At 40.6% G+C, this 57,671-nt stretch carries 47 protein-coding genes (2 of these 47 running past the window's edge); 15 read left to right on the top strand and 32 right to left on the bottom strand.

The annotated features are described in order from the left end of the window. The 5 genes from DFQ04_RS01550 to DFQ04_RS01530 form a co-directional block, all read left to right on the top strand. Nucleotides 1–177: the 3' end of a hypothetical protein gene (locus DFQ04_RS01550; protein WP_133552015.1), read on the top strand. It extends 813 nt beyond the left edge of the window; 177 of the gene's 990 nt are visible here — the last part of the coding sequence; its start codon lies off the left edge, out of view; the stop codon is at nt 175–177. A gap of 296 nt (nt 178–473) precedes the next feature. After that, on the top strand, nt 474–2,219 hold the full coding sequence (locus DFQ04_RS01545) for a glycoside hydrolase family 13 protein (RefSeq protein ID WP_133552013.1): 1,746 nt from the start codon (nt 474–476) through the stop codon (nt 2,217–2,219). Nucleotides 2,220–2,260: 41 nt separating this feature from the next. Next, nucleotides 2,261–3,976, top strand: coding sequence for an amidohydrolase (locus DFQ04_RS01540; RefSeq protein WP_133552011.1), 1,716 nt, complete (start codon nt 2,261–2,263; stop codon nt 3,974–3,976). Nucleotides 3,977–4,006: 30 nt separating this feature from the next. Beyond that, nucleotides 4,007–4,882, top strand: coding sequence for an ATP-grasp domain-containing protein (locus DFQ04_RS01535; protein WP_133552009.1), 876 nt, complete (start codon nt 4,007–4,009; stop codon nt 4,880–4,882). Between the two features lie 21 nt (nt 4,883–4,903). Next, complete coding sequence (locus tag DFQ04_RS01530) at nt 4,904–5,260, top strand: bleomycin resistance protein (RefSeq protein ID WP_133552007.1); 357 nt, start codon at nt 4,904–4,906, stop codon at nt 5,258–5,260. A gap of 29 nt (nt 5,261–5,289) precedes the next feature. On the opposite strand, the gene DFQ04_RS01525 is transcribed toward DFQ04_RS01530, so the two are convergent. The 4 genes from DFQ04_RS01525 to DFQ04_RS01510 all read right to left on the bottom strand — a co-directional run bounded on the left by DFQ04_RS01525 (nt 5,290) and on the right by DFQ04_RS01510 (nt 8,869). Further along, complete coding sequence (locus DFQ04_RS01525) at nt 5,290–6,363, bottom strand: acyl-CoA dehydrogenase family protein (RefSeq protein ID WP_133552005.1); 1,074 nt, start codon at nt 6,361–6,363, stop codon at nt 5,290–5,292. A 74-nt stretch (nt 6,364–6,437) separates the two neighbouring features. Beyond that, entirely contained in the window at nt 6,438–7,730 is a 1,293-nt protein-coding gene (locus tag DFQ04_RS01520) for a prolyl oligopeptidase family serine peptidase (RefSeq protein WP_133552003.1), read from the bottom strand. Between the two features lie 101 nt (nt 7,731–7,831). Next, nucleotides 7,832–8,200 (bottom strand): DUF2116 family Zn-ribbon domain-containing protein, encoded by a 369-nt coding sequence (locus tag DFQ04_RS01515; protein ID WP_133552001.1) that lies wholly within the window; start codon nt 8,198–8,200, stop codon nt 7,832–7,834. A gap of 54 nt (nt 8,201–8,254) precedes the next feature. After that, nucleotides 8,255–8,869 (bottom strand): class I SAM-dependent methyltransferase, encoded by a 615-nt coding sequence (locus DFQ04_RS01510; RefSeq protein ID WP_133551999.1) that lies wholly within the window; start codon nt 8,867–8,869, stop codon nt 8,255–8,257. A 79-nt stretch (nt 8,870–8,948) separates the two neighbouring features. Between DFQ04_RS01510 and DFQ04_RS01505 the strand changes: the two genes are divergently transcribed. Beyond that, a complete protein-coding gene (locus DFQ04_RS01505; RefSeq protein ID WP_133551997.1) occupies nt 8,949–9,866 on the top strand; it encodes an NAD-dependent epimerase/dehydratase family protein in 918 nt (305 codons plus the stop codon). Here DFQ04_RS01505 and DFQ04_RS01500 read toward each other — a convergent pair. Then, on the bottom strand, nt 9,863–10,684 hold the full coding sequence (locus tag DFQ04_RS01500) for a hypothetical protein (protein WP_133551995.1): 822 nt from the start codon (nt 10,682–10,684) through the stop codon (nt 9,863–9,865). The genes DFQ04_RS01505 and DFQ04_RS01500 overlap by 4 nt on opposite strands. A 617-nt stretch (nt 10,685–11,301) precedes the next feature. Between DFQ04_RS01500 and DFQ04_RS01495 the strand changes: the two genes are divergently transcribed. Beyond that, a complete protein-coding gene (locus DFQ04_RS01495; protein WP_133551993.1) occupies nt 11,302–11,886 on the top strand; it encodes a DUF4136 domain-containing protein in 585 nt (194 codons plus the stop codon). Between the two features lie 72 nt (nt 11,887–11,958). Here DFQ04_RS01495 and DFQ04_RS01490 read toward each other — a convergent pair whose 3' ends face one another. From DFQ04_RS01490 to DFQ04_RS01425, 14 genes are all read right to left on the bottom strand, one after another. Beyond that, entirely contained in the window at nt 11,959–13,299 is a 1,341-nt protein-coding gene (locus tag DFQ04_RS01490) for a TolC family protein (RefSeq protein ID WP_133551991.1), read from the bottom strand. Further along, nucleotides 13,286–13,960 (bottom strand): ABC transporter ATP-binding protein, encoded by a 675-nt coding sequence (locus DFQ04_RS01485; RefSeq protein WP_133551989.1) that lies wholly within the window; start codon nt 13,958–13,960, stop codon nt 13,286–13,288. Before DFQ04_RS01485 ends, DFQ04_RS01490 begins: the two co-directional genes overlap by 14 nt. 16 nt (nt 13,961–13,976) lie before the next feature. Further along, the gene (locus DFQ04_RS01480) at nt 13,977–16,379 is read right to left on the bottom strand and encodes an ABC transporter permease (protein WP_133551987.1); all 2,403 of its coding nucleotides are present in this window, start codon (nt 16,377–16,379) and stop codon (nt 13,977–13,979) included. A 435-nt stretch (nt 16,380–16,814) separates the two neighbouring features. Continuing rightward, entirely contained in the window at nt 16,815–18,164 is a 1,350-nt protein-coding gene (locus tag DFQ04_RS01475; protein ID WP_133551985.1) for a Gfo/Idh/MocA family protein, read from the bottom strand. A gap of 25 nt (nt 18,165–18,189) precedes the next feature. Then, complete coding sequence (locus DFQ04_RS01470; RefSeq protein WP_133551983.1) at nt 18,190–18,852, bottom strand: 3-keto-disaccharide hydrolase; 663 nt, start codon at nt 18,850–18,852, stop codon at nt 18,190–18,192. Nucleotides 18,853–19,081: 229 nt separating this feature from the next. Beyond that, on the bottom strand, nt 19,082–21,493 hold the full coding sequence (locus tag DFQ04_RS01465; protein WP_133551981.1) for an ABC transporter permease: 2,412 nt from the start codon (nt 21,491–21,493) through the stop codon (nt 19,082–19,084). Between the two features lie 163 nt (nt 21,494–21,656). Beyond that, nucleotides 21,657–24,101, bottom strand: coding sequence for an ABC transporter permease (locus DFQ04_RS01460; RefSeq protein ID WP_133551979.1), 2,445 nt, complete (start codon nt 24,099–24,101; stop codon nt 21,657–21,659). Nucleotides 24,102–24,119: 18 nt separating this feature from the next. Beyond that, nucleotides 24,120–24,710, bottom strand: a complete 591-nt coding sequence (locus DFQ04_RS01455) for a hypothetical protein (protein ID WP_133551977.1) — start codon at nt 24,708–24,710, stop codon at nt 24,120–24,122. 167 nt (nt 24,711–24,877) lie between these two features. After that, complete coding sequence (locus tag DFQ04_RS01450) at nt 24,878–27,319, bottom strand: ABC transporter permease (protein WP_243739611.1); 2,442 nt, start codon at nt 27,317–27,319, stop codon at nt 24,878–24,880. Between the two features lie 236 nt (nt 27,320–27,555). Next, a complete protein-coding gene (locus DFQ04_RS01445) occupies nt 27,556–29,982 on the bottom strand; it encodes an ABC transporter permease (RefSeq protein WP_133551973.1) in 2,427 nt (808 codons plus the stop codon). Between the two features lie 97 nt (nt 29,983–30,079). Next, nucleotides 30,080–30,772, bottom strand: a complete 693-nt coding sequence (locus tag DFQ04_RS01440) for a head GIN domain-containing protein (RefSeq protein WP_166637230.1) — start codon at nt 30,770–30,772, stop codon at nt 30,080–30,082. Between the two features lie 151 nt (nt 30,773–30,923). Continuing rightward, entirely contained in the window at nt 30,924–33,347 is a 2,424-nt protein-coding gene (locus DFQ04_RS01435; protein WP_133551969.1) for an ABC transporter permease, read from the bottom strand. A gap of 202 nt (nt 33,348–33,549) precedes the next feature. Continuing rightward, nucleotides 33,550–35,955 (bottom strand): ABC transporter permease, encoded by a 2,406-nt coding sequence (locus DFQ04_RS01430; protein WP_133551967.1) that lies wholly within the window; start codon nt 35,953–35,955, stop codon nt 33,550–33,552. A 148-nt stretch (nt 35,956–36,103) separates the two neighbouring features. Further along, on the bottom strand, nt 36,104–38,464 hold the full coding sequence (locus DFQ04_RS01425) for an ABC transporter permease (protein WP_133551965.1): 2,361 nt from the start codon (nt 38,462–38,464) through the stop codon (nt 36,104–36,106). Nucleotides 38,465–38,651: 187 nt separating this feature from the next. On the opposite strand from DFQ04_RS01425, the gene DFQ04_RS01420 reads away from it, so the two are divergent. After that, nucleotides 38,652–39,023 (top strand): four helix bundle protein, encoded by a 372-nt coding sequence (locus DFQ04_RS01420; RefSeq protein ID WP_133551963.1) that lies wholly within the window; start codon nt 38,652–38,654, stop codon nt 39,021–39,023. Nucleotides 39,024–39,087: 64 nt separating this feature from the next. On the opposite strand, the gene DFQ04_RS01415 is transcribed toward DFQ04_RS01420, so the two are convergent. The 3 genes from DFQ04_RS01415 to DFQ04_RS01405 form a co-directional block, all read right to left on the bottom strand. Continuing rightward, nucleotides 39,088–39,786: an ABC transporter ATP-binding protein gene (locus DFQ04_RS01415; RefSeq protein WP_133551961.1), complete on the bottom strand. Its 699-nt coding sequence runs from the start codon at nt 39,784–39,786 to the stop codon at nt 39,088–39,090. A 241-nt stretch (nt 39,787–40,027) separates the two neighbouring features. Continuing rightward, the gene (locus DFQ04_RS01410; protein WP_133551959.1) at nt 40,028–40,381 is read right to left on the bottom strand and encodes a four helix bundle protein; all 354 of its coding nucleotides are present in this window, start codon (nt 40,379–40,381) and stop codon (nt 40,028–40,030) included. Nucleotides 40,382–40,497: 116 nt separating this feature from the next. Next, nucleotides 40,498–41,748 carry an efflux RND transporter periplasmic adaptor subunit gene (locus DFQ04_RS01405; RefSeq protein WP_133551957.1) on the bottom strand — a complete coding sequence of 417 codons (1,251 nt, stop codon included), beginning with the start codon at nt 41,746–41,748 and terminating at the stop codon, nt 40,498–40,500. Nucleotides 41,749–42,068: 320 nt separating this feature from the next. On the opposite strand from DFQ04_RS01405, the gene DFQ04_RS01400 reads away from it, so the two are divergent. Together DFQ04_RS01400 and DFQ04_RS01395 are read left to right on the top strand one after the other, a co-directional pair. Next, complete coding sequence (locus DFQ04_RS01400; RefSeq protein ID WP_133554296.1) at nt 42,069–43,457, top strand: sigma-54-dependent transcriptional regulator; 1,389 nt, start codon at nt 42,069–42,071, stop codon at nt 43,455–43,457. Continuing rightward, the gene (locus DFQ04_RS01395; RefSeq protein WP_133551955.1) at nt 43,447–44,799 is read left to right on the top strand and encodes a sensor histidine kinase; all 1,353 of its coding nucleotides are present in this window, start codon (nt 43,447–43,449) and stop codon (nt 44,797–44,799) included. The genes DFQ04_RS01400 and DFQ04_RS01395 overlap by 11 nt, the downstream gene beginning before the upstream one ends. A gap of 7 nt (nt 44,800–44,806) precedes the next feature. Here the strand turns inward: DFQ04_RS01395 and DFQ04_RS01390 are convergent, their stop codons facing one another. Then, a complete protein-coding gene (locus DFQ04_RS01390) occupies nt 44,807–45,958 on the bottom strand; it encodes an aminotransferase class V-fold PLP-dependent enzyme (protein WP_133551953.1) in 1,152 nt (383 codons plus the stop codon). Between the two features lie 163 nt (nt 45,959–46,121). On the opposite strand from DFQ04_RS01390, the gene DFQ04_RS01385 reads away from it, so the two are divergent. Further along, nucleotides 46,122–46,637: a hypothetical protein gene (locus DFQ04_RS01385; RefSeq protein WP_133551951.1), complete on the top strand. Its 516-nt coding sequence runs from the start codon at nt 46,122–46,124 to the stop codon at nt 46,635–46,637. Then, complete coding sequence (locus DFQ04_RS01380; protein ID WP_133551949.1) at nt 46,634–47,371, top strand: hypothetical protein; 738 nt, start codon at nt 46,634–46,636, stop codon at nt 47,369–47,371. Before DFQ04_RS01385 ends, DFQ04_RS01380 begins: the two co-directional genes overlap by 4 nt. A 29-nt stretch (nt 47,372–47,400) precedes the next feature. Here DFQ04_RS01380 and DFQ04_RS01375 read toward each other — a convergent pair whose 3' ends face one another. The 3 genes from DFQ04_RS01375 to DFQ04_RS01365 form a co-directional block, all read right to left on the bottom strand. Beyond that, nucleotides 47,401–47,859: a hypothetical protein gene (locus DFQ04_RS01375; protein ID WP_208110496.1), complete on the bottom strand. Its 459-nt coding sequence runs from the start codon at nt 47,857–47,859 to the stop codon at nt 47,401–47,403. Between the two features lie 166 nt (nt 47,860–48,025). Beyond that, nucleotides 48,026–50,686 carry a PQQ-dependent sugar dehydrogenase gene (locus tag DFQ04_RS01370; RefSeq protein ID WP_133551947.1) on the bottom strand — a complete coding sequence of 887 codons (2,661 nt, stop codon included), beginning with the start codon at nt 50,684–50,686 and terminating at the stop codon, nt 48,026–48,028. A gap of 78 nt (nt 50,687–50,764) precedes the next feature. After that, on the bottom strand, nt 50,765–51,361 hold the full coding sequence (locus DFQ04_RS01365) for an outer membrane beta-barrel protein (RefSeq protein ID WP_133551945.1): 597 nt from the start codon (nt 51,359–51,361) through the stop codon (nt 50,765–50,767). Between the two features lie 193 nt (nt 51,362–51,554). Between DFQ04_RS01365 and msrA the strand changes: the two genes are divergently transcribed. Continuing rightward, nucleotides 51,555–52,661 carry a peptide-methionine (S)-S-oxide reductase MsrA gene (msrA, locus tag DFQ04_RS01360; RefSeq protein ID WP_243739610.1) on the top strand — a complete coding sequence of 369 codons (1,107 nt, stop codon included), beginning with the start codon at nt 51,555–51,557 and terminating at the stop codon, nt 52,659–52,661. Between the two features lie 112 nt (nt 52,662–52,773). Here the strand turns inward: msrA and DFQ04_RS01355 are convergent, their stop codons facing one another. Next, nucleotides 52,774–53,382: an alpha-ketoglutarate-dependent dioxygenase AlkB family protein gene (locus DFQ04_RS01355; protein ID WP_133551943.1), complete on the bottom strand. Its 609-nt coding sequence runs from the start codon at nt 53,380–53,382 to the stop codon at nt 52,774–52,776. A 98-nt stretch (nt 53,383–53,480) separates the two neighbouring features. Here DFQ04_RS01355 and DFQ04_RS01350 point away from each other — a divergent pair, with 98 nt between their 5' ends. Then, on the top strand, nt 53,481–53,888 hold the full coding sequence (locus tag DFQ04_RS01350; protein WP_133551941.1) for a hypothetical protein: 408 nt from the start codon (nt 53,481–53,483) through the stop codon (nt 53,886–53,888). Here the strand turns inward: DFQ04_RS01350 and DFQ04_RS01345 are convergent, their stop codons facing one another. Then, on the bottom strand, nt 53,889–54,320 hold the full coding sequence (locus DFQ04_RS01345; RefSeq protein WP_133551939.1) for a Dabb family protein: 432 nt from the start codon (nt 54,318–54,320) through the stop codon (nt 53,889–53,891). 111 nt (nt 54,321–54,431) lie between these two features. Between DFQ04_RS01345 and DFQ04_RS01340 the strand changes: the two genes are divergently transcribed. Next, nucleotides 54,432–55,427 carry a 2-hydroxyacid dehydrogenase gene (locus tag DFQ04_RS01340; protein WP_133551937.1) on the top strand — a complete coding sequence of 332 codons (996 nt, stop codon included), beginning with the start codon at nt 54,432–54,434 and terminating at the stop codon, nt 55,425–55,427. Between the two features lie 68 nt (nt 55,428–55,495). Here DFQ04_RS01340 and DFQ04_RS01335 read toward each other — a convergent pair whose 3' ends face one another. The 4 genes from DFQ04_RS01335 to DFQ04_RS01320 form a co-directional block, all read right to left on the bottom strand. After that, entirely contained in the window at nt 55,496–55,690 is a 195-nt protein-coding gene (locus DFQ04_RS01335; RefSeq protein WP_133551935.1) for a cold-shock protein, read from the bottom strand. Between the two features lie 17 nt (nt 55,691–55,707). Next, nucleotides 55,708–55,944 carry a cold-shock protein gene (locus DFQ04_RS01330; RefSeq protein WP_133551933.1) on the bottom strand — a complete coding sequence of 79 codons (237 nt, stop codon included), beginning with the start codon at nt 55,942–55,944 and terminating at the stop codon, nt 55,708–55,710. A gap of 307 nt (nt 55,945–56,251) precedes the next feature. Next, entirely contained in the window at nt 56,252–57,607 is a 1,356-nt protein-coding gene (locus tag DFQ04_RS01325) for a hypothetical protein (RefSeq protein WP_166637228.1), read from the bottom strand. Continuing rightward, nucleotides 57,604–57,671: the 3' portion of a c-type cytochrome gene (locus DFQ04_RS01320; protein ID WP_133551929.1), read on the bottom strand. It continues 994 nt past the right edge of the window; only the last 68 of its 1,062 coding nucleotides appear in the window; its start codon lies off the right edge, out of view; its stop codon occupies nt 57,604–57,606. The genes DFQ04_RS01325 and DFQ04_RS01320 overlap by 4 nt, the downstream gene beginning before the upstream one ends.

Below are 57,671 nucleotides of genomic sequence, written 5' to 3'. Positions count from 1 at the left end.
AAAGACAGAAAACTAAACGAATTGATTTCAATTGACCTACGAAGCAGTAAAATTATTCCAGAAAGCTTTGTAGTAAAAGACAACTTAATATTCTTATCCACATTTGAGAATGGAATTTTACAATTTACCATGAAAGAGAATGACTTTGATATCAAACAAATTGTAAGAAGAGATTAATTGCCCAGCTGCTAACATCACCTTGGATACAGCGGGCGGTTCAGAGTAAATAGGAAAGTTCAGTATCTTTAAGATGTCAGGAGTAGGCTTGAAGAATACGGCTCCGAATGCCCGCCGTCTCCAAGCTGAATCCCGTTAAGTAATCCACTTCCCAGATTTTTTTATCCCTTCTCCAAAATTCCTCAAAACAGCTTATCCTAATCCTTTTTCTTTTACCCCAATCCAAGTCATTTGCATACTTTTCAGGAGTATTTTTTAAGTTGCAATTGATCATGCACAATTCCCTATTTACCCCTATGAAAAACCTGCTCCCTATTTTCTTAGCCTTTCTTTTCCTGAACCTTATTGCCTGTGAACCCAAAAAGCCTGCACCTGAAAAGGATAACTTGGAAGGCAAAGCTTGGTGGAAGGAAGGGGTCTTATACCAGATCTACCCGCAAAGCTTCAAGGACACGGATGGGGATGGATATGGGGACTTTAAGGGAGTTATCGAAAAACTGGATTATCTGGAAAGTTTGGGAATTACCATGGTTTGGATGAATCCTTTTTTTGAATCTCCCATGGTAGACAATGGCTACGATGTGAGCGACTATAGAGGGATTAATCCTCGATATGGGACTATGGAAGATTTTCAGGCCATGTTAGACGGAATGCATGCCCGTGGAATCAAGTTTGTTTTGGACGTGGTGGTAAATCACAGCAGCGATCAGCACGATTGGTTTTTGCAGAGCCGAAGTTCAAGGGACAATCCGTATCGGGACTATTATCACTGGTGGCCGGCAGAAAAAGGAACACCGCCTTACCGACATAGTTTGTTTGATCCAGAAGGCGCTTGGGAATACGATTCCCTGACCAATGCTTTTTATCTCCACACTTTCGCGGAACAGCAGCCAGACTTGAACTGGGAGAATCCCAAAGTGCGTCAAGAGGTTTATGACATCATGAAATTTTGGGCCGAAAAAGGCGTGGACGGCTTCCGAATGGATGCTTTTCAGTTTGCCAGCAAGGATACCACATGGCCGGAATTCCCCGAAGGGCATGAAAAGGATTTCATTAAATGGTATGGCATGCGTCCCCAATTGCATGAATACCTGAAGGAAATGTATGCCGAAGTCATCGAACCTTACGGAGTTTTTGCGGTGGCTGAAGGCGCAGGAAGCACCTTTCAGGATGCCCATGACTTAGTCGATGCAGATCGAAAAGAACTCCAGATGGCCTACCATTTTGAAACAGTAGACCTATCCCGAACTCCAGAAGGATATGATTTGGCAGATTTCAAAAATGTCTTTTCCAAATGGGATAGTGCCTTTGCAGAAAAAGGCTGGATTTCCATTTTCCTGTCCAATCATGACAATGCCCGGATGGTCAATCGCTTTGCCAATCCAGATCCGAAATTTATAACTCCTTCGACTCAACTCATCAATACCTTCCTGATGAGTATGCGAGGTACCCCTTTTACCTATTATGGAGACGAAATCGGGATGACGAATATCGATATGCCAACGATTGAGGAATATGTGGACGTGGAAGCTTTGGGAAAATACCAAGCGGCAAAATCCTCAGGTCAGGATATGGAGGAATTTATGCAGATACTCAATTACAATTCCCGTGAAAATGGACGTACTCCCATGCAGTGGGATGCTACTCTCCAAGCTGGCTTTACCACAGGTACACCTTGGATGCGCGTGAATCCGAATTACACAGAAATCAATGTTTCAGCTCAAGATCAGGATCCAACTAGTATCCTAAATCACTTCCGGAAAATGACGAAGGTGAGAAAGGAAAACCCTGCCCTTGTCTATGGCAAATACGAATTGGTGCAAAAAGAGCATCCGGATATTTATGCTTTTACCAGAAAGGGAGAAGGACAAAACTTGATGGTGATATTGAATTTTTCCAAAAATTCATCCTCCATAAAATTGGATCAACTTCCCACTGAATCCAATTTGATCATCAATAATTATTCAGATGTTAATGTGAATGACCAAGACATGTCCTTGAATCTGAAACCTTATCAGGCCTTGATTTTTTCTTTTGATTGATTGAGGAATAACTTAACTTTTAAAGAGAAAACCATTTAAAAATGAGAGCTATAAACTTTTTACTAGTCTTAGGAAGTATCCTAATCTTCTCCTGTCAACCTCCCTCCGAGGAATCCAATGAATCCATCGCCACCATGTATTTCGGGGGAGATATCCTTACGATGGAGGGAAATTTACCCCAATATGCTGAAGCCTTGGTGGAGAAGGACGGAAAAATCCTTTTTGTAGGTTCCAGAGATGAGGCCATGAAACAGGCTGGAGCTGGGCATCAAATGGTGGATTTACAGGGCAAGACCCTGGTTCCAGGATTTATAGATGGGCATGCTCATTTTGGAAATTTCGGATTGCAAGCCATTGGAGCACTTTTGCTTGCTCCACCAGATGCAAATTGCAAGGATATTCCAACCTTGATTCAAATATTAAAAGACTGGAATACTCCTGAAAATCGAGCTTTGACGGGATGGATTTTCGGAACCGGTTTTGACGATTCGGTTTTGGAGGAAAAGCGTTTTCCTAACCGCCACGACCTGGATCAGGTAAGCACCGAATTCCCGATCATGATTACCCATATCTCTGGGCATTTTTCTGTGGTAAACAGTAAAGGTTTAGAAATTCTTGGCATCACTTCTGAAACCCCAAATCCGGAAGGTGGGGTGATTCGAAGAGAAGCAGATGGCAAAACTCCCAATGGGGTTTTGGAAGAATTGGCAGCAATTCCCTATATGCTCAATGCTTTAATGCCCAAGGATCAGGAATCGGCTGATAAATTTTTCCAAGCAGGTCAGGACATGGCTCTTTCCTATGGGTACACTACAGCTCAAGAAGGTCGGGCAATGGATAATCACCAACTTCTGGCTGTCAATGCAGAAAGTGGAAAGTTGAAAATAGATGTGGTCAGTTACATTGATTACATGTTCGTGGATCAATACATGAGTAGTCCCTGGAACTCGAAAGATTACAACTCACACTACCGAATTGGAGGGATGAAAGTTACCCTTGACGGTTCTCCTCAGGGGCGAACTGCCTGGAGAACAAAACCTTACCTGATCCCTCCTGATGGACAAAACAAGGACTATCTGGGATATCCTGCCATTCCCAGTGATTCTACCGTTCAGGCAATTTTAGAAAAGGCCTTCAAAAATAACTGGCAAACGCTTATCCATGCCAATGGAGATGCTGCGATGGACCAGTTAATCCGTACCCTAAGACCCAATGTTGAAAAATATGGAAAAGGAGATCGCAGAAACACCTTGATACATGGCCAATATGTACGGGAAGATCAACTGGATGCTTTTAAAGAATTGGATGTGATTGCTTCTCTATTTCCTCTCCACACTTTTTATTGGGGAGATTGGCACAAGCAAATCATTGGAGATGAGTTGGGAAATAAGATCAGTCCAGTAAAAACGGCCTTAAATAAGGGATTAAAAGTTACCATTCATACCGATGCTCCGGTGGCTTTACCAAACCTGATGAGAGTAGTCTGGACTGCTGTGAATAGGACTTCAAGATCTGGAGCCATCATAGGAGAAAACGAAAGATTAACTCCATATGAAGCACTTCAGGCTATTACGATTTGGTCTGCTTACCAGCATTTTGAAGAAGATAAGAAGGGAAGTTTGAAAGAAGGAAAACTTGCCGACTTGGTGATTTTGGACAAAAATCCATTAAAGGTGGAGCCGGACGCTATAAAAGAAATTCAGGTCGAGGAAACAATCAAAGAAGGAAAAACTATATTTAAGCGTCAGTCGAATTAAGCCAAAACCCTTTCCCCCTCATGTCCTTTTATGCCAGCATGTGCTTTCCTCTCCATCTCCAATACCGAAGGTTGGTTTATTGACGATGACCTAGTTCATCCCTATCTCGAAGACTTGGGTTGGACAGTGCAAAACATCCCCTGGAATCAAGAAACTGATTGGGACAAGTTTGATTTGGTGGTGATCCGGAGCCCTTGGGATTACCAAAATCATTTGGTGGATTTTCTGAGAGTTCTAGACCGGATTAACCGATCCAAAGCCCTTCTTTTGAACCCGATAGAATTGGTTCATTGGAACATCAACAAAAGCTACCTATTTGAACTCCAGGCCAAAGGAGTGGAATTGGTGCCGACGATCAAGCCATCCATTTTGCAACTTTCAGATATAAGAAATGCCTTCGAAAAATTCCAAACGGATGAATTAATTGTGAAGCCTCAAATCGGAGCCAATGCAGATGATACATTTAGGCTAAGCAAAACCAGAGAAGCCGATTGGGGTAAAGTCTTGCCTTTCTTCCAAAATAAAGTGGGCATGCTTCAGCCTTTTATGAATAGCGTGGTTGAGGAGGGTGAGTTTTCACTGATGTATTTCAATGGAAAACTGAGTCATACCATCCTCAAAACGGTTGGAAAGGGAGATTTTCGAGTTCAAGAAGAGCATGGCGGTGGGGTAATTCCTATTTCAAAACCTGAGCCGGCCCTTTTCGAAGCTGCTGAAAAAGCCATCCAAGCCCTCCCTCAGCAACCCTTTTATGCAAGGGTAGATTTAGTCCGAACTCCCCAAAACACCTTCGCGCTAATGGAATTGGAGTTAATTGAACCTTGCTTGTATTTTAGATTTGATCCGGATTCTCCAAAGGTTTTTGCAAAACTTTTAAATGAATTTTGGAAGGATTCTGAAAGCTAAACTTATCAAACTATTTGTGCTATGCTAACAGCTGTCAACCCCAAACTCCCAATGCGGGATAAAAAAATCACCCGGGACTTTTATGTGAACCTCCTTGGATTTAGGACCATGGGAAGTGGAAATTTTCCTGAATACCTGATGGTAGAAAAAGATCAGGTGGAAATTCATTTTTTCCTGTTTAAGGACTTGGACCCAAAGGAAAATTATGGGCAGATTTATATCCGTGTGAAAGGAATAGAAAAGCTCTACCAAGATTTTCTGGATCGAAAAGTCCCCATTCACCCTAAGGGACCTCTCCAATTGAAGCCATGGGGACAAAAGGAATTTTCAATTCTTGATCCAGATACCAATCTGATCACTTTCGGGGAGGCTGTTTAAACTTTAAAATTAGGATGCTCTTTTTCCGACTAAAAAGGAAAAATCAGCAAAGCATGTTGGCTTACCGTGTTAAAATCTCTCCAGACACGATTGAGTTCTGTTTCGGTTTTTGCAGCTTCCAAACCGGCAAAAGGATAGAGTTTACTGTTCACTTCCCGACTGGTTTGAGTCAATTTTCGACTTGACCTACTTACAGAATTTAGGGTCTTTCTGGAGATTTTTCCCTTCTTCTCCAATTCCTCCCAAGACCAATTCACCTCTTTGTAGAATCTTTCCTTGGCCTTTTCCAACCTGGATTTTGCCTTTTTCTCCTGTTTCTCAAAGTAATGCCGATGCTTTTTATCGTATCCTTTCGCCTCATTTCTTTTCCAGAATGTCATTGAAATTAAACGCTGAAGGTGCTGGGAAATCCCCAGAATATTCACAGCCAAGGTAGTCTCGGCAAATTGAAGAAAGGGATATTGAAAAACAGAATCGGTAAGTTTTGCATGCTTGGGAAGGATTTCAAAACAGCGATTGGAAGGAATACGGACTTTTTCAGCTTTAAAGGCATGGCTTCCAGTAGCGATCATTCCCATATAGCTCCAGCCGTCCAAAATTTCGACTTCGCTTCTTTTTAGAATAAAAGCCTTGATTACCGGATTTCCCTTTTTATCCAAAAGTGGTTTCCCATTTTCTAAAATCTCACAGTTAGCTGTCAAATGTGTGGAATGTAAAACCCCAGATGCATAGGTCCAATGCCCAGAAACTAGGTATTCATCTCCGATAAGATCAGCTTGTCCGCCGACAAATCCGCTTCCGGCTAGACAAACTTTCGGATCTGAGAACACTTCCTTTTGGAGAGATTCCTCTAAAAATCCCACAAACCAGCCCGCTCCAGCACAAAGAGTGACTGTCCAACCCAGACTACCATCCCATTCAGCCAGCTTTTCTTCCAAGTTTAAAGCTTCCGGAAGAGAAAGACCCAGCCCTTCAAGACTTTGGGGAACAAAAAGTTTAAACCATTTCTCTTGATATATTTCGGTTAACCAATCCTCAGGCAACCTTCCTGATTTCTCAGCTTCTTGAGCCTTTTCAGAAAAAAAAATTTCATTCCAATTCATATAGCAAGTTTACCAAAATCAATGGAGGTAATCGTTAAAAAATGAGAGCCGGCTACTCAACCGGCTCTCTTTTCTTATTTTTTCTTCTTCTGGGCAGCCATCCATTCCATGATGGATACTGGCTTTCCGTTGAGCATGACCGGCGAGCCATCCCGATCCAATCTCGCGACATTGGCATGGGAATAAATCCAAGACCAATGGTCATTGTATCTAAAGTCCTCTCCTCCAAACAAACCGGTGATGTCATGAACAGTATCATACAAGCTCAAATAGACATTTTTAGCACCAGCCTGCTTTAGGCGATCGTAGATTGGAATCACGGTTTCAGGGGCCTTGGTGGTAGGGTCATTTTTTGCATGAACAAACCAGATAGGAACATTTTTGATTTTTTGGATCATTTGATCCGTAACAAACTCATTGTTATAAGCCAAGGCACTGATATATCCGGCTGCAAAGTAATCCGGATGCTCGAAAATTAATTTCAAGGAAATATATCCTCCATTGGAGCAACCACCCACATAAATCCGAGTTGGATCAACTCCTGGGTTCTTGGCTACGAAATCCTGAATCAAAGCAAAGACAGCTTCATTGTAGATGTCATTTACCTGACCTCGGGTCATGCCTTCACCAGCGTCCATCCAGAAAGTTGGGGTCTGGGGAGCCAAAACATAAGCCCCACCAAATAGGACTTGGATTTCGGGAGAGGCATAATTGTAGGCTTTATTTCCGAGCAAGGCAATACTTGGATCTGTTCCACCTTCTCCGCCCCCATGAAGCCAAATGATCAGAGGAGCCTTTCCGCTTACATTTTTTGGGGCAAAAGAGCCATAGGTCAAACTCACCTTTCCATGGGTAAACTTGCCCGTCAAATCAAATTCCTTGAGATCTGCCTGGAGAATGCCATTAGACTCATTCCAGATTTTTCCGGATTTGGAATGAACAACTGTCATTTGGTAGTCAATCCAGTTATTCGCAGCTCTGCTACCAATTCGCATGTATTGCATTGAAGAGGCAATTGGATTATTGGGGCTTACTGCTAGGACCAGAGTGAGGAATTTTCCTTCAGCCATTCTTGTCCCGTTAGCATCTGATGGATAGGTAAAAAGTACGGTTCTCTTACCATTTCTTACAGCCTCTGGCAATTCCCCAAGACTTGAAGAACGGGAAACATAGATTTCAAAATCATTGGCATTTGCATCCGCCATCGGCTGGTCCAAACTTAACACGACCTTGCTCACTGCAGGTCCCCAGTCAAATCCTTCCACAATCAATTTGTAATTTCCTGGCGCAGCAAAAGGATTTTCCTTGGCCTGAACAAGAAAGACAGAAAGGAAAAGCAATAGGGCTATTGAAAAGAGTCTTTTCATAAGGTTATGGGTATGAGTGATGAATTGATAGAGAATACTATGAAAAATCTCGGTTCAAATCCCAGCCAATTATGTAAGAGGTCAATAAAATCCTTTGAGACTTATTTTTCTTTTCCCTTTACAATCAAAAACCAATCTCCTTCCAATTCCAAATACCCGTAATCATAGCAGAAATGGTATTGATTTCCCTTTTTGTTTTGATAGATATGGGTGAAAAATTTGAAATTAAATCCCTCCAGCGCCAGCTTATCACGGGTAGTTTTACCCATCTCTTCCCCGGTAGGAATATGCGATTCCAGGATATTTCGATTCTTTTTCAGGGTATGATTGACGTTCCGAATGAAATTCGTAGAAGCTGAATTTTGCTGATTATTGTAAGTATTGCGGCAATAGTCATCACAAAATCTCTTATCTATTCGGCCTTGAATTGGCTTTCCGCAGTGGAGACAAAGTTTTTTATCAGAATCCATATCCAAAAAGTTTAAACTAATTTAGGAAATTAGTTGGAATTTATTTCTCCAAATTCATTCAGGTTTTTTGGCAATCATCTGGATGACTGAAGACTTTCCTACATGATAATTTCCTTCCTTTAGTTCCTTTTCTACCACTTCCAATTGGAGGATTTCAAAACCTGAAAAATCAGCCTTCAAGTTTTCTTCGCTAAACAAAAATTCAGGATCTTTTGGACCTCCCGCCTTTTCATTTACAGAATTGAACTGGATATGATTTTTTGAAAAAGCTTCCAAAATCACCAAACCTCCGGGCTTTAAAAATTGACTGAGTTTTCTGTGGTATTCTTTTCTCTTTGAAGGGAGAAAATGAGCGAAAATCAAGACCAAAAGATCAAAGGAACTTTCCTTTGCTTCAAATTCTTCAAAGCTTGCTACTTGATAGTTTATCTCCACTCCTCGCTCTGAAGCCAATTTTTGAGCTTTAACTTTTGCCGACTCAGAAAAATCAAATGCTGTAACATCCCAACCTTTCTGAGCTGCAAAAACAGCATTTCTCCCTTCACCTTCGGCTGGAAAAAGCGCCATTCCTGGTGTTAATCCTTCCAACTTTTCCTTTAAAAATTCATTGGGTTCAGTTCCGTAGGCGTATTCCGATTCCTGATAGCGGGAGTTCCAAAATTCTTTCATGCTCAAGTTTTTTAAGGGAATGTGATTTTCTTTTAAAAAATTCCAAAAGGACTTAACTTCTTCCAAAACAACTGAACTTATGAAACTTCACACCATTCTTGGCGCTAACGGGAATATCGGCATTGCTATTTCGCATGAATTACATCTTGCAGGAATTCAAGTACGACAAGTGAGTAGAAATCCCAAAAAAATCCATGAGTCAGATGAAGTTTTTGTAGGCGACTTATTGGATTCAGTTTCGATAAGGGAAGCAGTCAAGGGATCTGAGGTTGTTTATTTATGTGCTGGAATCACCTACTCGGCTAAAATCTGGGAAAGAGATTGGCCAATAATCATGAAAAATACTCTTGAGGCCTGTATAGCTGAAAATTGTAAGCTGGTGTTTTTTGATAACATGTACGCTTTGGATCCAGATGAAATAGGACACTTGACAGAAAAAACTCCAATGAATCCAAAGAGCAGAAAAGGGAAAGTAAGAAAGCAGATACTGGAAATGCTTTGGCAAAAAGTCAATTCAGGAGATCTTACAGCCATGGTAGTGAGGGCAGCAGACTTTTACGGTCCAGATGCAAAAAACAGTTTTCTTCAGGAGTTGGTAATTAACCGGGTCAAAGCTGGTAAAAGTCCTCAGTGGACCTATTCGGGAGACAAGAAGCATTCTTTCACTTTTATCCCAGATGCCGGGAAAGCAACTGTTCAATTAGCATTGCACCAAAGTGCATGGAATCAAACCTGGAATCTGCCTACCGATCCCAGCTATCCAAGTGCGAGGGAAATCACCCAACTTCTCAATGAAAAATTGGGAAAAAACACCAAGCTAATGGTCATGCCTGATTTTATGGTTTGGCTTTTGGGCTGGTTTATTCCACCTCTGAAAGAAATCCGTGAGATAAAATATCAGACCGCGGAAGACTATTGTTTTGATTCTTCAAAAATTGAAAATGCATTTGAATTAAAGCCTACTCCTTTTGAGGAGGGATTGGAATCCTGTCTCTAATAGGCTTTTAAATTCATTCTATAAAGGACCAAATTAGATTCTTCTACTGATGATAGGGATGGATTTTTTTGGCCAACTAACCTTCCTTTCCTATCCACTACTAACTGTCCATTTACTCCATTTGGCAATACAATTCCTTTTGCCAAAACATTTAACTCTTTATCTAGAACAGCCAATAAAGGTGGATTTAATTGATAGATTTTTTCAGGATCCAAGCGACCGGACTCACCTTTAGCTTGAGAAAAAGTATCTTCTGAAATTCCAAGGGTATATTGGACTACTAAATAATCACCTATAGAAAAAATATCTCTAAAAGTCCCTGGCATTTTTTTTCCAAAACTATCATAGAACTTACTAGCCTGATTGAGTGGAACTTCATCATAGCTCACCCAATTTTCCAAATCCAAATTCACCGTTTTTTGATAAATAAATTCATTCCCTTGTTGCTGATAATGTAAAATTTCAGGACGAATCCAATTCAGTAAATAGAACTCTTTTCCTTCGAGAAACGGGACTGGAATCAGGGAACCATGGTACTCGCCATTTAGGAATTTTGACTCTTGTGGGAGTGAAATTAAAAATCGTACTGATTCTTCATTTGATTGAAAGGAAAATAGGGAATCTGTATACGTTCGCTTATAAAAATCATCAGTAAAACCACCTTCCAAATCACTTTCAGCCATAAACTTTGGATAAAGAAATCCACCATTCCATGGTATTAAAGATAATTTAGGAAGAAAGGTGAAGGAAGTATACGAATACGGGATCTTTAATTGATCAGTAGAATTTCCTTTTTCATAAAATTTAAATCCTTCCAAATCTGTGGCTATCCCTACTTTCCCATTCACATAACCCATTCCCAAAATCATAGAAACAGCACCAGGGCCATCCCAAGGTATGCTATCTTCCCATGAGATTTTTCCACTCTCGTCTACTTCAATATATCGGTAATAAGATTCATTGGAAAGGAGAAAGTGTCCAGTAGACCTATCATAATCCACAAGGTATCTTGGCTCGAGATAATCAATCAATACAGAATCTTCCAAAATCAATGAAAATGAGAAATTCTCAGACTCCTGAGAGCTTGAACAAGCGAAAAAACAAAAACTCAATATTAAAAGTCCAAAGGAATAGTTTTTCATAATGTAAATAGTTAGAAGATTAATAGTTTAATATATCTTAAAAATTAGAAATATCCATACTCCACAAAATTAACTTTATCAAAAGCCTCAATTTTCTGTCTTCCGTCAGGCAATTCTTGAATTTTTCTTGGAATCAAAAGAAAATTCAAGGCTTGTTTCATTTTTATGACTCAGTTTTTCTAACTTATAAAGAGATAGTAAACTGAATATTAGGCATTTGAAAACAAACTTCCCGAAAGGAGGTTTCCTATTAAGTTGCTCAAAAAAAGCTTTGATCTCTAATTGAAAAGGCCATGAAAAATTCTACCATCCTTCCCTTACTTCTTTTGGTATTCTGCTCTTCTTGTTTTACATCTAAAGACTACATCACAGACTACGATTATAATTACACGGGTTCTTTCAAAAAATATAAAACCTTCTCATTCATTGAACCCACTGACATAGACACCACTATTTTAACTCCGGTTCTGAATTCTACAATTGGAGCAAGATTGGGTTCACAGGGTTTTAGAGAGCAGGACCAAAAACCTGATATGCTGGTCAGCTATAAGATTTTCACCGATTCAGTGAGGTATAGAGGATATGTGCAGCCCGAATTTGACTATTGGCTAAACAGAACGGGGATGACCTATAGAAATGATGAAGGGGAAATCGAGCGAGAACAGGAAAAAGATGAGACCTACAACATGGTAAAATATGCCGAAAACAATGGAATGTTGGTCATCTATGTCATTGACAGCAAGAAAGGGCATACCATTTGGCAAGGATATACGGCTGCTACTTTTGATTTTGAATCCCCAACATTCGCCTCAGATATTACCCGCGCAGCCTATCGGGTGATGAACGAATTCAAAATCGTGAATAGGATGATGGAATAAAGAATTCTCTCTTAAATCATAAAAAAAGCAGGTTCCTAAAAACCTGCTTTTTGCTTTATAGGAAACAGCTAATCAAAGTTCCAAAGTACCCATGGCAAATTTCATCAGGACATCCTGGAAAAAGAGCGTATAGACAGCCTGAGCTTGATCAGCCTGAGATCGAACCAATTGCTGGTTTGCGGTAGCCAAATCTACAAACGTGGATAGACCTAATCGGAATCTTTCCTGAACTGCTTTATAAGCTTCTTCAGCAGCTTGAACCTGAACTTTGGTATTAAACTCTTTTCTCAAGGCGGCTTGGTAATTTTGATGTGCCAATTTCACATCCTGATATACTTTTCGATCAATTGCCTTTTCCCTCAAAATTTGATTTTGATACATCACTTTAGATCGAGTAACGTCAAGACGGGTTTGGAAATTGGAGAAAATTGGAATGGCTAAGCTCAAACCCAATGTGTTTTGGGGATAAATTTTCAGGAATTGCTCTTGAAGGGACCTGCCATCCAAGGAAGTAAAGAAGGTATTGTAATTGTAGAAGGCGTTGATTCTGGGATAATACATGGCCTTGATCGCCTGCATATCTTTTTTGTAGGAATCCTTCAAAAGGGATTGCTGAAGCTTGTCCGCACGATTGAGTTCTGCCATTTCATAAAGTTCATCTACTCCAAAACCCTGAAACTCTCTGCTTCCGGATTCCGGATCCACCGTTTCCAAAAACGGAACGATTCCCGGTTCCAGTTGAAGGTATTCGGTAAGTGACCAGAGATCGTTTTCCAGAGCAATTTCTGCATCCACTTTCACCGATTCTACACGAGCCACTTCAGATTGTTGATTATACAAATCCGATACAGTCCTCAATCCAGCATCAACAAAACCTTCGATTTGTCGCAAAACCTCCTTTTGATTGTCCAGATTTTGCTGAGCAATACGAAGAAGTTCTTGATCAAGTAGAACCTGTAAATACCGCCTAGCCACGTCAAAAGTAATCTGCTGCTTGGCTCGCTCAAGTCCCTTCTCCCCTGCCTCAAAAGCCAATTTGGCTGATTGAGTATCCAGAATTCTTCGACCCGAATTGAACACAGGCATGTTCATATTCAAATTTCCGCTGACGATATCGTTGGTTACATTAGTTACTACAATCTCACCCTCGATTTGCTGGAATTGCTGACCAGACTGTTTAAGAAAATTTGAACTGACACCTACGGATGGCAAGTGAGAAAGTAGAGCGACCTGCTTTTCTTTTTGTGCAATCTCCAGGTTGTTTTTTTGAATTTGATACTCCAGATTTTTTTCCATGGCTATTTCCACAGCCTCTCTGAAATTCAATCTGAGAGTATCTTGAGCCTTCCCTATTACCAAAAAGCCCATTACCAAAAATCCGGTAAGAAGACTTCCTTTTTTAAATACGTTCATCTGATTCAATTCTTCCGTCTACCAAATTGATTAATCTTGTGCCGTAATCGGCGTTTTCGCGTGCGTGAGTTGCTTGAATTATTGTGGTTCCCTCAGCATGCAGTTCCTTAAATACTTCCATAATTTCTTTGGCCTGACCTGAATGAAGGTTACCCGTTGGCTCATCTGCCAACAACACTCGAGGTCTCCCTGCAATTGCCCGAGCAATCCCAACCAATTGTTGCTGTCCACCCGATAGTTGGGCTGGAAACAGATCTTTCTTGGCTACCATTTTAAAGCGATCCAAAAGTTCGGCTATGATGCTTTTTCGCTCTGCCGAAGACACATTTCGATACAAAAGAGGTGTTTCAATGTTTTCATACACCGTCAATTCATCGATTAGGTGATAGGCCTGAAAAATGTAGCCAAATTCACTTTTGTGAAGATTGGATCTTTCCTTCTCCTTCATATTAAGGATGTTTCTTTCTCCAAAGAAGTACTCCCCAGCATAATCCTCATCCAACAGACCCAGAATATTTAATAAGGTGGATTTTCCGGCTCCAGAGGGCCCCATTAGGGTGATAAACTCACCTTCCTGGATACTAAGATTCACCCCCTTGAGAATGAAAATCCGCTGAAATCTGGACTCAATGTATTTGTCAATATTTTTTAATTCAATCATATAGCTAAGACTTGACTTATTCAGATTTTAAGGTTTTTGCAGGATTTAAGCGGAATACCTTCCAGCTTCGGTAGCCAATGGTTAGGATTGCAAGTGTGAATACTAGTCCTATGGAGATAAGAAATGGAGTTACTCCTACTTCGGTTTGGTTGGCAAAGCCCTTTAGCCACATTTGGGCAAACCAAAGTCCAAAGCCTATCGCTAAAATGGCTGACACTCCCAGTAATTTCATGAAATCAATGGCCAACACTCCAAGAACATCTCTTCCTGTGGCGCCCAAAACTTTTCGGATGCTGATTTCTCTGGTTCGTCTAAGTGCCACATAGCTCACCAATCCAAATAGTCCCATCAGTGCCAAAAGAATTGCAATTCCTGAAAACAGGGTGAAAACTGCACTTGAATTTTGCTCGGATTGGTAAAGGTTATTGTAGGCCGAATCCACAAAGACAGGATTGAAAGGTCTTCCGGGAACTAGCTTTGCCCAAATTCCGGCTAAAGTGGATAAATGTTTGGAAGGGTCTCCCTCTGGAATTTTAATCAAAAGAACACTGGCATCTGCAGGATCATTAAAAATCGCCAAAGGGCCCACTTCATGATGCAAGGAATTGAAGTAAAAGTCTTTCACCACCCCTTTAATCAGAGAATTTTGCATGTAACCCAAATTGACATGCTTTCCGATGGCTTCCTCTGAATTCCATCCCATTTGTCTGATGGCCGCCTCATTTAGAATTATAGGAAACTCTTCAGTCCCATCCTCCAAATCACTTCTTTTGATATCTGATTCGGAAAAATTCTCTCCAGCAACAAGTTCAAGATCGATAGTGTTAATCAAATCAGTATCTACGGAGTAACCCGTAATCATGAATTCACTCTGATTATCTCCTCCGGGAAACATTTTGTATCCGGCCTTGATGTGAATTGGCATGTCGCCAGCCTGAGCAACCTGAATCGCTGCACCTGAGCGGATTAGTTCGGCCTTTATCGTGGGCATCTGGGATCTGCTCTCATAGGGGTAGCTTACAGCGACTAGCCTTTCTTTGCTATAACCCAAATTGACTTCTTTCATAAAATCCAACTGAGCTTTTACCACAAAAGTGGAAATCAATAAACCCATTGAGACAAAGAATTGGAAAACAACAAGAGATTTTCTCACCCATGCTCCACCCCCCATTTTGATTTTGTTTCCCAAAGCTTTGATTGGCTCCATTCCAGATAAAATCAGGGAAGGATACAATCCCGCCAATAAGCCAACGAGAAGAGCCAAGGCTATTAAAAACCCAATTCCCAAGGGAGAAGCCAGTAAATCCAAACTCAGAGGAACCTGCCCTAAATTCACTAAAAACGGCGCAAGAAGATAGATTACCAAAAGGCTAACCAACAACGCTCCAAGAGTAAGAATAAAAGATTCTGAGACAAACTGACCGAAAAGTTGGAATCGGTCAGCACCCATAACCTTACGTAAGCCTACTTCTTTATTTCTTTCTGTGGCTTCGGCAGTAGCCAAATTCACATAGTTGATGATTCCTATGGCAATCAACAAAATCGCCACCACCCCGAAAATGTAGAGGTACTTTAAATCAGTACCTGGTTTGATCCTGTTAAGCGTCGGATCTCCTGTATGAACAGCGGCAATGGGCTGGGTATAAAAGGCAGTTTGAAACCCATATTCTTTCTGATCAGCCCCGAGGTATTTTTCAACCATTTGAGCCATTTTGGATTCGAAAGCTACCACATCAGTTCCCTCTCTAAGCTTCACATAATTGTAATAATTACTTGGAGACCATTGAGGATTTTTTCCATGTCGGTGTGTTTGAAAGGAGGCCAAAAAGTCAAAATCCATGTGGCTGTTGCTTGGAAAATTCTGCATCACCCCTGTGATTTCAAACTCCTGTCCATCCACCTTGATTACTTTACCCACAGCATTGGAAACATTCCCAAAAAGGCGATCAGCTGTTTCTTCAGTTACTACCAATTTATTGGGTTCATCCCAAAGCTTTCCTTTTTGCCCGGCCAATAATTGAAAGTCAAAAACGTCCAAAAAATTCTCATCCACCATGGCATATCTCTTCTCCTCCTGATTCCCTGCTCCAGCGTCAATCATGACTGAGGAAAAAATACTCAGGTCAAAAACCAAAGTTGCTTTTTCAACTTCCGGAAATTCCTCTCGAAGAGTGATAGGCAGAGAAGAGGGAGAAGTTCCGACCAATTGATTTTGACCTTCAGAAGTAAACTCTTGATTGAGTTTATAAATCCGCTCATAATCCGAATACATTCGGTCGTAGCTCCACTCATGATGGATATAAAGGGAAATGGCGATAAAGCTCACCAAAGCTATCGTCAATCCAAGAAGATTGATCCCTGTGTACAGCTTCCTCTTTTGGAGGTTCCTAAAAGAAATTTTGAGGTAATTTTTCCACATAACAATTGGAAGATTATAAAATTGGAAGATTGAAAGATTCACTCATTGCAACCTTTCAGTCAGGAATTTTGGCGATTCTTTAACATGGAATTTCCTAGTTCCAGAGTCGGCCAAAATTCTAACTGAATTTCTCCTCTACCCTTTTCCACTATTATGCCATAAAAAAAGCCTCTGGAAAAGCTCCAAAGGCCATTTTTTAATTAGTATGCTGACAAGCTCTCGAACATTTTTGTTCGCCAGCGAACAAATCAGTAGGCAGTGAGCAGTCTCATTGGTCATTTGGTAGGTCTTTAAGACTGAGCACCTGAGAGACAATAGTCTCGAAATAGAAGCACTTAATAGACGGCAGTCGCAGATTTCAGAACTCAGCCGCATCGATCAATAGAAAGTTGATCAGACTTTCTAAACTCTTGCTACTAAATACTTGATACTAGCTTAAAACTTCCGATACTTCCCACCCAAATACTGATTCGCTTCCTTTTCTTGGAATTTCGCCTTTTTGCTATCCCAGTGAAGCATTTGATTCGGGAATCTTCCGGCGATTACGCCCAAAAGAATTGTCTCGGTAAGCCTGGCTGAATATTCGAAAGGCGCACTGCATTCCCCTTTTCCCAAACAAGCATCTACAAATTGATGGTAGTGCTTTTTACTTTCTGAATCATAGTCTTTTACAGGCTTACCAAGATTAAATTTTTCAATATCCATTTCCTGATATTTCCCATCCACGATCAAGCGAGGCAATTGCTGGAAATGCGGAAGGAGCAATCTTCCCTTTTCTCCCATAAACATGGCTCCCTGATCTGGAAGCTTATCTCCATTCGGTAAAACCAAATCAGGATGCTCATCTGGGGCTCCCATGCCGTCATACCATACCCATTTTAGAGAATCCGTGGTGTATGGAGTGCCAGGAAATTCATAGGTAACGGTGTTATGCTCTGGGAAACCAAAACCCGTCGGCTGTCTACATTCATTGATGATAGTTCTGGGCACATCTAATTGGAGCGCGTTGTATGGAGTATCAAAAATGTGAACACCCATATCTCCCAAAGTTCCGCAACCAAAATCCATGATTTTCCTCCAATTGCCGGGATGATAGTAACCTTCTTTGAAAGGTCTTTCCGGAGCTGTTCCAAGCCATAGATTCCAATCCAAATTAGCTGGCACGGGATCACTTCCACTTGGCTCAGGCCCATCAAAGCCCCAGTTTTTAGGAGACCAGGCCCTAACCGTATTTACCTTTCCAATTATCCCGGATTGGATCAGAAGAGTTGCCAGCTTATAGTCATAAAAAGAATGAACCTGAATCCCCATTTGGGTCACCAGGTTTTTCTTGGCTGCCAGTTTTTTCATCGCTCTGGCCTCGGTCACATGGTGAGTCAGGGGTTTTTGACAATACACAGGCTTATCCATTTTCATCGCCATCAAGGATGCTGGAGCATGAGTATGGTCAGGGGTGGAGACAATGACCGCATCTATTTGATCTTCCAGCTCTTTAAGCATGGTGCGATAGTCTGCATAGGTTTTGGCATTGGGATGAAGGGTCTTGGCCCCTGCCAGTGCTTTGCTATCTACATCACAAAGTCCCACGACCTTGACTAGCTCATGAGATGAAATAGCATCCAAATCAGCCATTCCCATGCCGCCCAATCCAATATGGGCTGTTCGTAATTTTCCATTAGCCTGAGCTTTGGCTAAAAGAGAGGGAGCGAGGGAAAGTCCCAAAATCCCCAATCCGGTTCTTTTTAAGAAGTCCCGGCGATCAATAACTTGAAATTTCTTATTCATTTTTGGGTAATGTTTTGACTAGTGATTACAATTCTTTGATTCGAATATTTCTGAAAAAGACCACATCTCCATGCCCTAAAAATCCGATATGGCCAGTGGATCGCTGAAGACCAGGATGATCTCTTTTATCCAAAGTACCCTCTTTACTTTCTTCTAAATAGTCTCCTTCCAGAATGGTTTCTCCATTTAAAACGACCTTGATTTTGGGATGCTCGACAATTACTTCCTCCACATTCCATTCCCCTACAGGTTTCAAAAATCCCTTCTTGGCAGCAATTACTCCATAGACAGAACCGTGAAATTGGTACTCTTTTAAGCCTTTATATTTATCAGCAGTATTTTCCAGAATCTGAATTTCTTTACCCACATACGCAGCATCACCTTCAAGGGGGGCATGAATACCCAAGCCATTGTTAGCTCCAGGGGTCAATTTGAACTCAAATCGAAGGATAAAATTTCCGTATTCTTTTTCGGTATAGAGGTTCCCTCCTCCTCCACCTTTAGGTTCAATGACGATCATACCATCCTTAACCTGATAGGAATCCTTATTCCCTACCCATCCATCCAAATTTTTTCCATTGAAAAGTGAAGTGAAACCGGCTTCCTGAGCAAAAATCTGAGAACTTGATAAAACAGAAAGGGAAAAAGCTAAAGTGAAAATCCTTAGAAAGCGAAATCGATTTGTCATAGTAGGTGGTGGAAATGGTCTAGTACAAATCTAAAAGAGTTAATGGTTTTTCAAATGCCGTTTGTCAATTGGAGGTTGGGAAGTTAGGGAGTTAGGAAGTCGGGAGGTTGGGGAGCAGGGAGTTGGGTGGTTGGGAAGTTAGGGGGTTGGGGAGAAAAAAGGAGAAGCTAAAAACCTGATTTCTCAGATTTCTAGCTTCAGCTTTTAAATTAGATTTCTCGGTACTTTTTTACTCGTCTTTGAGAACTTGGGCTGGATTGGTTTGTGCAGCGATGTAGGAATGAAGCCCTACTATCATCAGGCAAAGAACCATGACGCCTAAACCCGCCAACCCATATAGACCAAAAGGCATATCAATTCGGTAGGTAAAATCACTTAACCAATCCTTTAGAAAATAATAGGCGGGAAAAACAGCGATAAAGAAGGAAATCAGAATAAGAACAACATAATCCTTTGAGATAAGCGCTAAAATCTGTCCCATCGTGGCTCCAAGCACCTTTCTGATGCTAATCTCTTTAGTTCGCTGGGCAATGGTAAAGGATGAAAGCCCAAAAAGGCCCATTGCAGAAATCAAAATTGCCAAAATACTCGCCCCGCTCAACACATTTTTGATTCGGGTATCCTCCTCATAGAATCTATTGATTTCCTCATCTAGGAAGTTGAATTCAGCATTTTCATAGGGATACACTTGCTTATAAATAGCTTCCAAAGCCGATTTTGCCTCGGAGAGGTTTCTTCCTGCCTGAAGCTTCACACTGATTGTCTGAAAAAACTTTGGATTATAGGTAAGAATAAGCGGTTTGATTTCCTCTCTCAATGACCTAGAATGAAAATTCCCCACAACACCTACGATCTTTTTTTCCTCTCCTCCAAAGCTAACAACTCGATTGATTGCCTCTTCAGGGATAGAAGCTCCCATCTCCTTTAGGTAATTTTCATTGATAAGGATTTCATCCATTCTATTCGATCCCGGCTTTCCAGCAAGTAATGGTATGCCATTTACCCCAATAAAAGCCGAATCCACATTCATTACTTGTTGGTAAATTTCCTTCTCGGTGGTATCCACAGCCACTCTGGAATCGGAAGTCCAAAGACTGGTAGAGGAAACCAAGCTTCCACTTAAACTTGTACTGAGGACGTCTGATTGTTGATTGATTAACTCTTGAAGGCGAAGCATTTTATCCGGATCTGACATAAAAGGCAGAGATGAATAAAGTACCTCCTCTTTCTCAAATCCTAATGGTTGACTTGTTACATATTTGATTTGAGCCTGAAGGACTAAAACCAAAATGATGAAAGCAATGGACGAGGAAAACTGAAGGACCGTAAGGTTTTTACGAAGAAATACTCCTATCGAGAATTTACCTGTTTTAGTTTTTTCTCCTTTTAATGCCCGCGCTGGCTGATATCCCGATAATATCAAAGCTGGATAAATCCCAGAAACCAAGCTTAGCACCAGAGGAAAAAGGAGATAAAACCCAAAGTTTATTTTGGTGAAATATTCTAATTCAAACCCACTTGGTAAATAGGTGCCGAAAATATTGATCAGCAAACCAGTCAATCCCAATCCTACTAACATAGAAAAGCCTACCAAAAGGTATGTCTCAGTTAAGAATTGAAAAATCAGCTGACCTTTTCTTCCACCCAAAGTTTTTCGGATTCCTACTTCTTTGCCCCTACTCATGGCATGGGCAGTTTCCAAATTAATGAAATTCAAAGTAGCCAAGGCCAGAATGATCAAGCCGATATAAATCATCCCATACAAGAAAACTTTGGACACAGAAGTCATGTCATAGTTCTCACCAAAATGAATTTCTCGAAGCGGTTCGGCCGTGAAACTAGTCGTCGCATCTTCACTTTTATCATAGTTTTTCTCTGCAAGTTTCGCCAAAGCAAGCTCAAGACTCTCCTCCATTCCAGGCTTTATTGTTTTGACAAAAAGCTGTGAACTTGAATTCACATTTCCCCAGCTATGTAAGCCAAACCACTCTTTTTGTTCCTCAGATTGGATGGAGCTGTAAGAGATAAACTCATTAAAAATAAAATCGGAGTTCTCCGTGAAATCGGCTACCACACCAGTGATTTTTGCCAAAAGGGTGTCTGACTCTATGAAAGCCATTTCTTTCCCCAAAACTTCAATAGGTTCAAAATTGGGGAAGTATTTTTTCAAACTAGACTCTGTAATCACTACTGAGTTTGGCTCCACAAGGGAAGTTGTGGAATTGCCTGCTAGCCATTCTCTGGGAAAAATCTGAAAAAACCCTTGATCTGCATAAGTGACTGTATTTTCTCTTCCGAAGGATCGATTGGATTCAGGGTCGGTAATCAAAGTCTGATAACATGTATAAAGACGACCTTTGTGTTGAATTCCAGGCACCTCAAGGTCAATGACTTCACCGAGTGGTCCGGGGGTTCCTGAATTTGGAAACGCTCTCCCTCCTCCCCAATCCGTCAGCGTGTTGATTCTGTAAATCTGATCCGAGTCCGGATGAAAAGTATCAAAACTATAGGCATGCCAGACGACATTGAAAATCAAAAAGCAAATCGATATTCCTAAGGAAAGTCCAAGCACATGAATACCAGCTCGGACTTTATTGCGAAGAATATTTCTCCAGGCGATTTTAAGGTAGTTTTTGAGCATGATCTAAATTTGAAAATTGAAAGATTTTAAAATTGGAAGATTTAGGTTTCTAAAGTTGAAAGTTTGTAATGTTTTAAGCCATTAAGGTATCCAAGTATATGAGGCCTAAATTGTATCCATGCCCTCGTAATTCGTAAATCGTAAATCCTATTTTCTTTAAGCCCTATTCATCCTTCAAGGTATTTACCGGGTTACTCAGGCTGGCCTTGAGAGATTGAACATATACGATCAAAAGAGTGAAAGCTATTCCTCCTAAACTGAGCAAGCCGAAACTCAGCCATGATGGCCAGGCTTTTATTGCAAACTGTGAAACCCAGCCTTGCATCAAATACAAGCTAAACGGAAGTGCAACCAGTAAACCCAAGGCTGTGATTACCAAATATTCCTTTCCAAACATCCAGGAAATACTCCAGCCTGAGGCTCCCAACACTTTTCTGATTCCAATTTCCTTGGTACGTCCAGCGATGGACAAAGCAACCATGGCAAGTAAACCCATAGATGCAATCAATATGGCAATGCAGGAGGCGATAAAGACCATTTTCCCCAGCCGCTCATCGGCTTGATATTGCTCTTGTACCGTCTCGTCCATAAAGGTGATATTCAGGGGTAGTCCAGCATACATCTTATTCCATTCTTCCTCAATCACACCTTTTATCTGATTCAAATCCCCAACGGCAGATTGAACAAGCAGCTTAGGATTTGTGGTGGAATTGATCATCAAATTGGAAATACCACTAAAAACTGCCTCAGGACTCTTGGCGATTAAAACCGGTTCAATAGGCTGGTATAGCGAAGCATGGTGGAAATCCTTTACTACACCCACTATTTGATGTGGGTCAAATCGGGTTCCTGGGATCATTTCTCCGGTTGGATCATCCCAGTCAAAAGCTTGAGCAAATGCCTCGTTGATCAAAAAGGAACTGCTATCTGCGCCGATGGTTGGATTGAGATCTCTACCCTCAACTAGCTCCATTCCCAGAGTTTTCAAGTAATCTCCCGCAACAAAATTGACTTTGAAAGAGAATAGAGTTCCATCCTCTTTGGGATAGCCTACCTGCCAATAAGCATCATCTCCGTAAGTAGCAACAGAAATGGCAGTTGAAGCGACTTCTGCTCTGGCAGCTAAAGTCTGTCGGAAAGTTTCTGCGGTTCTATAACTTTCCTTCAGGGAGGTAAGAAAACTTTTGGAAGGGTAATCCGGCATATCCACAATCAGGATCTGATCCTGAGCAAATCCCAAATCATAATTTCTGATGGCATTCATCTGGTTGACCATGATGAGTGTTGCTGCTATCAGGAGAAAAGAAATGAAAAACTGAAAAGTCACTAATCCTTTTCGAAGTCCTTGTTTTCCAAAATGTATAGAGAGATTTCCCTTTAGCACTTTGATAGGTCGAAGACCAGAAAGGAAAAATGCCGGGTAAGCTCCTGCAAGGCCTGTAATAATCAATATCAAACCCAGCAAAATGGAGAATTGCACCGGTCCGTAGACAATATCCAATTCCTTCTGAAAGAGGTCATTAAAAGTAGGCAAAAGCAATTCTGCCAAGACCAATCCAATAATGGATGCCATTAAAGTAGTCAAAAATGCCTCTGTCAAAAATTGGCCTATCAGCTGGGCAAAACTTGCTCCCATGGTTTTTCTAACCCCAACTTCCTTGGCTCTGGAAGTCGCTCTTCCAATCGCCATTGTAGTGAAATTGATGCAGGCAATCAGCAATACTAAAAATGCAATTCCGGCTAAAATCCATAACAAAGAAGCCTGCGTGGTTTCAATTCCACCATTGCCTGCTCCTTGGGAAAAATGCATTTCTGAAATGGGAGAAAGCGAAAAATAGAGACCCCCTTCTTCGTATTCCTCTCCAAGAGACTTTTTCATAAAGGCCTCCATGCTCTGATGGATCGACTCTACCTGCTCTGAGGATTGCAATTTGACCAGATTAAAGCCCCAGACGTTGTACCAGGAAGCCAAACTTTCCTCATCCGCAAAGAAGTCCATGTTTGCTATGGGCATGAGGATTTCAAAGGGAATGGAGGAATTAGCGGGTGGGTTTTGCAAAACACCAGTTACCTGATAATCCACAAAGTCTTCACCCATTTTTAGTTGAATGGATTTTCCGATTGGGTTTTCATTTCCGAAATATTTTTCACCCACTTCTTCGGTGATCACCACACTAAACTTGTCCTGAAGCTGATTGGAAATATCTCCCTTAAGAAGCGGGAAATTCAGAATCTTCAAAAAATCCGCATCCACCAAACGTAGCCTTTGATTTTGAGAACTTTGATCTGGCAAAATCGCCTGTACATCAGCACCTGTAACCCCTGAAATTGCCTCGATTTGAGGAAACTCATCACGAAAAGCAGCAGCAAGGATTACAGGAGAAGCATAAGTTTCCCGCATTTCTCCATCTATCCTTTCATGAGTTTTCACCCTAAAAATCCGGTCTTGGTCTTCATGAAAAGAATCAAAACTCAATTCAAATTGGACAAAGAAAAAAATCAAAATGCCGACTCCCAGACCCAAGGATAAGCCAATCAGATTGATCCCTGTATGGAGTTTATGCTTGAATAAATTTCGGATTGCGATCTTGAAATAGTTTTTAAGCATATTTCTAAAGGTTAAGGCTTAGATTCCAAATTCTTTTTTTCTCACTTTGATCAAAGTAGGAATATCCAAAACTTGTCCGTCCTGGTAAGTATTGTCTATCTTCAGTAGCAGGTATTTTTTACCATTCACTTTAAAAAACACTTCTTGACCAATTTTGAGAGCCACTCCGCTAGTAGACATAGGATTGAGGTTTGGATTCATGACTCCAGGAATGATCAAAGGAATACTTGACTTGGAGCTGTTATAAAAAGTAAGTCCCACCTCTTTCCCAAAAACTTGGGATTCCTCAGCCTTCAAACTAACCAAGTAGCCAACCTTGATTGCTTCCTTGGAAGGATTGCTCAGCAGAAGGCTGGCAAATTCTTCTACTAAGACCTCCTCGGTGGAATTTTTGCTAAGACCAAATCCTCTGATAAATTCTTTAGTCTCGGCATGTACGACTTTGACATCAATCCCCTGAGAGGAGGTGTTAAAAATTTTCACCTTACTAGTGGCTGAATTATCCCAAGTGAGTTGAACGCTCTCGCCAACAGGTATCACCACCTGAAGCCTTGGGAAATAGCTGCCTGGGATAAGCAGTAAAGAGAATAAAAGTGTGGTAAGTTTCATAGACAAAGATCCTTAGTGTGCCAATCATTAGTCTAGGATTATGCCATACTAAAACCCCAAAATCAGCAAATAGAGACCTATTTTTTGATTTTGGGGCAAATTCCTACGGACAAAGATGTCCGCATGCGGTCAAAGATTTTATTTCTTCACCAGTGAAAAATTGCAACTCACTGATTCTTCAAACTTTCAATAGGATTGATAATCGCCGCTCTATAAGCTTGAGAAAATATGATCCCGAAGCTAATTAGCATAAGGGATCCCACTCCTATCCCGATCGGGACTACACCTATGCTTACTCTTGAGGCAAAGAATTCCAACCAAAAATTATTGATAAAATAAGCCGCAGGAACAGCAATAAGAACTGCGATGAACAATAGGCCAATAAATCCTTTTGAAAGCAAAGCGATAATCTCTGGAATACTAGACCCAAGCGTTTTTCGAATTCCAATTTCTTTCACCCGGGTCTGGGCGGTGTAAGTCGCCATGCCGAGAAGTCCCAGGCAAGACACAAAAATCGCCAAAAACGAAATCAAGCCGATCACTGATATCACATCTCCCAATACCTCGTGAATAAATAGGAGTTCTTGATCAAGATATTTATAGGAAAACTTAGTGGTTGGATTAACTTCTTTCCAGGCCGATTCCAAGGAAGCGATAGTTGCAGATGGATTATCTCCATTGACCCTTACCAAGGCAAAACCCATAGTGGAGTTCCTACTTCTTAGAACCAAGCTTTCCATGGCCTGATCTGGAGACAAAAACTGAAAGTTTTTAACAATACCTGCTACTTCTACATTTTTAAATTCTTCCCCATCCATAATCACCAATTGTTTTCCGATAGCATCAGCAGGTGATCCCAGATCAAATTTATTGACTGCTAGTTCATTGATCAGCACAAGATTTTCACTTCCTCCTTCAGGAAGATTATTACCGGCAATCAATTCCAAATCAAGCACTGAAACTGTACCTGAATTGATGTCAAAATAATTGGTTTGGATGCTATCCAAGGGGTTTTGAGGATTGACAACCTCCGTACCAAAATTCCATCCAGCAGCAGGAATCAAGGAACTTGCCCCCACGGCAGATACTGAAGGATTGGAAGATATGGCCTGAGCAAATCTTTGGTAATTTTCAGTGTTGAAAAGTTTTACGGTTACGACATTGTCTTTATTGAATCCAAAATCAAAGTTGAGAATATGCTTTGCCTGAGATTGGATCAAAACAACCGAAATAATAAAAATCAAGGAAATCGTAAACTGAAGAACCATCAGGACATTTCTGATTCCCATGCTTTTAAATAGCTTAACCCCGGAAAGTTTATTGAATAGATTTATTGGATTCAATTTGGCCACGTAAGTCGCTGGGAGCAATCCGGCAACCACGCCGACCACTAAGCTGAATCCAAGGAAAAGAAGCATAGCAGGTAGGCTTTGTCTAAATGAAATTTGCAAGTATTGGTTGAATGTCAACCCTTCAAAACCCTTTTGTAAAAATTGAAGGAAGATGAATGCAAACACCAAAGAACATAAGGAAATAACGACAGCCTCAGTAATAAACTGAGCAAAAACCTGTCTTCTATTAGCTCCTGAAACTTTTCGGATTCCTACTTCCTTAACTCGAGTAAGCGCTCTAGCCACTGACATATTGGTATAATTCAAGCAGGCTGAAAACATCACAATAAGGCAAAGAATCCCTAAAATCATCAAGACTATTTTAGGAACAGAAACATGGGTTGTATTCCCGATCATTTCCATCGGAGTGATTTCTCCTAGGGCCATGGCCTTGAAGGAATGCTTGTTTTCATATTTCTGGGCGTAAATACTTTCAGAAACTTCATCCAAAATCAATTGCAAATTCTCCTTGCGCTGTCCCTTCTTTAGAAGTACATAGGTGTAGTTTGTCCATACATTCTCCCAATCATTTTCCTTTTCTGAACGCAGGGCCTCAATAGGAAGGGACTTTCTGGTGCTCATGGAAGCTAGAATCTTGAAAGGCAAATGGGTTTTACCAGGATTAGGATTCAAAACTCCCGTGATAGTAAAATACCCAAAATCCGTTTCAAAATTCCCTTCTTCCAGACCAGTTGGCTGAACGTCTTTGTCATGAAAAGCAACTGTTTTTCCTAAAGCAGATTCCCCATTAAAAAGAATATCGGCCATTTCTGAAGTGATGACCAAGGAAAAAGGCTCATTTAAGGAAGTCTCAGGGTTCCCTTCTTTGAATGAAAAATCAAGGATTTTGAAAATATTTCCATCGGCAAAATATCCCCCACCTGTGGCAAATTTATCCTCATAGATCAAATCACCGCCGATTTCTCGATTGAGTACAGCTGCCTCTTCAATAATTGGATAATCATTTTTCAGCTTCTCTGCCAAGGGCAAAGCCGAACTGGCAACTTCCCCGATGTTTTGCTGGTATTCAGTGGTATGGATTCGATAGACTCTATCACCTTTGGAATGATAAGAATCGAAACTGTATTGATCGACTCCTATCATGATGATCAGAAGGCATACTGACATGCTGACTGCCAGCCCAAGAATATTGATAAGGCTGAAGGATCTATTCCGGAGTAAATTTCTCCAAGCGATTTTTAAATAATTTCTTAGCATACCGATTAGATGAAAAAAGGAGAAAAATGGTTACAAGTGCTTAATAATAAACTGTTTTTAAACCCCTGCATCTCTAATAAAAAACATCTTAAACTGCATCTTTGAAGCTTTTTGTAATTACTTCAATTTTACCAGAAAGCTTCATGGCTATCCCTAAAATGAAAAAGCAGAAATCAGAACTTGATATCTGACCTCTGCCTTTTTGAATTCTAAACCCGAAAGGTTTTAGAAATTTATTATTCGCTCTTGATACTTTTTATAGGATTAGCCCAGGCTGCTTTGATAGTCTGGGATGTGATGGTAATCGCTGCGATTGCACCGGCCAAAAGCCCAGCCCAAAGGAAGACTGTCCAATGAACACCGATATGGTAAGCAAAGTCATCCAGCCATTTATTCATTCCAAACCAGGAAATTGGAATAGCAAGCAAGAATCCAAGAACCACCAATTTGAGAAAATCCCTTCCCAAAAGAAGCAGAATATTGCTCGTCTCAGCTCCCATTACTTTCCGTATTCCGATCTCCCGCGTTCTTTGTTCGGTAGCAAAAGTAACCAATCCTAAAAGGCCGAGCACAGAAATCAAAATGGCCAAAACAGAGAAGAAAGTAAAGATTGTTTTTACCCGATTTTCAGCCTCGTATTGTCGATTAAAACCTTCATCTACAAATAAGGGTTCGAATGGAAAGTCAGGTCTCATTTGAGCCCATTCTTCCTTCAAATAGGCTAAAACTTGATCCCTCTCCTCAGAATCTATCTTGATGCTAAGCTGATTATTCCGGTCCTGAGAAATCATAAAAACAATAGGAACAATAGGCTGATGGAGGCTTTCAAAGTGAAAATCTTTCATCACTCCAGTGACAAAACCCCTTCTTCCTCCATAAAGGAACTGTTTTCCAATTGCCTCTTCAGGACTTGACCAGCCGATTTCTCTCACTGAGGTTTCATTCAGGATAAAAGCCTCCGTAGAATCACTTGCAAGCTGAAAATTAAAGTTTCTACCAGCCACCAAATCAATTCCATAGGTTTCCAGAAAATTATGACCCACGTGAATATCTGCGATTCGGATATTGAGCTGGTTCATTTCCCCATTGACCTCGGCAGTTGCTCCTTGTGAATCTAAGAGCCGGCCTGAAGGGACTCTGCTTGAGATAGTCACTGAGTTAACTCCCGGATGATTTTCCAGCCTGTCCTTAAAAATCAGATAATTCTCCGTGATAGCCCCGCTGCTTGGAAGGACTACAATATCCTCCTTTTTGAAACCGAGATCTTTGCTCTGCATAAAACTCAGTTGATTGACAACCACCAAAACGGCGACTATCAACATCACAGAAATAGCAAACTGCCCAACCACCAAAACAGACCGAAATCTCTCATGGGCTTTTCCAGCTTTAAAGGCTCCTTTTAAAACTTTGGCAGGCATAAACCCGGACAAGAATAAGGCTGGATAACTTCCTGAAATCAATCCTACAAAGGCAATGATCCCAAAAATCAACAGCAGATATTCTGGACTTTGGATCAAATTCAGAGATAAAGGTCGCTCAGTAAAATCACCAAAAGTGGGCAGAAACAAGTAAACCAATACCAAAGCAAGCACCATGGAAAAAATAGTCATCACAAAGGATTCCCCTAAAAACTGCCTGATGAGAAGTCCCTTATCCGCTCCCATTACTTTCCTCAGTCCTACTTCCATGGATCTCAAAGAAGATCTCGCGGTTGAAAGATTCATGAAATTGATACAAGCAATCAGAAGAATAAAAAATGCCACAGCCAGGTAAATATAGACGTAGTCAATATTTCCATTGGGTTCGATTTCAGAATCCAGGTTGGAATACAAATGAATGTCTGTGATCGGCCAAAGAAATAACTGGGTTCCTTTAGACATAGGAATTCCAGATTGAGTCTCACCCATATGCCGATCGATCAGGCTTGGTAGTTTAGCTTCAAAATCTTTGTAATCAAGTCCTTCATTTAGCTTGATGAAGGTTGAAAAATTATTTGACCCGAAATTTCCCATGAAAGCCTCCAGTCCCCCATAAAATTGAACCACCGGGACCATGGACGCCAAAAAGTCCACATGGAAATGGGAATTCTCAGGCATGTCTTTCATAACGCCTCGAACTTGAAAGGTTACCTCCTGTCCATTCAAAAGAATCAGCAGATCCTTTCCTACAGCAGGGGAATCTCCAAAATATCGCTTTGCGGTACTTTCTGTGATTACCAATCCATCGGCTTCGGAGAGAGCTGATTTGCCTTCTCCTTCTACTATTTCCCAGGAAAAAACATCAAAGGACTCAGGGTCAGCAAAGAAAAAGCGGGTTTCTTCGAAGGCATTTTCTCCGGATTTTATCAGTGGATCAAAATTGAAAATCCGTGCAGAAACTTCTACATCCTCAGGAAAGTCAGACTTGATCAATGGCCCAAAAGGAGGTGCTGTATGACCGAGGTGAAGACTTATATCCCCGTCAGGATTAAACCAAGCACGAGAAACCCTAAAAATCCTTTCCTTATCCGGATGGTAGTCGTCATAACTCAATTCGAATTGAACATAAAGCAAAATTAGGATGCTGACAGTCATACCAATTGCCAACCCGAAGAGGTTAATAAAAACATACATCGGATGCTTTTTGGCATTCCTGAAGACGATTTTGAAATAGTTTTTAAACATTATCAAGGGATGGGGTTGGGTTTGAAATAGAGATTAAAAAATGCCGATAAATTTTACTCCACCGGCACTTTTCATTCATAGGGCTAGGTTTAGGTTATTATTTTTTCACGACTCTGGAAGATCCAGAGACTCCAATACTTTGCTTTTCAGGATTTCCTCTATAGTATACATTGCCAGATCCCGATGACCCTACAGTCAAGGATTCTGTGACGCCAATGGAAGTATTTCCAGAGCCTGATTTTCCGATATCCACCACATCTGCTGTGAAATCCAAAGCTTCCAAATCACCGGATCCTGATTGGCCAATGGTAGCCTTGTCAGCTTGTCCACCGGCAATAATTACTTTACCAGATCCACTCATTCCGACATTCAGCCTATCAGCAGTAATGTTTTTTGCGGTGATTGTACCAGATCCTGATAGACCAATGTTAAAATTATTTGAACCAAAATCAGACTCTAAAATCATATCTCCTGAACCTCCATTACCCACTGATTCTAGATTTCTGACCGTCACATAAACTTTCAAATTGACATTGTTCCAGTTACCCTTTTCCAGTTTGATTTTGAGCGTTTCGTTTTCCACTTTGGTTATGACCTTGCTTAGGTCAAAATTTGAAGACTCCAATCTTACTTCATCTTTTGATCCTTTGGTTACATAGACATCCCAGCTTCCATTGTTTTCGATTTTGGTGAAACTGCCGGGAGTTCGAGTTTCAGATTTTTGGGCAAATGCGGCAACTCCTACAAATAACATGAGGAGCAAAGCGGCTAGTTTTTTTGAGTAATTCATAGCTTTTTGATTAATCAGTTGGTTTAGGTTAAACATTTATTTTCAGTAATTATGCCAAGGGAAAAACTGCTGTTACAGTCCCCAATTCAATTTTTTAATGTTTCTTGATGTCCGTTCAAGCCCATTTTTGACCGAGAGCGGACGATTATTTTTATTCATTTTTTAGGTAATCGACAGGATTGGAAGCCGCTGTTTTAAAGCTCTGATAACTCACGGTCAGCCAGGCAATGAAAATTGAAATCAGTCCAGCAATCAAAATCATCCCCAACCCGATCTCTGTTCGGTAGGCAAAGTTTTGAAGCCAATATTTTTCAAGTAAATAATAGCTTAGAGGCCCACCCAAGACAAATGCAATCAGCACCAAAAGGGTAAAGTCTTTGCTCAAAATAGTCACCAAATTGAGCATGGAAGCTCCTAGAGCTTTTCGGATGCTTATTTCTTTGGATCGTTGCTCTGTGGTATAAGCTGCTAATCCAAACAGCCCCAAACAAGCAATTCCAATCGCCAAAACAGTGAAGATGAGGATGATATTACCCATCTTTTGTTCCTTCTGAAAAAGGAGATTGAAGTCAGCATCCAAAAAGGAATATTCAAATGGAGCTCCTCCTGAATGTTTTTTCCAAATTTGTTCCAAGACCTCGATTTGCTCGGCATAGTTTCCCGGACTCAAGCGGATAGCCATTTCATTGAAATCATTTCGAGTACCCAGCATCATCACCAATGGACGGACATTTTGCCGTAGGGTCTCGTAATTAAAATCCTCCAAAACCCCGATAACCTTGCGGTAAGTCACGGAACCGTCTTCACTCCAGAATCCTCCAATTTCCTGCGAACCATCCAATTCTGTCCAACCCATCTGAGCTAAGGCCGCCTTATTGATCAAAATAGAACCGGTATCAGCAGTGATTTCTTTAGAAAAAAACCTTCCTGAGGCCAACTTGAAGCCCAAAGTCTTCAAATGATCTTCGTCGACCACATTGATATTGCAAAGGATATCCTGCTGCTTGTCTTTGGTTCGCATGACAGAGTTCCAGTCCAATTTCGGAGGGAGATTATTCGCATAACTGGCTTCCAAAAATCCTGTTTGGCTGAGCAATTCCTGTTTAAAGGTTTCCTGATTAGTTCCCAATGCCCTGACATGAAGTAGAGAAAGCACATTTTCTTTGTCAAATCCCAGATTTTTGGATTGCATGTAGCCAAGCTGTTTGTAGACCACCATACTGGAAATGATCAAAATGGTAGAGATAAAGAACTGGAATACCACCAAACTACTTCTCAGTCCTGATCTCTTTACCCCACCTCTCAACTTTCCTTTCAAAACCGTAACAGGAGAAAAAGAGGTCAGATAAAACGCTGGATAAGATCCTGCCATCAAGCCAACCAACAGGAGAAAAAGGACAAAAGCCAGTAAGAATTGAGGTTGAATCAAAAACCCAAAGCCCAATTCTTTTCCAGCTAAGACATTAAATGGTTTTAACAAAACCAGGATAATTACTAATGCTAAAACTCCTGCAAAAACACAATACAGTAAGGATTCTGCTAAAAATTGCCCAATCAAGCGGCCTTTGTCGGCACCGATAGATTTACGGACACCCACTTCTTTAGCCCGATTAGCAGAGCGGGCCGTAGCCAAATTCATAAAATTGATACAGGCTATCAAGAGGATAAATACTGCAATCCCAGTGAATAGAATCAGATACTGGGCATTCCCAGGAGCTTTGATCTCATCATTGGTATTTGAATTCAAATAAATATCATGAAGAGGCATGGTTTGAATCCCATAATCATTGCCTTGCTCCTGGAAAGTTTTTAGCGGAATTCCCAAAAAGGCCAAAATTTCCTCAGCAACATACTTTTCGACAAAGCCATTGATAGCTTGCTGGATTTGTTGAGGATCTGTGCCTTCAGCCAGTCTGTAATAAGTGTAGATGTTATTACTAGTCCAGTTTTCCTGCTCAAAGTACCAGAAGTTTTCCCCTGAAATAATCGCATCAAAATCCAGATGGGAATTGGAAGGAAAATCGGCAACAACTCCTGTTACCTCTAGGGGTTTATTTTCCGAACCACTGAAAATGGATTGCCCAACCGGGTCTTCGGTACCAAAGTACTTTTCAGCCACAGACTGAGTCAAAACAACCCGATCCGGACCTACCAAGGCTGTTTTGGGATCTCCCTTGAGCATTTGCAGACCAAAAAAGTCAATGAAATTTGGATCAGCCGCCAATACAATGGGTTCGGTAAAGGCCTTTTCCTCCAGTCTAAAAAGGAAAGTACGCATCAATCCAAAACGGACAGCATCTTCCACTTGGGGAAGTTCATTGAGCATCGTAGGAGCCATTGGCGTGGCTGAAGTAGAAGTGGTAAACTCATTCCCGTTCATTTTTCCACTGACATTAGCTCGGTAGATTCGTTTTCCATTTGGGATGAATTGGTCGTAACTGAGTTCATCTAGGACAAAAAGAGCGATCAGAATACTGGCAGCCATTCCAAGTCCAAGACCTATGATATTGATGGCTGAATAGATTTTGTTGCGTTTTAAATTACGCAGGGCAACGGTTAGGTAATTTTTCCACATGGCTGGTTATACTAGTTGGTTTAGTTTTCAGAAAAAGTGTTGGTTTAGCTTTCAATTAATCAGATGCAGCTTTTGAGTTAAAGGTTGCAAAGAGAGTTCATGAAATATTCCAAAAAGAAAAAGGCCTTTCTGATGATCAGAAAGGCCTTTTTTGGAATAAAACTGTTCGTGGAGTGTCCAATTCGTCCGCTCTCGGGCAAACTCATTCATTTCGGATGGACTCAACCGGATTGGACCAGGCTGCTTTTAAAGCTTGAAATCCCACTGTCAACAAGGCAATTCCCATTGAGCCCATTCCCGCCCATACAAAAGTTATCCAAGAAAGCCCAGCCCTATATGGAAAATCCGCTTGCCAGCTTTGCATGGCATACCAAGCGAGTGGGAATGCAAGCACCATCGCAATCCCAACTAGGATCAGAAAATCCTTACTGATCAGGTTGAGTAAACTTTGGGTACTGGCACCAAGCACTTTTCGGATGCCTATTTCCTTTGTTCTCTGCTGAACAGAATAGGCCGCCAATCCAAATAAACCCAGACAGGAAATCAAAATCGCTAATGCTCCTGCAATGCTAAACGCCCTACTGAGTTGCTGTTCAGCTTGGTATTGCCTTCCGTAGATTTCATCTAGGAAGGAATACGTGAATGGATTTCCCGGGAAAATCTCCTGATAAATGGATTGAACCTGAGCAAGATTGCCTTGCATCTCCTGAGTATCCATGATCAAAGTAAAATAACCGGAAGCTTGTGCTGCCAGAAGTATCATGGGGCTGATTTCCTCCCTGAGAGACATGTGATGGTAATCAGCTATTACCCCAACCACTTCATAAGGCTTCCCCCAAAGAATAGATTGCCCTACAGCCGATTCGGGATTTTCAAAGCCCAATTGCCGAGCTGCTTTTGCATTGAGCATGACTTTGGGAAGATTATTCCAATTGGCATCCGCCTCCTCAAAGGTAAAATTTCTTCCGGCCACCACCTCTATTCCATAAGTTGGAATAAACTCATTGTCGATGATAAACATGGAATAGCTGTAATCCTTATCCTCAGGCCTTGGAACCAAAGGAGTAATTCCTCCTGCGGAAAAATTATAACTATACCCAGGCAAAGAATTCGAACCTGCTATTCCTTGAATAAAGCTTTGGGAGGAAAGCTTCTCTTTAAAGGCATTCATTTTCCCCTTTCTGTCTCCTTTGAAATCTTCAGGCCCTTCTACCACTACGCGCTGATTCAGATTCATCCCCAAAGGCTGCTGCTGCATAAAAGAGAGCTGATCCCGAATAACCAAAGTACAAACGATGATTCCGATAGAAATCACAAATTGAAAAACAACCAGGGCTTTTCTTCCCCATTGTCCCTCAGAAGCGATAAATCTAAGCTTGGATTTTTTCTCAAATTGACCGGAAAGGAAAACCACATAAAGCCCAGAGAATAAAGCAGCAAATCCCAAAATTCCACAAATCACCAAAATAGTAATGAGTTCCAGCAATACACCTGTCCAAACTGGCTTCCCTAAAATCTCAAAAAATAGAGGATCCAATAAATTGAATAAGCCCAAAGCTAAAATCAATGCAAGTCCCATCAGCAAGAAAGTCTCCACCATAAATTGCTGAGCCAACTGCCAGGAATAAGCTCCCAACACCTTCCTCATTCGGATTTCCTTAATTCGGGTCAAAAGGTTTGCAGAGGAAAGATTGATGTAATTGACAAAGGCAATAAATAGAATTAATACGGCCATGGCCAAAAACACCAAAATGCTTCCCATTGAACTCACCTTGGGCATAGGGTCTGCAATGGAACTGCCCAGATGAATTTCGTCCAAGGGCTGAAGCAATACATTCGCAACTTTAGAATCAGGGACTTTTGAGGCAAAATCGGTCAGCAAACCGGGAAGCTCACTCACATCCTCTCCTTCTTTGGCGACCAAAAACAGATTCACAAAGCCAGACTCCAATCCATTGGGATCAGCCCATCCGTTTTCTTTTCGATATTCCGGCCTTTCCAAAGTGTGGATAGAAAGAAAAATATCCGATTGAAGATCTGAAAGCTCAGGGATTGGCTGCAATACACCTGTGATGGTAAAATCAGCCTTTCCAAATTGATTACTCAGAGAAATGCTTTTCCCAATCGCATCAGCCTCTCCAAAATACTTTTCAGCCAATTGCTTGGTAATCACAGCCGAATAAGGCTTCGAAAGGTCAGCCGTACCACGCTCAATCGGAAAAGAGAAATTTTGGAAAAAATCTCTCTCCACAAATCCGACTGCGTTTTCCTTAAAAGCCAAATCGGTATCCGGAATAGCTACCAAGCCACTTCCTATATACCCCGCAACTCTTTCTACAGATTGTACTGAGGAAAAATTACTGGTAATAATGCCTGCATATCCCGGAGGAAGGTAGGTTTCATAGGTGCCATTTTTCTCTTCAATTACCACCTGAAAAATTCGGTCCTTATTTGCATGAAAATCATTGTAGGAAAACTCAGTGATCACAAAAGCATACAAAACCAAAAAAGTCAGTAATCCCAAAACGAGTCCCAGAATATTGATCAAGGAGAAAAGCCTTCTTTTGAAGAGGCTACGAAGGGCAATTTTGAAGTAGTTCTTGAGCATAGGTTGAATAGATTTAGGCTATGCTGAAGAAATTTCAGTATTTATGCCAAGAAAAAAGGCCTAAAAACTCAATTTAAGCAGCATTTCAAATTTTTCTTCTTTGCCATGCGACCAAAAATGTTCGCTTTCGGTCAAAGTATTTTTAGGTTTACTCACTTTTCAAAGATGTCACCGGATTACTAGTAGCCGCCTTAAAGGCCTGATAGCCAACGGTCATTAAGGAAATGAAAATCAATACAAATCCAGATCCGGCGAAAATCCACCAACTCAAGGATGTCTGTGAAGCATAGGATTTTAGCCAGGCATCAGCAAAATACCAGGCTATCGGCACAGCAATCAGAATGGAAATCAAAACCAAATTCACAAAATCTCTGGATATCAAAGTCAAAATCCCAGCTGTAGTAGCTCCCATGACCTTTCGTATTCCTATTTCCTTTTTCCTCTTTTCAGCCGTAAAAGCTGCCAGACCAAATAGTCCTAGACAAGACAAGAAAATAGCAGAGGCACCAAAGTATTTGGCGAGTGCCGAAGTTCTTTGCTCAGAAGCATAGAGGGTCTGATAATCCTCATCCATAAATTTGTAATTCAGGCTTTGCCCGGTGAATTTCTCATAGAGTTCAGAAATCCCAGCAATAGTTTCTGGCTGATTCACAGGATCGATTCGGATCATGATTTTTTGAGCAAAACTCGGATCATATTTCAGAAATGCTGGCTTCACCGTTTCCTTTAAGGATTCGAAATTGAAGTCCTTCACCACCCCAATCACTTCCTTGTCTTCACCCCAAAGATTGACGATTTTTCCAACCGGATCCTGAAAACCTATTGTCTTTACGGCAGCTTCATTGAGAATAATCTTAGTTTGTTCTTCACCGAAATCAGGAGAAAATGCCCTCCCTTCCTTCATTTCAAATCCCATGGTTTCTATCAAACCGAAGTTGACTGTGATATTCTCGAATTTGATTTGATCTTCTGGGTTTTTTCCTTCCCAATTCAAACCAATGGTTGCGCTGGATAATCCAACTAAAGGATGACTAAGACTAGAGGCATTTTCTACTCCGGGAAGATTTTTTGACTGTGCTAAAAAAGATTCAAGACGAGCAGGTTCAATTGCTGGAGTATTGATCTCAAGCAAGTGTGCTTGATTGTATCCTAGGTTTTGATTTTGGATATAGGCCATCTGCTTTCCCAAAACAGCAATCCCAATGATCAGGAGCAGAGATATGGAAAATTGAAAAACCACCAATCCTTTTCTGGCCAAAAGCTCCCCGAAACTTCCCTTAATCTGGGATTTCATCACCTCTATCGGCTTGTATCTGGAAAGGTAAATGGCTGGATATATTCCGGCAAAAAGTCCGGTGATTAACCATATTCCGCCCAACATCAGGAATTCATTTACGCCGAAAGTCATCCCTATAGTCTTGCCGGTGATTTGATTAAAAATGGGTTGCAGAATGTAAGAAGCTAGAATGGCCAAGACTAAAGCCATCATGCTCAGCAAAAGCGATTCGGAAAGAAATTGGGAAATCAAACTTCCTCGACTGGCTCCTATGGATTTTTTCACACCAATCTCCTTCACTCTACTCATGGACCTTGCAGTGGTAAGATTCATGAAATTGATGCAGGCTATCGCGAGGATAAAAAGCGCAATTGCAGAAAACAACTTCACGTAACTTATTCTCCCACCTACTGCTTTTCCTCCTTCATACGTTCCGTAGAGGTAAGTATCTCCATAGTTTTGAACCCATGCAGAAACATTGGATTTGGCCTCTTTTTCCTTTATGAAATTTGAAATCTGAGAATTGAAAGAATCGACATCAGTTCCCTCTTTGATCAGAATTACGGTTGATGCATTGTAATTATCCCAGTGTGCTCCTTCTCCCAACATCTCTAGAAAGAATGGAAAAGCCAGAAGAAATTCAGGTTTAACCAAGTCCAGATTTCCTAAATCTTGGTATACCCCAGTGACCTCCACCTCATTTTCAAAACTGAAAACTTTCCAGTGCAGAGATTTTCCCAATGCAAGTTGTGGTGAACCGAAAAGCTTGGTAGCTAGGGCTTCAGAAAGGACAACTGAATTAATCCCAGTCAGGGCTTTTTCCTTATTCCCTGATAAAAATTCTAGGTCAAAAATTTCCAGATAGGTCTGATCCACGAAATAGCCATCGCCTGTCATTTTTGTTTCTCCTTGCTCAAAGCTAACTCCTTCGATAAATGGAGAAATGGCTGTAGCACTTTCCACCTGACTTAATTCCTCCTCCATCGACTCGGCCATTCTAGCTGGAGTCATATCCAAAGAAACCAATCCATTGGCATTGTCATGGTTTGTCATAACAGAGTAGATTCTATCAATCTTGGAATGATACCGATTTATACTCAATTCATCCTTTACCCAAAGCATTATCAGAACCACCGTGGTGAGTCCTAAAGTCAATCCAAAAAGATTAATGGCAAAAATTGATTTATGCTTTTTGAAACTTCTAAAGGCTAATACTAAGTGGTGGCGGAGCATGGGGAGGAAGTATAGGAGTTGGGAAGTTAAGGAGTTGGGAAGTTAGGAGGTTTGGGGGTTGGGAAGTTAGGGAGTTAGGGAGTTGGGAGGATTGGGGCTTATGTTTTTATAATTTTGATGTGTTGTAATTGCATCAATATTTTATTTTAGTGAATTGATTTTCAATTTTTTAGAAACATAAAATCCTATGGAAACTTTCAAGTTTGAAAAACTGAGAATATGGCATACGGCCATGGAATTTGGAGAGTTAATTTTTGAAACTTCCGGAAAATTTCCCTCAGACGAGAAATACAATTTAACCTCACAGATTCGAAGAGCTGCTGATTCTATTGCCTTAAATATTGCCGAAGGTTCCACCGGCCAATCGACCAAAGAATTTCGAAAATTCATTGGCTATTCCTTGAGGTCATCAGCCGAAGTGGTCACTTGTTTGCACAAGGCAAAAAGAAGGAAGTATATTTTAGAAGCAGAATTCTCTACCTATTATTCCCAAGCTTATACATTGATGAATAGTATGGGCGCTTTTCGGACTACTTTAGAAACCAAAAAGCCAACTTAAAGAGGAAGTGTCAATTCCCAAGGGAACTGACTTCCTTGCTTCCAAACTCCCCTTCTTCCATGCATCATACGTGAAACTGCTCACGGATATTCTCTGTGACCACTTTTCCGTCGAATAGATTGATCACCCGGTGAGCATAATTGGCGTCATGAGGAGAGTGAGTTACCATGACTATAGTAGTTCCCTCATTATTCAATTCTTCCAAAAGACGCATCACTTCTTCACCATTTTTAGAATCCAAGTTACCTGTAGGCTCATCGGCAAGAATAACTGAAGGCTTAGCCACAATCGCTCTGGCAATAGCTACTCGCTGTTGCTGACCACCAGATAGCTGCTGAGGAAAGTGATTTCTTCTGTGCATGATGTTCATTCGGGTGAGGACTTCCTCTACTCTTTTCTTACGCTCATCAGCTGGAGTTTTCAAATAAAGAAGGGGCAATTCAACATTTTCAAATACAGTCAATTCGTCAATCAGATTGAAGCTTTGGAAAACGAATCCAATATTTCCCTTTCTTAAAGCAGAGCGCTGTCTTTCGGAAAAACCCGCTACCTCTTTATCCAAAAAATAATATTCACCACTATCCGGATTATCCAAGAGACCAATAATATTCAGAAGGGTTGATTTACCACAACCTGATGGCCCCATGATGGCCACAAATTCCCCCTTTTTGATTTCGATTTGGATTCCATCCAATGCGGTAGTTTCTACTTCCTCCGTGGTATAAAGTTTCCGGAGGTTTACGGTTTTGATTACGTTTTCCATGGTTTTGAGTTTGAAGACGGAAGTACGAAGACAGAAGCCTCGATACCCCATCGTTTAATTACAGTTTTAAGTTTGAAGATGGGAGACAGAAGACCAAAGTCAAATGACCCATCGGTAAGTAAATTTTTAAGTATTTATAGTCTGATTTATAAAAGCAAAATTTTTCAAGCTCACATTTTGACAGATGTTTAGAATTATAGGAAGGTTGCATCTCGGAGAAATAAATATCCTGATTAACACTCTAATTGATTTTATTCTTGAAGCCAACCGTCATATTCATCAAATCTTGAAAGTCATTGTAACTTTTTTCAAATTCTTCGTCTGTGATATATGCTCTTCTTTTTGCTTTATGTAGACAGGTTACCACCTCTGCAATAGATCTTATTGAATAACCTAAGAACCTATGTTGCTCCGGATTAGTCTGAATAATTGAACCTTCAGCAATATTTAGCGCTATCGAATCAACAGCTCTATTTATTTGGCTAGTCAAATTATATTGTTCTTCTTTTGGAAACTTTTTAGAAAGTGTATGAACTTCTTCAGCTAAGTCCATAGCCTTTTGCCAAATCAGAAGCTTTTCAAACTTGAATCCCATCGTTTTATACTTTTACTTTCTCTAGCTAGAATAATTAAATCTTATGATAATTAATCTGGATTCATCCCCTCTTAACCTGAATTCATTCTTCCGTCTTCGGTCTTCCCTCTCCCAACTCATTTCAACTCCAAAATTTCATTATTTCCAAAGTTTTCGTACCCACTGATTATTACCTTTTCTCCTTCCACTAGGCCTTCAAGCACTTCATAGAATTCGGGATTTTTCCTTCCTAGTCGAATGTTTCTCTTCTCAGCATTTCCAGCCGCATTGAGGACAAATACCCAATTCCCGCCTGTATCCTTGAAGAATCCACCTGTCGGTAAAAGGAGACTTTGCTCACTTTGTCCCAATTCCAGTCTGATTCTCACACTTTGACCTCTTCGGATTCCTTCTGGTCTTTCACCCGTGAAAATCATATCCACTTCAAATCGTCCATTGGTGATGGTTGGATAGATTTTGGAGATCTCTAGTTCGTAATCTTGCCCACTTAAGGAAAACTTCCCTCTCAAACCTGAGCTGATTCTTGGAAGGTAAAGCTCATCAATTGGCACCCTCACTTTGAATTCATCCAAAATATCTATTTGTCCATAGCGCTGTCCTGGATTGATCGCTTGACCGATTTCAAGTTGTTCAGGAGTGGCAAGCTGCCCGGAGATAGGAGCAGTAATGATCAAATTATCCAAAATATTGCCCACACCAGTCAAAGATGCCTGCATACGATTCTCAGACATTCTCAACTGATTCAATTGAATGGATCTGGCGATGGAATCGTTTCTATAGGAGGCATAAGTCAATTTTCTCCTTTTGATATTGTATTCGTATTGCTCTTTGACTTCTTCAAATTCTCGATCAGAGACCAATTTCTTTTCATGTAGCTCCTTGAATCGCTTGTACTGGGGCTCAAGAAGACTGATTTGGTAATCTATCTCCGCCAATTGTCCTTGTTGGCTCAAATCGTTTTGATCCAAAAGAAGTCGGGTTTGTCTGAGATTATTGATTTGCTCATAAAGCATAGTTTCCCGCTGCATGACATCGAGCTGAAGGTTTGAATTGTTCAAAACCAAAATAGTATCTCCTCTCTTTACTAATGCCCCTGATTCACGAACCACTTGATTGACTACGCCACCTTCAATAGCGTCCAAAAAAACTGTCCTTGCAGGTTCGATCTGCCCGGAAACTAAAATATAATCGGTAAACTCTCCTGTTTTGACTGTGCCAATACTCAAGCGATCCTTCTCCACATTCATGGTGGATCTATGGTCTGCGAATCCGATTTGATAAATAATTCCCCCAAGCAAAACTGCTCCACCAACAATGGCTGCGATTTTTCTGGGAGTCCAGGTTTTCTTTTCAATTTTTCTGTCCATGTGTAAAAAGGCCATCTATGGCTCTTCCCTTTTATGCCAAAGGCTGTGCCATGAAAAAAACAGCCTGAAACTATCTCTAGAGGCCTTTTGGAAAAAACTCTAAAAACCTTACTCGAACATTTTCGTCCGCCAGCGAACAAAAGTGAGTCAAAGCCGAAAAATATTTTTTACCTTATAGCATAGAACTTCAAGCTCAAAAACGGCCAAAATCGTCTGGATTTGACACTTTCTTTGAATTTATCAGCCAAAATGAAATTCGGCAGACTTTTGGAATCACTATATCCGACACCAGTTTTGGTTAAAATCAAAAACAACCCATGATGAACGAGCAAAGAATCGGAAAAATCTTAATTGTAGATGACAATGAAGATCTGCTCAAAGCAGCCAAGATTTTTCTAAAAAGACATTTTGCCCAAGTGGATACAGAAACCAACCCGGATCTGCTGCCTATTCTTACTCACAACGAAAATTACGATGTCATCCTTTTGGACATGAATTTCACCAAGGATGTGAGTTCGGGTCAGGAGGGATTTTACTGGCTGGATAGAATTTTAGAATTGGATCCTTCGGCTGTGGTGGTATTAATTACTGCTTACGGGGATGTAAATCTGGCCGTAAAAGCCATCAAGGAAGGAGCAACTGACTTTGTCCTCAAACCATGGGAAAATGAACGCTTACTTGCCACTTTAAATACTGCACTCCAGCTTCGCCAAAAAAAGCTGGAAGTCAACCTTCTCAAAGACCAAAAGCAGACTTTGCAGCAGGATATTGACAATAAATTCAAAGACATCATCGGTCAAAGTCCGTCCATGCAAAAGGTTTTTGAAACCATTGAGCGGGTGGCTGCAACTGACGCCAATGTTTTGATTTTGGGAGAAAACGGAACTGGAAAGGAATTGATTGCCCGGGCGATTCATAGACATTCCCGAAGAAATCGAGAAGCTTTTGTAGGAGTGGATTTAGGTTCGATTACCTCCACCTTATTCGAATCTGAGCTCTTTGGACATAAAAAGGGATCCTTTACCGACGCTAAAGAAGATCGAGCCGGAAGGTTCGAGCAAGCCCATAAAGGCACTTTGTTTTTGGATGAAATCGGAAATTTACCTTTAGCCCTTCAATCGAAATTATTGGCTGCTTTGCAAAACCGTCAAGTCACTCGAGTCGGAGCAAATAAACCCGTGGACGTGAATATCCGCCTGATCTCAGCCACGAATATGCCGATCTACAATATGGTTTATGACAATTCCTTCCGTCAAGATTTGCTTTACCGAATCAATACCATAGAAATTCAACTTCCTCCTTTACGGGAGCGAGTGGAAGATATTCCTTTGCTGGCAGATCATTTTATCAGCTATTATTCCAAAAAGTACAACAAGGATATCCGCAAAGCTTCCGAACCTCTCCTCAAACGGATGAGCAAGTACCATTGGCCTGGAAATATCCGTGAGCTTCAGCATAGCATTGAGCGAGCAGTTATCATGAGCAACCACAATGTGCTGCAACCAGAAGATCTTTTCCTTCAAAAAATGGGACAACCTGAAAAATCTGAGGAGAATGTGAGTTTGGAGCACCTTAACATTGAAGATGTAGAGAGAATACTCATCCGGAAAGCCCTTCAAAAACACAATGGCCACATCACCCGAGCAGCTGAGGAATTAGGCTTAACAAGATCCTCACTCTACAGAAGACTGGAAAAATATGGTCTATAGGAGATTTTCGATAGGAATTACCCTGAGAATCCTGGGTATTTCTTTAGCGATTTTTTTAGCAATCTGGCTTTATCTGAGTCAGGGATTACTCCTTGCTCCTGCAATTCTAACATTTGTGGTTTTACTTTTGGCTGGGGAAATGGTGTATTATGTCAATTCCATAAACCACAAACTTGCACGTTTTTTAGATTCAATTCGATTCACTGATTTTTCTTCTTCGTTTACCTCAGATAGTAAAATGGGAGGATCCTTTCGGGAAGTGAACAAGGCCTTCAATGAAGTAATGGAAGTCTTCAAACAAACCAGGGCAGAAAAGGAAGAGCAAATGCTTTTTCTGCAAGTGATCATTCAGCATATCAATACAGGAATCATTTCCTTCAACGCCGAAGGAAAAATCGGAGTGATTAACAATGCAGCTAAACACCTGCTTCAAATTCCTCAATTCAGGGATATTTCTGATTTGGGGAAGCTATCGGTCAAGTTGCTTCAGGAGATTATGGAAATGAAGCCGGGGCAAAGAATCTCCTTCAAAGTCAATCCAGGATTACACCTGATCATCCAATCCACGTCATTGAAAATGGGAGGTCAAAGTTGGACGCTACTCTCCTTTCAAAATATCAATGCGGAACTCCAATCCAATGAATTGGAAGCCTGGCAAAACCTGACCAAGGTGCTCAGACATGAAATCATGAATTCTATTACTCCGATTTCAAGTTTGGTAGAATCCTTAAGAACGATTCTCGATGAGGACAGCTATGTGCAAAAAGAAGGTATGCTGATCAAAAAAGATGGATTCCAGGACATTCAGGAAGGGCTTGACACGATTGCGAATCGAAGCAAGGGACTGGTAAATTTTGTGAATGCCTACCGGGATTACACCAATATTCCTATTCCGAAAAAAGAATCGGTTCCTGTCAAATCTCTTTTTGAAAATGTCCTTGGACTGATGAAGGAAGATTTGAAGTCCAAAGAAGTAAGTATTCAAACTGAAATAATGCCGGAGGATTTGGAGGTGCTTTGCGATCCTGATCAAATATCCATGATTCTGATCAATCTGATCAAAAATGCTTCAGAGTCACTTCAAAATCAGGCAGACCGGCAAATTTGGCTGAAAGCTGTAGGCCAGGGAGATTTGGGAACCCAAATCATGGTGGAAGATAAAGGACCGGGTATTGTTCCTGAAGCCTTAGAAAGAATCTTTGTCCCTTTCTACACCACGAAAAAAACCGGTTCAGGCATTGGATTAGCGATCTCAAGACAGATTATGAACTTGCATCGAGGTAGCTTGACTGTAAGCTCAGACCCAGATCGGAAAACGATTTTCAGCCTTAACTTCAGATAGTTTGGAATTAAGCTAGTCTCAAGACTTCCAACAATCTTTGAATATCCCTTTCCTCATTAAATACATTCAGAGAAACACGTAAGGAATCTCCTCTCAAGGATACGTAAATCTGATTTTTTTCTAGAAGATCCCGAATTGAGGCTGGAAAAATTCCTTTTTTCAGTGGAAGGGAAAAAAGATGGTTAGAAGAAAAATCACCCATATCCAAACTCAATCCTTGTTCATTTTGAAAAGAAGCCAGTTGGGATTTCAATCTTCTGACATAGATCTGAATATTTTGAGGATTCCATTCCAGAATTTGCGCTAAGGATTTTTCGAGCATTGGCATTAACACAAAATGACTGACTTCACCCACATCAAATCGATTGGCGTGAGGCAGAAATTCGGCTTGATAATTCGTGAGTCCTGAAAAGTTTTTGGAGTTTGTACGATTCATCCAGGACTCTTCCAGAGGCTTTCCACCTTCCAACTTTTCCCCGAAATAGGCCAAAGCCAAGGAATATGGACCCAGCATCCACTTATAGGTAGCGCAAACCAAAGCATCAATTTTACATTCCATGACATCGATGGGCTGAACCCCCACAGATTGGGTGCCATCCACAATGAACATTGCTCCATGTTGCCTACACTTTTCACCGATAGCCTTTAAGTCAAACTTAACCCCATTCATCCAATGCACACTGGAAATCAGCACCACGGCAGTATTTTCATCTATGGCAGTTAGGAGTTTTTCATTCCAGGATTGACCAAGATTTTCGCTTGAATCTGAGGGTTCGATCACCTCTAGAATTCCTTTATTTTCATCAGCCCATCTTTGCATTGAAAAATACCCGCTGGGGAATTCATCTTTTACCACAATAGCCTTTCTTTTCCCTATCGGTTTCCAATTGTTCAGAGCAACAGCAAAGCCATAAGAAGTGCTGGGAACTATTGCAACCTGATCTTTTTGACAGGAAACAAGCTTTCCAAAAAGGTCTTTTACCCGCTCTACCTTAGTGAAAAAGTCAATGGGTTGGATCGAAAATGGATTACGCATAGCCTCTAAATCCAACTGAGCAGCCTTTTCAGAGGATTTCAATAAAGGCCCTCGGTAGGCATTGTTCAAATAGGAAACTTCAGGATTTATGGAAAAGAGATGTTTTTGGCAGGAAATAGACATAATCAGGGAGAAATGGAATCCTTAATATTCTGATAAATAATGGAAATTCTTTTGGAATCAGCCTTTTCAGTAAATCATAAAATCAAAAAAACTTATAAAATATCCTGAATAGAGAGTAAATTGAATGGAAGGAATATTTTTATCACCGAAGGAATACTTTACCATGAAAACCCAAAATAACTCAGAAACTCTAAAAGCTGCCTACGAACTGGCAGGAATGATTTATGGCATTTCTCTGGACGGAACAGTGAACCGGAATGAATATGAAGCACTTAAAAATTGGTGCTTTCAAAATGAATCTCTGTGCCAAGACAGCACTTTCCAGACACTTTACGAGAAAATTCAACCTCTTATCCTTGACGGAAAGGTAAATCATGAGGAACTCCATGATATGAATCAGATCCTCAAAACATTTTTAGGGGACTTTGAATCTGAAGAAATCAAGCATCCCAATCTTTATTTCCTTAACGGAATCTTTGAGGGGATTTTGGCTAGCGGGGACATCAATACCTATGAAATCTACAGACTAAAGCAGTGGCTAGAGAAAAATTCAAATCTTAAAGGAGAAAGCCCTTTTGATGAGCTGATTCCTTTGGTAGAATCTGTTTTAGCTGATCAAAAGGTGGATGATCAGGAAGCCGTGAAACTGAAAGAGTTTTTCCAAAATCATCTTCTTTGAAATCAATTTTTTCTAGGGTTTGGAAAGCAATTATCGGAATTGGATTGCTTTCAATTACAGCATTTAACAGCGCTGCTCAGGAAAGAGAGTCGATTCAAATCGGTCTGCAAGGGACGGTTGGGATTCCTGTTGGTGAGTTCAAAAATGCAATTGACAACTCTTTAGGAGACTTGGGTTTTGGAGGAGGTTTTCACTTTCTCCTAAATCCAAAAAAAGAAGGGTACTCCCCTCTTCTTTTAGGGCTGGATTTTAACTATTTAAATCTGGGTACTGAAAAAACTCCAGAAAGTCAGTTCCTTCCTAAACTGAAGACGACCTTCAATTACTTCACTTTAGGTCCCTTGTTTAGGTTAGCTTTGACTGATAAGCAAACTGGGATGATTCCTTTTGTAGATGCTCTAATCGGGATGAAAATCATGAACACCAAAACCCGGGTCGACAATGACTTGGTAGACACCTTGCTAGATCAAGAGTATTTGGAGTCCTTACTTTCCACAAATTATGAAGGGTTGACCTACGGAGTGGGAATTGGATTTTATCATCGGGCAAAACCCAAGGAAGCGAATGAATTGGGAGGATCACTTTTTGTAAAGCTGATGTATCAGTATGGAGATAAAACCAAATACGTGATAAGAAATACAATTGAGGTCAATCCTGCAGGGCAAATAACTTTTGAAGAAAACAGGGCTCAAACTTCAATGATTACCCTACAATTCGGTTTTTTAATCCATTAAGAGTTGGAATTGATTGTGGTCAAAAGCCTCTATCTTTTTTCAAAAGTTAGGTAATCAGTTCCGCCTCCACCTCCGCTTACGTCAATCAATTCGATTTTTGAGGAAGAATGACTAACAATATCCCAATCGTCATTTAAGTCCTCAAAGTCATTGGTCAAGCTGAAGAAAATATTAAACTCCAGGTCATCAGGACTATCGTCATTGCTATTGCTATCTGTAATAGACCAATTTCCAGTGTAACCAGTTGGAGATTTAGTTGCCGTCAAAGTGCCCGATGGAGAGAATACGAAAAAGAAGCCTGAGAAATTACTTGTCTCATTCTTCCCTGAGTCTTCAAATCTGGTGATTACCCATTGTCCGGAACTCACTTCATTTTGAATTTCATCAATCTGATTTGAGTTGGGATCTGATTCATTGTTACAGCCAATTGCAAAAACAAGCAAAAATGTCAAAGCAAGGCCTAAACATGTTTTAAAAAGAGATTTCATAGTTTTCTGGATTAAATTGGATTTGAAGTAAGAACGCGATCAGCCTGCGAAAAATTTCAAAACAGGATATGATTTAAATCATAAATAATTCAGCATAAGGAATTTAATCCCTATGCTGAATTACTTCCAAAAAAATTTCTTCAATTACCAACTTCCAGGGAAATGGTTATCTCAAAACCTTGAAAGTATTTAGGTTGAATGTATTCCAGATGGAAACTTCTGATTCAGGTTCAAATACAAAATACAAATCCTGATACCCTGAAGTGGAAACTAGATTGATCTTCACTTCGAAAAACTGATCGGCATTTTTTGGTCTATCCTCTTTAGTCAAGACTTTGGTTTCTCCCAAAATTGCACCTTCTGGACTTCCTGATCTAATTGAGATTTTCCCCTTCGTATTTCCTGGATTCACTTCCAAAATCATCTCTCTAATTCCTGAAAGATCGATTTGATCAAATCGTATCCACGCTCCTTTGGCAGTAAATCTCACGAATTGAAATTGAGGCCCATTGGCTTTAGCCACGTCCTTGAGTTCATTTGCAGAAGCCGCTCTGACTTGACTATTTCTCAGAGTCAAAGAGGTTCTACCTGTTAAGGAAGGAATTCCATTTGATCCTAGGTCTGAGTAGCTAGCCTGCACCAGATAATATCCTTCGGGATTGGAAACCTGATCTAAAGTGTAAACTCCCTGCAGTGGAAGCTTAGTTTTGTAAGCATCAGGATTGGCAAGGGAAAGAATATATTCCACCATTGACTCCACTTGAGCTAGTTCCAATTGAGGATGTCCGGGCATAATTCGCTCTCCCCATACACCTCCCCCACCTTTGAGAATTTTATTTACCAGATAATCCTTGGCCTCTGCTTGATTTTTATATTTCTCCGAAACTGCCGTGTACATCGGTCCCACAGATTCCTTTTCAATGGCGTGGCAAGCTTTGCAACCGGCTTGGGTGATGTAATTTTCTCCCGGAGAAATTGGCGCTTCCTGCTGATGGCCTGCTTGAATCAAATCAAAACCGCCTTCGATATAATCAATGGAGAAACTCACTTTGGAGGGATCTATTTCTCCATCCTCCCGATCACTCACTTTGACAGCATAATTCAAGCTTTCCTTTCCAAAGTAAAAGCTTCGATTTCCTTGCCATTCAAGCTCAACGATCGGAGCTTCATTCCCCACTTTGATTTCCAAGCTGGTTTCTGATTTTTCTCCTGAAGAATCTACTACAGATAGTTTAACCTGATAAGTTCCTGCCTGCTCAAAAGTCATAGATGGATTTGGCTCGGTTGACTTTTTCCCATTTCCAAAATCCCAAGAGTAGGTCAATTGATCTTCAGGGTCAAAATCAACAGTTCCTTCGGAAGAGAAATTAACTGCTAAAGGAGCAGCTCCAGCATATTGATCGGCTGATGCTTTGACCTGAGGCTTTCTATTTCCAGCAGCAAATTCTATCCGATAAATTCCTGAATCGTCATTCTGGGAACTCCAAAAGGTTCCATATTCCAAAATGTACAGAGAACCGTCTTTCGCGAATTGCATATCAACAGGTTTATCAAAAACCGTGGAAGGCATAAACCGCTCCATGGTATCGTATAGAAAATCCTCGGTCAATTTCACCGTGAAAATCCAGTTTCGCATCCAATCAAAGAAAAACACCTTGCCATCGAAATAGCCGGGGAATCGGACATCGGACTTTTCATAATCTTCCCGATAATAAACTGGTCCAGCCATGGCATTCCTACCTCCTGTTCCCAACATGGGGAATTCAACAGACTCATCGTAAGGATACCAAATCAAAGCAGGGGTAGCAGGAGGAAGAATTTCCAATCCTGTAGAATTTGGAGAAGTATTTTTAGGGGCCTTGGGATCAAACTCAAAAAGACTTTCCCCTTTCTCAAAATCGAATTTCCAATAAGGCTTATTGTTACCAACAAAATAAGGCCATCCAAAATAGCCAGGCTTAGTAGCTAGATTAAACTCGTCATGGCCTTTGGGTCCTCGTCCCATGCTATCCACAGAGGCATCAGGTCCAACTTCTCCCCAGAAAAGATTGCCATTTCTTTGATCCACGGCAATTCTGAATGGGTTTCGATTTCCTTTTACATAGATTTCGGGACGGGTATTGGGAGTTCCCTGAGGAAAGAGATTTCCTTCAGGTATCGTATATCCACCTTCTGCAGTTGGGGTAATTCGAATAATTGAGCCTCTTAGATCATTGGTGTTCCCGGATGTTTTTTGAGCATCTACGTTTCCTGGTCTTCCGGCTCTTTCATCAATTGGATTGTAATTAGACGATTCAAAAGGTGTGGTATCGTCTCCCAAACTCAAAAAGAGATTTCCTTTGGAATCAAATTCCAAAGAACCACCGGAATGGCAACAACCCCGAAAAACGGGAACCTCCAAAAGGATTTTCTCAGTGGATTTGTCTAATAATCCATCCGTCAGCGTAAATCTGGACAAGCGGTTGATGGAATCTGGGCCTGCCGGAGCGTAGTACAAATAAATCCACTGGTTTTCATTGAATTTTGGGTCTTTAGCCAAACCCAACAAGCCATCTTCACTCTGGGCATAAACATCTAAAAAGCCGATTTCCTCAATTTCACCAGATTCCGATACAAATTTTCTGAGCTTTCCTCCTCGCTCGATAAAAAGGACGTCAAAATTATCCAGAACCTCCAACTCCATGGGTTCATTGAGTTTTTCTACCAAAGTGATTTTGTTGAAGCGGCTTTCTTCAGGCTTAATGGTAGCAAAAGGATCAACCTCATCCTTAGCACAGCCCCAAATCGATAAAAGTAGAATTAACCCAAATGCCCAATTTTTTTTCATAAATCTCTTGTCCAGGATTTTGACCCGATCAAGATAGAAAAATGATTGGAGTTGGAAATTGTTTTTGCCTGGGTGGTCTTATTTTTTCTTTCCTGGAATTTTAAAGGACGCTCCCAAGATCAATTGCTGACTTTTGAAATCTTCCTTTCCTAGAACATTATCAAAAGTAAATTTCCGATCATTCAGCTCTCGCTCAAACCGCAAATCCAATCCAACCGGACCAATGTTTACCCCCAATCCCAATTGAAATCCTAATCCAAATGGATCAGTAGGCTGGAAATTTTCAGGAATTGAAAACTTTTCTTTTACCGTATAATGAAAGGATGGTCCGGCTTGAAAGCTGATGATTTTGAAAAAATTCATTTTTACCAAAATGGGGAGATCAAACTTTTGGTAATTGACTTTTCCCAAGGTGGTTTCAAATTCAGTATTGGTGAAAATCAACTCAGGTCGAAGTGCTAAATCAAAACTTGTGAGTTGGTAAAATACACCAAAATGATAGCCCATATTTTCCCCAGGTTTGGTGAAAATATTTTCAGCATCCTTGAAATATTTCCCGCTGGTATTGTAATTCAAACCACCTTTTATCCCAAAACCGGAACCTTGCTGAGCTTGAGTCAGGAATGAAAAAGACCCAAAAAAAAGGAGAGAAAGAAAGACAAGTTTCAATTTCATATCAGCGGTTTTTAGATAAATACTGAAAATGGTAAGCTATCCGACAATCCAGTTTTGACTTCAACCCGTACTTAACTCTAAATTAGATTTAAGATGATTTTAGAATCGAAAACAAACAGAAAGCGGAATGTTTTTGTTTCTTTCAAAAAACCGACCAATTATTATACTCACCTCGCATTTGAATACACACAAAATGAAAATCTATAAATATCACCTACCCATGATGAGTTTTATTTTAGGCCTTTTGATGGCCTGCAGCAGTCCCTCCACAGAAAAAGCAGTCGAATCAGAAGTAATTTCTACGGATGAAAAAGTGGAAACCTTTTCAGCCAAAACACAACTAGCCACTTTTGCAGGAGGTTGTTTTTGGTGCGTAGAGGCTCCATTTGAAGGAATTGATGGAGTGATCTCAGTCGTGTCCGGTTATGCAGGCGGAAAAGAAAAAAATCCAACCTATGGAGAAGTGTCCTCAGGAAAAACTTCCCACAGAGAGTCTGTTCAGATCACCTTCGATCCGGAAGTAATCAGCTATTCTGAATTGGTGGATATTTTCTGGCAAACCTATGATCCAACCGATGTTGGAGGTTCTTTTTATGATCGAGGAAGTCAATACGAATCGGCAATTTTCTACCATGATGCTGAACAAAAGCAGGTAGCAGAGGAGTCTAAAAAGAGATTGGACCAATCCAAAAGATTTAACAAGCCAGTGGCTACTCCAATTATCAAATACACCAACTTCTATCCAGCCGAGGATTACCACCAGGATTATTACAAAAAGAATCCAAAGGAATATTATGCTTATAGAACTGGATCTGGAAGAGATGCTTTCATCAAAGCCCACTGGCCGGAATTGAGTGAAAAGAAATATACTGCTCCCGCCAAACCTGAACTGAAAAAGACCCTTACTCCTCTTCAATATGAGGTGACCATGGAGGATGCCACGGAATATGCCTTCCAAAATGAATACAATGGCAATAAGGAAGAGGGAATCTATGTATGTATTGTTTCTGGCGCACCGCTCTTCAGCAGCAAAGACAAGTATGAAAGTGGTTCAGGATGGCCGAGCTTTGTCAAACCAATTGATGCAAGAGCTATCGATAAACCTATCGATAGCACCTTGGGAATGACTCGAGTAGAGGTTAGAAGTAAATTTGGAAACAGTCATTTAGGCCATGTATTCTATGACGGACCTGCTCCTACGAATCTCAGGTATTGCATGAATTCCGCTGCAATGAAGTTTATTCCAAAATCGGAAATGGAAGCCCAAGGATATGGAGATTATCTTTGGTTAGTGGATTAATAGAAAAGAGGCTGTCTCAAAAATTGTTTCTTAGTCAGCCTGAGCGGAGTCGAAGGCCGATTCCAGCATTTTGGAAAACATTTCGACTTCGCTCAATGTGACAGCCCTTTTTTTATCTTTTTATTTTTCTGAAAGTAAGATTAATCCTGGCCCCCAATACTTTTTTGGTTTTTGGCAATTGATGCTCCCAGTAATGTTGACTTTCCCCTATCATCAAAAGCAAACTCCCATGAGAAAGTGGAATATCCAGTTTATGTCCTTTAGTCTCGTAATGCCTAAGCTGGAAATTTCGCGTAGCTCCAAAAGTCAGGGAAGCAATACAAGGATTTTTTCCTAAAGCTGGTTCATTATCTCGATGCCACCCCATACTATCCTGACCATCCCGATAAAAATTGCAAAGCACATGGGTAAATTCCTGACCCGCTTTTTCTTCAACCAGATTTTTCAAATCCTCCAATTCTTGAGTCCAAGGAAATGCCCGCATTACAATCCCTGAATAGCCGTAAGGAATATCCGGATTTCCATACAAAGCAGTCAGCCTAGGCTGCATCACTGTTTTCCCAAATAGCTTGATGGGTTCCTGTTTCCAAGACAAACTTTCTTTGAGCTTTAGGAAATAGTGATCTGCTGATTGCTTAGCTAGAAACTCAGGATAAAATATAGTTTCCCCTTGAAAAGGAAGGAGATTTTCGCCAGAACTATGAAAAAGAGAAGCTTGCATTCCTTTAAAACAGGTTGTTGTGCTCAGGGTTTATTTTTCTTCCTATTTATTATTTTGGTCAAAAGGCTTTTATATTTAGTAAGCTTAAACTCATACTTATGAAAAAGTTTCTTTGGACCTCTGGATTAATTTTGGTCTTGGTATTGGGAATTTTCTTTTGGTGGAAATTCTATTTTGTTTTCGGCGAAGGTGTCAAAGCCGGCAGCTTGAATTACTTCGTGAAAAAAGGAGTGATTTTTAAAACTTGGGAAGGAAGAATGGTCCAAGAAGGTTTCCAAAGCCCTACTTCTGGAGCTTTACAAAGCAATGAATTTAGATTCAGTGTAGTGGACCCAGAGGTTGCTGCTGTTTTGGAGCGAAACTCCGGCAAACACCTGGAGCTTCGCTATCAAGAATTCAACGGCATACTTCCTTGGAGAGGTACTAGCGAATTTGTGGTGACAGAAGTCATCAATATTCAGGAAAGTGCTGGATCGGATGGAAGCACCCTGCCTGTCGACAGGTGATTATTCTTTAGTCCAATAATCTAAAACTGTCACCTTATCCAAGTGCGGTCCTAGAATTTGTCCAAATTCTTTGTGTGCGGGATGAGGTAAATATGCATCACGATCTGCATCCGAATGAAAGGTGAGCGTGAAAGCATGAGTCAAGCCTTGATTCAAACCTTCTGGACTTGAATTTACTCCCCATTCAAAGCCCTTGATTTCAGAAATCTTGGATGGTAAAGCTTTGAAAGCATCGACAATCATTTGAACATCTTCGGGGGATGAGGTTTCTTTAAAACCAAAAAGGACAACGTGTCTAAGTACAGAATCTGGCATAGGAACTTCTTGAATTATGGTTTCGGTCTGAGTTTCAGTTTGGGCTTCAGTGTTTGAATCTGGCTGGGAACAAGCCATTGTAAATACTAAAGGCAATAAATAGAAGACTTTTTTCATAAGGCTGATGGTTTTGGTTTTTAGGATAAAACTTAACTTAAATAAGCATTTAAAATAGAACTTAGCAAAAGGGAAATCTAGATTTCAATTTTGCTTAAAACCTCGTATACCATGAAAGTTGCTTTTTTTAGTACCAAATCCTACGATCGTGAAAGCTTTCAAAATCACCTACAGGATTTTGGTCATCAGATTAGCTTTTTAGATGTGCAACTTGACTCAAGAACGGTCTCTTTGGCCGAAGGACATGAGGTGATCTGCTCATTCGTTAATGATCATATCCAAAAAGGCATTTTAGATAAAATGGCAAAACTTGGAATCAAATTAATTGCTTTGAGATGCGCTGGATATAACCAAGTTGATATTAAAGCCGCGAAAGAATTGGGAATTAAAGTGGTTCGAGTTCCTGCCTACAGCCCTGAAGCAGTCGCCGAACACGCGTTTGCTTTGATTCTTACCCTTTCCAGAAAAACCCATAAAGCCTACAACCGGGTCAGGGAAAATAACTTCTCTTTGGAAGGACTGACAGGAGTGAATATTCATGGAAAGACGGTCGGGGTAATTGGAACCGGAGCCATTGGCAGGGCATTTTGCAGAATAGCTAAGGGCTTCGGGTGTAAAATTTTAGCCCATGACGTGGTAGAAAATGAGGAAATGAAGAGAATCGGTGTTACCTATTTGCCGCTTAAGGAAGTATTCGCACAAAGCCAAATCATCTCTCTTCACTGCCCGCTAACCCCAGAAACCAAACACCTCATCAATGCCGAAACCCTCTCTTTTATGCAAAAGGGCGTGGCGCTTATCAACACCAGCCGAGGAGGATTAATTGATACAAAAGCTGTCATCAAGTCCCTAAAAACAAAAAAGATCGGATTTCTAGGAATCGATGTGTACGAACAGGAGGAACATATTTTTTTTCAAAACCTATCCGAGGAAATTTTACAGGATGAACAGATTTCCCGCTTGATGACTTTTCCGAATGTCTTGATCACAGGACATCAGGCATTTTTGACCAAAGAAGCTCTGGAGCAAATTGCTTTGACTACGCTAAAAAATATCACAGACTTTGAAGAAGGAAAACCCCTTATAAACGAGGTTGTAATTTCCTAAAGTATTTAAAAACAAAAAATCCCCAGATCTTTCAATCCGGGGATTTTTATTAGCTGATACACGGGGGATTATTTAACCACCTTTACATTTACAGCGTTAATGCCTTTTTTACCCTGAACTTTGTCATAAGTAACTTTGTCATTTTCTCTGATTTCGTGTACCAAACCGCTATGGTGTACGAAAACGTCTTCTGATTGGTCCGCAGGAGTGATAAATCCAAACCCTTTGGTTGTGTTAAAGAATTTTACTGTTCCTTCATTCATGATTTCTGAAATGTTTGTTATTGTTTACTCGGTTTTTTTGAATTGGTATTATCGGGTCTCTTTTTTTCTACAATTGGCTCAGGAGGAGTATCGGTGATATTTCCGAGGTGATCCACATAAGCGATCATATTTTCAAGACTCCCGTCTTTGGATTGAGCTTTACGCTCTAGTTTTTTTTCAAATTTTTCTTTTTGTTTTCTTCTTTTCAGTTCAGCTTTTTGCTTTTTGATGAACGTGTTTTGATTTTTTGACATGTAGAAGATTTTATGGTTGATTTTCCCTGAATAAAAAATCCAAATTGGCCTGAAAGACCTTGAATTGAAATTTAGGAAATGGGATTACTGCAGGCTTCAACTCGAAAAAGCATTTGAGGCAAGTTCGATTTGAAAAGTAGGGGCATTAAGAATTGAAACCTGATGAAGGGGAACTCTATTACTTTACTACTAGGCAGGACTCAGCCAAATAACACTTGATTACAAGTCACGGAAACCTTTCTCCGACGCGACAAATTTGGGTATAGGATTTCACAATTCCTAATTTTTTAGAAAATCAGGCCTTGTCTCAATTTAGCCTCCAGTTCAAAATCGCATTGAAATGCAGCATTTCCACTTTATTATAGATCTGATTGGAAGTCAGACCATTCGGTCTTAATGCTTCCTTAGAAACCAAAATGAAATGGAAGTCCAGATTCTTGATCTTTTTAGGTTGGTATTTCAATCCCAAGTTGGACTGGAAATAGCTCGGGAAATTGTATTTGTTTTCAAGAGGACTTTGGGTATCAGGAAGAAAATGTACTCCCATATGACTGTAAAGTTGGATTGGGAATTTTTCAAAGCGGTATTCAGCATACCCAACAACTGCAGTTACTGACTCAAACCCTTCATTTCTTTCCCTTGGAATAAATGTATACCAGGCATCTTTTCCCCATTCCCGTGGACTCAGCCACCTACCCTTTCCGAATACCTGAGTTACATTCAAATGGGTAACCCATCGTGCGCTTTTCCATCCAACTCTTCCTGAAATGGCAAAATTCTTATCCTCAGGATTTTTGTATCGCAATTCTAAATTGAGATTCCCTCCATTTCCAATGCCATGTTGAAAACCTCCCATTACACCCAAATTGATCAGGCCATCTTTCTTAACCAAGTTGGATTCCCAGGCCATCCAGTAGGTTGAGGAAATATTTTGAACCAAAGTCTGGGAAAAGTGAATCTTGCTTCGACTTCCTATTTTCCGGTCTATTTCAGCAATTCCAATCCACTCGCTTTGGGTATTTCCAAAATAATTGCCTGGCTTCCCGGTTTCAGTTCTTCCTTGAGGATAAATACCCAAGGTTTCTCCCGGATTAAACCATTCACTACTTCCCCGAATACTCAATCTGCTAATTCCCCAAAGGGAAAATTTCCAATTTTTATCTGGGTTAAACCAAAGATTAATCCCCTCCAAAGCCGTAGGTGACAATCTTCCATCCTGAGCATTGATCCAATCCGAATTGATTCCCATCCGGCCTACCTTCGCTCCAAAATTTTGAGTAGAATATTCTAAAGAGAGTGTTTCTAATTTTCCAAAAACCTTATCCTTAGGATTTAATAAATCAAAAAGCCCAGCTTCATATCGATTAGATTGACCAGAAATTGGGTCGGGATTCCAAAATTCCGAACTGGCCACATTGGTAAATCCACGATAGCCAACGTGCATTTTCAAATTTTCCTTGAATTCCAGCTTTGCTCCTAGATTCAGGGACATACCCAAGGCATAGTCTTTTTTAAAGTCCAGTCCGGGATATGCCGTATTCATCCAAAAGGATCTGAAATGGATATCGGGCGAAACAACAAGGTCTTTTTTCTCTTCTTGAGCTTTTGAAAAATTAGAAATACCTAAGAAAAGAAGTAAGTAAACCGCAGATTTCCTGATCACTTGGTTTGAGCTTTGGCTTCTTTGATCGGTTTGAAAGGACCGAATTTGTGTTGCTCTTCTGAAA

Origin of the sequence: Algoriphagus boseongensis, from assembly GCF_004362805.1 — a bacterium.
GTDB lineage: Bacteria > Bacteroidota > Bacteroidia > Cytophagales > Cyclobacteriaceae > Algoriphagus > Algoriphagus boseongensis.
This window is presented reverse-complemented; position numbering and strand designations above follow the sequence as displayed.

Coding starts and splice junctions, on each gene's coding strand:
- DFQ04_RS01480 (WP_133551987.1), bottom strand. CDS start 16,379: ATGTGGAAAAATTACCTCAAAATTTCTTTTAGGAACCTCCAAAAGAGG.
- DFQ04_RS01420 (WP_133551963.1), top strand. CDS start 38,652: ATGGAAACTTTCAAGTTTGAAAAACTGAGAATATGGCATACGGCCATG.
- DFQ04_RS01335 (WP_133551935.1), bottom strand. CDS start 55,690: ATGAATGAAGGAACAGTAAAATTCTTTAACACAACCAAAGGGTTTGGA.
- DFQ04_RS01430 (WP_133551967.1), bottom strand. CDS start 35,955: ATGCTCAAGAACTACTTCAAAATTGCCCTTCGTAGCCTCTTCAAAAGA.
- DFQ04_RS01455 (WP_133551977.1), bottom strand. CDS start 24,710: ATGAAACTTACCACACTTTTATTCTCTTTACTGCTTATCCCAGGCAGC.
- DFQ04_RS01530 (WP_133552007.1), top strand. CDS start 4,904: ATGCTAACAGCTGTCAACCCCAAACTCCCAATGCGGGATAAAAAAATC.
- DFQ04_RS01495 (WP_133551993.1), top strand. CDS start 11,302: ATGAAAAATTCTACCATCCTTCCCTTACTTCTTTTGGTATTCTGCTCT.
- DFQ04_RS01525 (WP_133552005.1), bottom strand. CDS start 6,363: ATGAATTGGAATGAAATTTTTTTTTCTGAAAAGGCTCAAGAAGCTGAG.
- DFQ04_RS01440 (WP_166637230.1), bottom strand. CDS start 30,772: ATGAATTACTCAAAAAAACTAGCCGCTTTGCTCCTCATGTTATTTGTA.
- DFQ04_RS01355 (WP_133551943.1), bottom strand. CDS start 53,382: ATGCAAGCTTCTCTTTTTCATAGTTCTGGCGAAAATCTCCTTCCTTTT.
- DFQ04_RS01490 (WP_133551991.1), bottom strand. CDS start 13,299: ATGAACGTATTTAAAAAAGGAAGTCTTCTTACCGGATTTTTGGTAATG.
- DFQ04_RS01475 (WP_133551985.1), bottom strand. CDS start 18,164: ATGAATAAGAAATTTCAAGTTATTGATCGCCGGGACTTCTTAAAAAGA.
- DFQ04_RS01415 (WP_133551961.1), bottom strand. CDS start 39,786: ATGGAAAACGTAATCAAAACCGTAAACCTCCGGAAACTTTATACCACG.
- DFQ04_RS01345 (WP_133551939.1), bottom strand. CDS start 54,320: ATGAAAAAAGTCTTCTATTTATTGCCTTTAGTATTTACAATGGCTTGT.
- DFQ04_RS01405 (WP_133551957.1), bottom strand. CDS start 41,748: ATGGACAGAAAAATTGAAAAGAAAACCTGGACTCCCAGAAAAATCGCA.
- DFQ04_RS01460 (WP_133551979.1), bottom strand. CDS start 24,101: ATGCTTAAAAACTATTTCAAGATCGCAATCCGAAATTTATTCAAGCAT.
- DFQ04_RS01370 (WP_133551947.1), bottom strand. CDS start 50,686: ATGAAAAAAAATTGGGCATTTGGGTTAATTCTACTTTTATCGATTTGG.
- DFQ04_RS01390 (WP_133551953.1), bottom strand. CDS start 45,958: ATGTCTATTTCCTGCCAAAAACATCTCTTTTCCATAAATCCTGAAGTT.
- DFQ04_RS01410 (WP_133551959.1), bottom strand. CDS start 40,381: ATGGGATTCAAGTTTGAAAAGCTTCTGATTTGGCAAAAGGCTATGGAC.
- DFQ04_RS01465 (WP_133551981.1), bottom strand. CDS start 21,493: ATGCTCAAAAACTACCTTAAAATCGCCTGGAGAAATATTCTTCGCAAT.
- DFQ04_RS01395 (WP_133551955.1), top strand. CDS start 43,447: ATGGTCTATAGGAGATTTTCGATAGGAATTACCCTGAGAATCCTGGGT.
- DFQ04_RS01450 (WP_243739611.1), bottom strand. CDS start 27,319: ATGCTAAGAAATTATTTAAAAATCGCTTGGAGAAATTTACTCCGGAAT.
- DFQ04_RS01435 (WP_133551969.1), bottom strand. CDS start 33,347: ATGTGGAAAAATTACCTAACCGTTGCCCTGCGTAATTTAAAACGCAAC.
- DFQ04_RS01485 (WP_133551989.1), bottom strand. CDS start 13,960: ATGATTGAATTAAAAAATATTGACAAATACATTGAGTCCAGATTTCAG.
- DFQ04_RS01505 (WP_133551997.1), top strand. CDS start 8,949: ATGAAACTTCACACCATTCTTGGCGCTAACGGGAATATCGGCATTGCT.
- DFQ04_RS01375 (WP_208110496.1), bottom strand. CDS start 47,859: ATGAAATCTCTTTTTAAAACATGTTTAGGCCTTGCTTTGACATTTTTG.
- DFQ04_RS01385 (WP_133551951.1), top strand. CDS start 46,122: ATGAAAACCCAAAATAACTCAGAAACTCTAAAAGCTGCCTACGAACTG.
- DFQ04_RS01515 (WP_133552001.1), bottom strand. CDS start 8,200: ATGGATTCTGATAAAAAACTTTGTCTCCACTGCGGAAAGCCAATTCAA.
- DFQ04_RS01350 (WP_133551941.1), top strand. CDS start 53,481: ATGAAAAAGTTTCTTTGGACCTCTGGATTAATTTTGGTCTTGGTATTG.
- DFQ04_RS01520 (WP_133552003.1), bottom strand. CDS start 7,730: ATGAAAAGACTCTTTTCAATAGCCCTATTGCTTTTCCTTTCTGTCTTT.
- DFQ04_RS01470 (WP_133551983.1), bottom strand. CDS start 18,852: ATGACAAATCGATTTCGCTTTCTAAGGATTTTCACTTTAGCTTTTTCC.
- DFQ04_RS01510 (WP_133551999.1), bottom strand. CDS start 8,869: ATGAAAGAATTTTGGAACTCCCGCTATCAGGAATCGGAATACGCCTAC.
- DFQ04_RS01535 (WP_133552009.1), top strand. CDS start 4,007: ATGCCAGCATGTGCTTTCCTCTCCATCTCCAATACCGAAGGTTGGTTT.
- DFQ04_RS01340 (WP_133551937.1), top strand. CDS start 54,432: ATGAAAGTTGCTTTTTTTAGTACCAAATCCTACGATCGTGAAAGCTTT.
- DFQ04_RS01540 (WP_133552011.1), top strand. CDS start 2,261: ATGAGAGCTATAAACTTTTTACTAGTCTTAGGAAGTATCCTAATCTTC.
- DFQ04_RS01445 (WP_133551973.1), bottom strand. CDS start 29,982: ATGTTTAAAAACTATTTCAAAATCGTCTTCAGGAATGCCAAAAAGCAT.
- DFQ04_RS01365 (WP_133551945.1), bottom strand. CDS start 51,361: ATGAAATTGAAACTTGTCTTTCTTTCTCTCCTTTTTTTTGGGTCTTTT.
- msrA (WP_243739610.1), top strand. CDS start 51,555: ATGAAAATCTATAAATATCACCTACCCATGATGAGTTTTATTTTAGGC.
- DFQ04_RS01425 (WP_133551965.1), bottom strand. CDS start 38,464: ATGCTCCGCCACCACTTAGTATTAGCCTTTAGAAGTTTCAAAAAGCAT.
- DFQ04_RS01545 (WP_133552013.1), top strand. CDS start 474: ATGAAAAACCTGCTCCCTATTTTCTTAGCCTTTCTTTTCCTGAACCTT.
- DFQ04_RS01400 (WP_133554296.1), top strand. CDS start 42,069: ATGAACGAGCAAAGAATCGGAAAAATCTTAATTGTAGATGACAATGAA.
- DFQ04_RS01330 (WP_133551933.1), bottom strand. CDS start 55,944: ATGTCAAAAAATCAAAACACGTTCATCAAAAAGCAAAAAGCTGAACTG.